Origin of the sequence: Kitasatospora sp. NPDC004669, assembly GCF_040609455.1 — a bacterium.
GTDB lineage: Bacteria > Actinomycetota > Actinomycetes > Streptomycetales > Streptomycetaceae > Kitasatospora.
In genome coordinates this window covers 156792-213432 of the sequence record NZ_JBEXKB010000003.1, presented here as the reverse complement: position 1 = coordinate 213432, position 56641 = coordinate 156792, and the positions used below count along the sequence as shown (strand labels likewise).

General features: G+C 71.1%; 51 protein-coding genes and 2 tRNA genes (1 of these 53 running past the window's edge). 41 read left to right on the top strand and 12 right to left on the bottom strand.

Annotation, left to right across the window (positions count from 1 at the left end; all coding sequences use genetic code 11):
* The 3 genes from ABZW30_RS04570 to ABZW30_RS04560 all read left to right on the top strand — a co-directional run.
* A protein-coding gene (locus ABZW30_RS04570; protein WP_355669553.1) for a ribose-5-phosphate isomerase crosses the window boundary here: on the top strand, positions 1-30 show its final stretch. 456 nt of this gene lie to the left of the window's left edge; 30 of the gene's 486 nt are visible here — the last part of the coding sequence; its start codon lies off the left edge, out of view; the stop codon is at positions 28-30.
* Between the two features lie 332 nt (positions 31-362).
* Positions 363-1589, top strand: a complete 1227-nt coding sequence (locus ABZW30_RS04565; RefSeq protein WP_355669552.1) for a PP2C family protein-serine/threonine phosphatase — start codon at positions 363-365, stop codon at positions 1587-1589.
* Between the two features lie 498 nt (positions 1590-2087).
* Positions 2088-2285 carry a hypothetical protein gene (locus ABZW30_RS04560; RefSeq protein WP_355669551.1) on the top strand — a complete coding sequence of 66 codons (198 nt, stop codon included), beginning with the start codon at positions 2088-2090 and terminating at the stop codon, positions 2283-2285.
* A gap of 140 nt (positions 2286-2425) precedes the next feature.
* Here ABZW30_RS04560 and ABZW30_RS04555 read toward each other — a convergent pair whose 3' ends face one another.
* Positions 2426-3220, bottom strand: a complete 795-nt coding sequence (locus tag ABZW30_RS04555; protein WP_355669550.1) for a DUF6348 family protein — start codon at positions 3218-3220, stop codon at positions 2426-2428.
* A 190-nt stretch (positions 3221-3410) separates the two neighbouring features.
* On the opposite strand from ABZW30_RS04555, the gene ABZW30_RS04550 reads away from it, so the two are divergent.
* On the top strand, positions 3411-3971 hold the full coding sequence (locus tag ABZW30_RS04550; RefSeq protein WP_355669549.1) for a hypothetical protein: 561 nt from the start codon (positions 3411-3413) through the stop codon (positions 3969-3971).
* A gap of 74 nt (positions 3972-4045) precedes the next feature.
* Here the strand turns inward: ABZW30_RS04550 and ABZW30_RS04545 are convergent.
* Positions 4046-4116: transfer RNA gene (locus ABZW30_RS04545), tRNA-Gly, on the bottom strand.
* A gap of 169 nt (positions 4117-4285) precedes the next feature.
* Here ABZW30_RS04545 and ABZW30_RS04540 point away from each other — a divergent pair.
* The 5 genes from ABZW30_RS04540 to clpX all read left to right on the top strand — a co-directional run bounded on the left by ABZW30_RS04540 (position 4286) and on the right by clpX (position 9205).
* Positions 4286-4359: transfer RNA gene (locus ABZW30_RS04540), tRNA-Pro, on the top strand.
* A gap of 300 nt (positions 4360-4659) precedes the next feature.
* The gene (gene tig / locus ABZW30_RS04535; RefSeq protein ID WP_355669548.1) at positions 4660-6060 is read left to right on the top strand and encodes a trigger factor; all 1401 of its coding nucleotides are present in this window, start codon (positions 4660-4662) and stop codon (positions 6058-6060) included.
* 280 nt (positions 6061-6340) lie between these two features.
* On the top strand, positions 6341-6949 hold the full coding sequence (locus ABZW30_RS04530) for an ATP-dependent Clp protease proteolytic subunit (RefSeq protein WP_355669594.1): 609 nt from the start codon (positions 6341-6343) through the stop codon (positions 6947-6949).
* A 56-nt stretch (positions 6950-7005) separates the two neighbouring features.
* Positions 7006-7668 carry an ATP-dependent Clp protease proteolytic subunit gene (locus ABZW30_RS04525; RefSeq protein WP_153460658.1) on the top strand — a complete coding sequence of 221 codons (663 nt, stop codon included), beginning with the start codon at positions 7006-7008 and terminating at the stop codon, positions 7666-7668.
* Between the two features lie 247 nt (positions 7669-7915).
* Positions 7916-9205 carry an ATP-dependent Clp protease ATP-binding subunit ClpX gene (clpX, locus tag ABZW30_RS04520; protein WP_063347569.1) on the top strand — a complete coding sequence of 430 codons (1290 nt, stop codon included), beginning with the start codon at positions 7916-7918 and terminating at the stop codon, positions 9203-9205.
* Between the two features lie 67 nt (positions 9206-9272).
* On the opposite strand, the gene ABZW30_RS04515 is transcribed toward clpX, so the two are convergent.
* Entirely contained in the window at positions 9273-10121 is an 849-nt protein-coding gene (locus tag ABZW30_RS04515) for a hypothetical protein (protein ID WP_355669547.1), read from the bottom strand.
* Between the two features lie 190 nt (positions 10122-10311).
* Here ABZW30_RS04515 and ABZW30_RS04510 point away from each other — a divergent pair, with 190 nt between their 5' ends.
* The 10 genes from ABZW30_RS04510 to rodA all read left to right on the top strand — a co-directional run bounded on the left by ABZW30_RS04510 (position 10312) and on the right by rodA (position 23621).
* Entirely contained in the window at positions 10312-12948 is a 2637-nt protein-coding gene (locus tag ABZW30_RS04510) for a valine--tRNA ligase (protein WP_355669546.1), read from the top strand.
* 295 nt (positions 12949-13243) lie between these two features.
* On the top strand, positions 13244-13768 hold the full coding sequence (locus ABZW30_RS04505) for a hypothetical protein (RefSeq protein WP_355669545.1): 525 nt from the start codon (positions 13244-13246) through the stop codon (positions 13766-13768).
* A 688-nt stretch (positions 13769-14456) separates the two neighbouring features.
* On the top strand, positions 14457-15848 hold the full coding sequence (locus tag ABZW30_RS04500; protein WP_355669544.1) for a folylpolyglutamate synthase/dihydrofolate synthase family protein: 1392 nt from the start codon (positions 14457-14459) through the stop codon (positions 15846-15848).
* Position 15849: 1 nt separating this feature from the next.
* A complete protein-coding gene (locus ABZW30_RS04495; protein WP_355669543.1) occupies positions 15850-16194 on the top strand; it encodes a DUF4233 domain-containing protein in 345 nt (114 codons plus the stop codon).
* A 172-nt stretch (positions 16195-16366) separates the two neighbouring features.
* A complete protein-coding gene (ndk, locus tag ABZW30_RS04490) occupies positions 16367-16780 on the top strand; it encodes a nucleoside-diphosphate kinase (RefSeq protein ID WP_355669542.1) in 414 nt (137 codons plus the stop codon).
* A gap of 343 nt (positions 16781-17123) precedes the next feature.
* Positions 17124-18149: a rod shape-determining protein gene (locus ABZW30_RS04485; protein WP_355669593.1), complete on the top strand. Its 1026-nt coding sequence runs from the start codon at positions 17124-17126 to the stop codon at positions 18147-18149.
* A 97-nt stretch (positions 18150-18246) separates the two neighbouring features.
* Complete coding sequence (gene mreC, locus ABZW30_RS04480; RefSeq protein WP_355669541.1) at positions 18247-19200, top strand: rod shape-determining protein MreC; 954 nt, start codon at positions 18247-18249, stop codon at positions 19198-19200.
* 3 nt (positions 19201-19203) lie between these two features.
* Positions 19204-19845, top strand: a complete 642-nt coding sequence (gene mreD, locus ABZW30_RS04475) for a rod shape-determining protein MreD (RefSeq protein ID WP_355669540.1) — start codon at positions 19204-19206, stop codon at positions 19843-19845.
* A 57-nt stretch (positions 19846-19902) separates the two neighbouring features.
* Positions 19903-22194: a penicillin-binding protein 2 gene (gene mrdA / locus ABZW30_RS04470; RefSeq protein ID WP_355669539.1), complete on the top strand. Its 2292-nt coding sequence runs from the start codon at positions 19903-19905 to the stop codon at positions 22192-22194.
* A 227-nt stretch (positions 22195-22421) separates the two neighbouring features.
* A complete protein-coding gene (rodA, locus tag ABZW30_RS04465) occupies positions 22422-23621 on the top strand; it encodes a rod shape-determining protein RodA (RefSeq protein ID WP_355669538.1) in 1200 nt (399 codons plus the stop codon).
* 91 nt (positions 23622-23712) lie between these two features.
* On the opposite strand, the gene ABZW30_RS04460 is transcribed toward rodA, so the two are convergent.
* The gene (locus ABZW30_RS04460; RefSeq protein WP_355669537.1) at positions 23713-25029 is read right to left on the bottom strand and encodes a M14 family zinc carboxypeptidase; all 1317 of its coding nucleotides are present in this window, start codon (positions 25027-25029) and stop codon (positions 23713-23715) included.
* Between the two features lie 517 nt (positions 25030-25546).
* Here ABZW30_RS04460 and ABZW30_RS04455 point away from each other — a divergent pair.
* Positions 25547-27490 (top strand): TIGR03960 family B12-binding radical SAM protein, encoded by a 1944-nt coding sequence (locus ABZW30_RS04455; RefSeq protein WP_355669536.1) that lies wholly within the window; start codon positions 25547-25549, stop codon positions 27488-27490.
* Between the two features lie 325 nt (positions 27491-27815).
* Here ABZW30_RS04455 and ABZW30_RS04450 read toward each other — a convergent pair whose 3' ends face one another.
* The 3 genes from ABZW30_RS04450 to ABZW30_RS04440 all read right to left on the bottom strand — a co-directional run bounded on the left by ABZW30_RS04450 (position 27816) and on the right by ABZW30_RS04440 (position 30468).
* Complete coding sequence (locus ABZW30_RS04450; protein ID WP_355669535.1) at positions 27816-28262, bottom strand: phage tail protein; 447 nt, start codon at positions 28260-28262, stop codon at positions 27816-27818.
* A 191-nt stretch (positions 28263-28453) separates the two neighbouring features.
* Entirely contained in the window at positions 28454-29167 is a 714-nt protein-coding gene (locus ABZW30_RS04445) for a creatininase family protein (RefSeq protein ID WP_355669534.1), read from the bottom strand.
* Between the two features lie 17 nt (positions 29168-29184).
* The gene (locus ABZW30_RS04440) at positions 29185-30468 is read right to left on the bottom strand and encodes a hypothetical protein (RefSeq protein ID WP_355669533.1); all 1284 of its coding nucleotides are present in this window, start codon (positions 30466-30468) and stop codon (positions 29185-29187) included.
* 170 nt (positions 30469-30638) lie between these two features.
* Between ABZW30_RS04440 and ABZW30_RS04435 the strand changes: the two genes are divergently transcribed.
* From ABZW30_RS04435 to ABZW30_RS04425, 3 genes are all read left to right on the top strand, one after another.
* Positions 30639-31097: an ATP-binding protein gene (locus tag ABZW30_RS04435; RefSeq protein WP_355669532.1), complete on the top strand. Its 459-nt coding sequence runs from the start codon at positions 30639-30641 to the stop codon at positions 31095-31097.
* A 154-nt stretch (positions 31098-31251) separates the two neighbouring features.
* On the top strand, positions 31252-31611 hold the full coding sequence (locus ABZW30_RS04430) for a hypothetical protein (protein WP_355669531.1): 360 nt from the start codon (positions 31252-31254) through the stop codon (positions 31609-31611).
* A complete protein-coding gene (locus tag ABZW30_RS04425; protein ID WP_355669530.1) occupies positions 31608-31895 on the top strand; it encodes a hypothetical protein in 288 nt (95 codons plus the stop codon). The genes ABZW30_RS04430 and ABZW30_RS04425 overlap by 4 nt, the downstream gene beginning before the upstream one ends.
* Positions 31896-32265: 370 nt before the next feature.
* Here the strand turns inward: ABZW30_RS04425 and ABZW30_RS04420 are convergent, their stop codons facing one another.
* Both ABZW30_RS04420 and ABZW30_RS04415 read right to left on the bottom strand, forming a co-directional pair.
* Positions 32266-32898, bottom strand: a complete 633-nt coding sequence (locus ABZW30_RS04420; RefSeq protein WP_355669529.1) for a DUF4231 domain-containing protein — start codon at positions 32896-32898, stop codon at positions 32266-32268.
* Between the two features lie 715 nt (positions 32899-33613).
* A complete protein-coding gene (locus ABZW30_RS04415) occupies positions 33614-34402 on the bottom strand; it encodes a GntR family transcriptional regulator (RefSeq protein ID WP_355669528.1) in 789 nt (262 codons plus the stop codon).
* Positions 34403-34656: 254 nt separating this feature from the next.
* On the opposite strand from ABZW30_RS04415, the gene ABZW30_RS04410 reads away from it, so the two are divergent.
* From ABZW30_RS04410 to ABZW30_RS04390, 5 genes are all read left to right on the top strand, one after another.
* Positions 34657-35010 (top strand): hypothetical protein, encoded by a 354-nt coding sequence (locus tag ABZW30_RS04410; protein WP_355669527.1) that lies wholly within the window; start codon positions 34657-34659, stop codon positions 35008-35010.
* Positions 35010-35216, top strand: coding sequence for a hypothetical protein (locus ABZW30_RS04405; protein ID WP_355669526.1), 207 nt, complete (start codon positions 35010-35012; stop codon positions 35214-35216). The genes ABZW30_RS04410 and ABZW30_RS04405 overlap by 1 nt, the downstream gene beginning before the upstream one ends.
* A complete protein-coding gene (locus ABZW30_RS04400; protein ID WP_355669525.1) occupies positions 35213-36523 on the top strand; it encodes an FtsK/SpoIIIE domain-containing protein in 1311 nt (436 codons plus the stop codon). Before ABZW30_RS04405 ends, ABZW30_RS04400 begins: the two co-directional genes overlap by 4 nt.
* Entirely contained in the window at positions 36523-36714 is a 192-nt protein-coding gene (locus ABZW30_RS04395) for a hypothetical protein (RefSeq protein WP_355669524.1), read from the top strand. The genes ABZW30_RS04400 and ABZW30_RS04395 overlap by 1 nt, the downstream gene beginning before the upstream one ends.
* A 127-nt stretch (positions 36715-36841) precedes the next feature.
* Positions 36842-38266 carry a replication initiator gene (locus ABZW30_RS04390; protein ID WP_355669523.1) on the top strand — a complete coding sequence of 475 codons (1425 nt, stop codon included), beginning with the start codon at positions 36842-36844 and terminating at the stop codon, positions 38264-38266.
* A 198-nt stretch (positions 38267-38464) separates the two neighbouring features.
* Here ABZW30_RS04390 and ABZW30_RS04385 read toward each other — a convergent pair whose 3' ends face one another.
* Positions 38465-40084: a recombinase family protein gene (locus tag ABZW30_RS04385; RefSeq protein WP_355669522.1), complete on the bottom strand. Its 1620-nt coding sequence runs from the start codon at positions 40082-40084 to the stop codon at positions 38465-38467.
* A 301-nt stretch (positions 40085-40385) separates the two neighbouring features.
* Here ABZW30_RS04385 and ABZW30_RS04380 point away from each other — a divergent pair, with 301 nt between their 5' ends.
* The 5 genes from ABZW30_RS04380 (at position 40386) to obgE (ending at position 47606) form a co-directional block, all read left to right on the top strand.
* Positions 40386-41195 (top strand): TIGR03936 family radical SAM-associated protein, encoded by an 810-nt coding sequence (locus ABZW30_RS04380; RefSeq protein WP_355669521.1) that lies wholly within the window; start codon positions 40386-40388, stop codon positions 41193-41195.
* 435 nt (positions 41196-41630) lie between these two features.
* On the top strand, positions 41631-45188 hold the full coding sequence (locus tag ABZW30_RS04375) for an Rne/Rng family ribonuclease (RefSeq protein ID WP_355669520.1): 3558 nt from the start codon (positions 41631-41633) through the stop codon (positions 45186-45188).
* 230 nt (positions 45189-45418) lie between these two features.
* On the top strand, positions 45419-45736 hold the full coding sequence (gene rplU, locus ABZW30_RS04370; protein WP_355669519.1) for a 50S ribosomal protein L21: 318 nt from the start codon (positions 45419-45421) through the stop codon (positions 45734-45736).
* Positions 45737-45750: 14 nt separating this feature from the next.
* Positions 45751-46008, top strand: a complete 258-nt coding sequence (rpmA, locus tag ABZW30_RS04365; RefSeq protein ID WP_030058248.1) for a 50S ribosomal protein L27 — start codon at positions 45751-45753, stop codon at positions 46006-46008.
* A 119-nt stretch (positions 46009-46127) separates the two neighbouring features.
* Positions 46128-47606, top strand: a complete 1479-nt coding sequence (obgE, locus tag ABZW30_RS04360) for a GTPase ObgE (protein ID WP_355669518.1) — start codon at positions 46128-46130, stop codon at positions 47604-47606.
* A 75-nt stretch (positions 47607-47681) separates the two neighbouring features.
* Here the strand turns inward: obgE and ABZW30_RS04355 are convergent, their stop codons facing one another.
* Positions 47682-48452 carry a hypothetical protein gene (locus tag ABZW30_RS04355; RefSeq protein WP_355669517.1) on the bottom strand — a complete coding sequence of 257 codons (771 nt, stop codon included), beginning with the start codon at positions 48450-48452 and terminating at the stop codon, positions 47682-47684.
* A gap of 308 nt (positions 48453-48760) precedes the next feature.
* Between ABZW30_RS04355 and proB the strand changes: the two genes are divergently transcribed.
* From proB to ABZW30_RS04330, 5 genes are all read left to right on the top strand, one after another.
* Entirely contained in the window at positions 48761-49897 is a 1137-nt protein-coding gene (gene proB / locus ABZW30_RS04350) for a glutamate 5-kinase (protein WP_355669592.1), read from the top strand.
* A 164-nt stretch (positions 49898-50061) separates the two neighbouring features.
* Complete coding sequence (locus ABZW30_RS04345; RefSeq protein ID WP_355669516.1) at positions 50062-50586, top strand: hypothetical protein; 525 nt, start codon at positions 50062-50064, stop codon at positions 50584-50586.
* 64 nt (positions 50587-50650) lie between these two features.
* A complete protein-coding gene (locus tag ABZW30_RS04340) occupies positions 50651-51973 on the top strand; it encodes a glutamate-5-semialdehyde dehydrogenase (protein WP_355669515.1) in 1323 nt (440 codons plus the stop codon).
* Positions 51974-52062: 89 nt separating this feature from the next.
* Positions 52063-52644, top strand: coding sequence for a hypothetical protein (locus tag ABZW30_RS04335; protein ID WP_355669514.1), 582 nt, complete (start codon positions 52063-52065; stop codon positions 52642-52644).
* Positions 52645-52747: 103 nt separating this feature from the next.
* Entirely contained in the window at positions 52748-53809 is a 1062-nt protein-coding gene (locus ABZW30_RS04330) for a hypothetical protein (protein ID WP_355669513.1), read from the top strand.
* An 86-nt stretch (positions 53810-53895) separates the two neighbouring features.
* Here the strand turns inward: ABZW30_RS04330 and ABZW30_RS04325 are convergent, their stop codons facing one another.
* Complete coding sequence (locus ABZW30_RS04325) at positions 53896-54948, bottom strand: M48 family metallopeptidase (RefSeq protein ID WP_355669512.1); 1053 nt, start codon at positions 54946-54948, stop codon at positions 53896-53898.
* Between the two features lie 370 nt (positions 54949-55318).
* On the opposite strand from ABZW30_RS04325, the gene ABZW30_RS04320 reads away from it, so the two are divergent.
* The 3 genes from ABZW30_RS04320 (at position 55319) to nadD (ending at position 56570) form a co-directional block, all read left to right on the top strand.
* Positions 55319-55465 (top strand): hypothetical protein, encoded by a 147-nt coding sequence (locus ABZW30_RS04320; protein ID WP_355669511.1) that lies wholly within the window; start codon positions 55319-55321, stop codon positions 55463-55465.
* Positions 55466-55657: 192 nt separating this feature from the next.
* The gene (locus ABZW30_RS04315; protein WP_355669510.1) at positions 55658-55813 is read left to right on the top strand and encodes a hypothetical protein; all 156 of its coding nucleotides are present in this window, start codon (positions 55658-55660) and stop codon (positions 55811-55813) included.
* Positions 55814-55937: 124 nt separating this feature from the next.
* Positions 55938-56570 (top strand): nicotinate-nucleotide adenylyltransferase, encoded by a 633-nt coding sequence (gene nadD / locus ABZW30_RS04310; protein WP_355669509.1) that lies wholly within the window; start codon positions 55938-55940, stop codon positions 56568-56570.
* Positions 56571-56641 lie beyond the last annotated feature (71 nt).

Genomic DNA, 56641 nt, shown 5'->3' with positions numbered 1-56641 from the left:
CCGATCCCGGCCCACCACCCGCAGGGCTGATCCCACCCCCCCACCCGCCCCCGACGGCCGGCCGCACCCTCCCGTGCGGCCGGCCGCCGCCGTTTCCGCCCGGGCCCGGCGGGGATCCGCGAGACCCGCCGCAAGCCCCGGACCTGTGGGATCGGCCACAGGCCCCGGCGCGCGCACACCCCCGCACGCGGGGCGCGCACACCGCTCGCCTGCTCCGTACGCCCAACCGGCGTAGGCCTCCTGACGGCGCGCCCGGCACCCCTCCGATCGGCCGAAACCCGCTGAGCGCCCCGCGCGCCGACGCCGCCGACCGCCCCCGAGCCGTCGACGCCGGGCCGCACCCGTGGATAGGGTCGGGCCCCATGGCTGGCAGACCGCCGGGCGCACCGCCCCAGACGACTGCGACGAGGCCCGGCGCCGCCCCGGCGTCCGAGCCCGTGACGGCCCGGCTGCGCAAGAGGCTCCGCCGGGTCCGCCGGAGGCTGCGCACGGCCGGTGTCGACTACTTCCGCGGCGGCTCCGCCGACTGGCCGGTGCTCTGCGCGCTCGCCCTGCTCGTCCCGCTGCTGATCGTGCTCAACGTCTGGATCCCCGACTGGGCCCCGCCCACCGCCCTGGTCCTGCCGATCCTGGCCGGCGCGCTGCTGCTGCGCCCCGGCAGCCTGGTGGTGCTCTACGCGCTGGCCGCCCTCGGCCTGTCCGCCGAGTCCGTGATCCACACCGGCCAGCGGGTCGCCAGCGAGAACCCGGAGGCCTACGTCTACGGCGTCACCCCCGGCGCGGCCCTGGTGGTCGGCGCCGCCGGGGTGGGCGGCTTGCTGCTGGCCCAGTTCCGGGCCCGGGTCGGCGTGCCCTGGTGGGGCGGCTCCACCATGCTGTTCGACCTGCGCGAGCGGCTGCGGGTGCAGAGCCGGGTTCCCCGGCTGCCGGACGGCTGGCACGCCGACATGGCGCTGCGCCCGGCCGGCGGGCAGTCCTTCTCCGGCGACTTCGTGGTGGCCGCCCGCACCGGCCCCGGCCAGCGGCTGCTGGAGGTGGTCCTCGCGGACGTCTCCGGCAAGGGCATGGACGCCGGCTCCCGGGCGCTGCTGCTGTCCGGTGCCTTCGGCGGTCTGGTCGGCTCGCTGCCCGCGCACGACTTCCTGCCCGCCGCCAACGGCTACCTGCTGCGGCAGTCCTGGGAGGAGGGCTTCGCCACCGCCGTCCACCTGGTGCTGGACCTGGACACCGGCGAGTACGAGCTGCTCTCGGCCGGGCACCTGCCGGGCATGCAGCGGCTGGCGGGCGCCGGCCGCTGGGAGGTCAAGGAGGCCGAGGGCCCGCTGCTCGGGATCTACGACGGCGCCAAGTTCGAGGGCGTGCGCGGCCGGCTGAACCGCGGCGACGTTCTGATGCTCTGCACCGACGGCATGGTCGAGGCGCCGGGCCGGGACCTCGCCGAGGGCATGGACCGGCTGATGGGGGAGGCGGACCGACTGGTCCCCGGAGGTGCCCCGGGCACCGGTGCGGGGGCCGCGGCCGCGCTGATCGAGACGGTGGCCCGGGACATCAACGACGACCGCGCGGTCCTGCTGCTCTGGCGCGATTGACGGCACGTCCCCGCACGACCGGGGCCGGGCCCGACGTCACATGCCGCCGGCAGCCCCGCTGTCAAGCCTGGCAGCTGATCTTCGGCCATATCGGACGCCCCGTCGGCTGACCGGATCAGCGGCTTCCGCTCCCTGCCCCCGGACGTTTCCCGGCCGCTCAGCACCGCCCCGCCGACCATTCGTCAGAACGGCTCCGCTATCGTCCCGGTCGGCGGAAACTCGTCTCGCATCGCAGGATATCGGCGTTGGGCTGACTGTCAGACCTTTACGCAATCGGCACGGTCGACCACACTGAGTCCGGGCGGGACTGTTCAGGATTCGGGGGATAGGGGGCGACACGTGCGGCACGTCAGACAGCGGTCGAGCGCGGGCTCCCTCACCGGCACTGCGCCGGACGGTCCGCGATTCCGCCTCGGGACCGTCGGACAGGCCGGGGTCCGGCTTCGCAGGTGCCGCCGGGCGGCGGCACCACGCTATGAAACGAGGAAGTGAGTCCGGGTGGCACTCTCCGTCTCCGCGCTGGTCCTGTTCGCGATCCTGTGCATCATCTTCATCCGGAACAAGCAGCTGAAGATCCCGCACGCGATCGTCGCCGCCCTGTTCGGCTTCATGCTGCACGAGACCACCATGGCGACCTCGATCAACTCCCTGCTGTCCAACCTGGCGCACAGCATCTCCAGCATCACCGGCGGCTGACCGGGCCGGGCCCCTCGCCCGCCCCGGGCCGAAGGGGCGCGCCGGTGCCGAAAGCGCCGGTGCCGAAAGGGAGAAGCGGGGGAGCGCCGACCGCCGGCACCGGATCAGGAGCGCCCCGGAGGCGAGCGGGCGGGTGGCGGTCACCGGCCGGCCCGTCTGGCCTGCCGCCAGCGGGCGAACAGACCCCGGGCGCGTGCCGCCGCCGGGGCCGGGACGCGCAGGGGCGCGGGTGCTGCGGCACCCGTCGGCGCGGCGGCTGTGACCGGTGCTGCCCGCTCCGCGGTCAACAGCACGAACAGCCGTGCCCAGCAAAGCCGTTCACCGCGCGGCCAGTCCAGCGCGCGGAGCGCGGCGGAGGCCGCCTCCGAGACCTCGCCGCCCACCCGGACCTCGGCGACGTCGTCGCCCGCCTTCCCGCCCAGGAAGAGCTTCACTCCCACCGGGCCCGGCCCGGTCAGCTCCGCGCGCAGCGCGGGCGCCAGCGCCGGCAGCACCCGGTGCTCGGCGAGCCAGGCCGCCAGGTGCTCGTTGCCGAAGCCGAACACCGCCGCCGGGCCCTGCACCGCGTGCCAGCCCGGGAGTTCGGGCAGATCGGGGTGGTCGGCATGCACCCCGCGCCCGTCCGCCAGCTCGACCAGCACCGAGGCGGTGGTGGTCGCCCACATCTTCACCGCGTTCGCGAGCTTCTCCTCCTCGGTCTTGCCGAGGCCCGCCGCGCAGTCCCAGACCACCGGCGCGTCCGCCCGGCCCAGTTGCAGCACGAAGCCGAGGTCCACGTGACCTGCGCCGTCGTCCCCGGGATGCTCGCGCACCGCCACCGCGGTGGTGCCCGGGCCGCGCACCACCTCGCCGTCCGGGAGGAACACCTGGCCCAGTCGCGCCATCTCCCGGACCACGCAGCGCTGTATGACGGCCAGTCGCTCCTGCGGATGCACCGGGACTCCTCCACCTCGGGAGCGCGCCGGCTGAGGTCGCGCTCGAACTGCGCTCGAACGCCGCCGAGGCTATCGGCCCGACCGCCAACCGGGAAACCGCCCGGACCCCCGGATCCTCCGGTCGCGGAAATGCCCTGAATGCCCCATTTTGGGGAGCGGAACCTGAAGGCCGCCCGCCTGGAGAGCCCGCATGCCCCGCACCGACCTGACGCCCCTTCCGCCGCTCCCGACCCCCCTTCGAGAGCTGCCGGCGGGCCCGGACGGCTCCGGCCTGGTCGCCGAGATCGAGGCCTACCTCGCCTCGCTGCCCGCCCCCGCGCGCACCCCGGCGCCGTACGTCTTCCGGTACGGCAGCACCCTGCGCCCCTGGCACGCCGGCCACCCGGTGCCCCGGGCCACCCTGCTCGACCGGGCGCTGCGCCGCCCCGCCCGGCCCGTCCCGGTCAGCGCCGCCGACCACCTGTGGCTCGCCTCCCGCTACATCGGCGCCCACGGATGGCTGCAGGGTGCGATGTGGGACCGGGCCGGGCGGGTCTGCCTGCTCGGAGCCCAGGCCGCCGTCCTGGCGTACGGCTACGGCACCGCGGTGACCGTGCGCACCGCCCGGGTCCAACTGATGGAGGTGCTGCACGCCACCGGGCGCCCGGCGCGTTCCCCGGACGAGTACAACGACCACCCCGCCACCCGGGAGGGTGATGTGCACCAGCTGCTCGACCGGGCAGCCGCCCGGGCCGCCCGGCTCGGGCTCTGAGGCCGCCGGGACCGCCTGGCCCCGGAAACGCCGACGGCCCCGGTGCGCTGAGCGCACCGGGGCCGGACCGGAAGAGCGGGCGACGAGAATCGAACTCGCGTGACTAGTTTGGAAGACTAGGGCTCTACCATTGAGCTACGCCCGCGCGACCCCCCGAGCCGTTTCCGGCCGGAAGTTCGGGAGACAGCGTACCTGGTCCGGTCGCTCCCGTGCACACCCCATTCGTCGCGCACCCTCTTCCGCCCCGTTCCGCCCCGCCCCGAAATAGTCGACGAGCCGTGCAGGCCCGGCGTGTACGCTTCCTCTCGGCACCACGGGGTGTGGCGCAGTTTGGTAGCGCGTCCGCTTTGGGAGCGGAAGGCCGTCGGTTCGAATCCGGTCACCCCGACAGTGAGTGCGCAGGGTCTCGCCCACCGGGGCGGGGCCCTGTTCTGTTGGGGCGGTACTGTGGCGCCTGGCGTCCGCCTTTCGTGGTACCGGTAGGATGGGGTGCTGGCGGTAGTCCCTGTGGCGTCCACCCAGGTCAACCGCACGAGGGCGAGGAGTCAAGCTCACCGTCCACCCCCCACGGGAGATGCAGCTCCAACCGCCCATCGCCCGTCTCGCCCGAACCACCCGTACCGGCTCCGGCCGGGCGGAACGGATCGGGCGGAGGCAACCTGACCGCAAGCCCCTAGGAGACCTAACCGTGAAGAGCGCCGTCGAGACTCTGAACCCGACCCGGGTTCGACTCACCGTCGAGGTGCCCTTCGAGGAGCTCAAGCCCAGCCTCGACGCGGCGTACAAGAAGATCAACCAGCAGGTCACGGTTCCGGGCTTCCGCAAGGGCAAGATCCCGGCTCGCGTCATCGACCAGCGTTTCGGCCGTGGCGCCGTGCTGGAGGAGGCCGTCAACGACGCCCTGCCGCGCTTCTACACGCAGGCCGTCGACGAGGGCAAGATCGAGGTCCTCGGCCAGCCCGACATCACCAACATCGAGGGTGTCGAGAAGATCGCCGACGGTGGTGACCTGAAGTTCACCGCCGAGGTGGACATCCGCCCGGAGATCACCCTGCCGGAGTTCTCCTCCATCGAGGTGACCGTCGACCCGATCGTCGTCTCCGACGAGGACATCGAGAAGTCGCTGGAGCAGCTGCGCGAGCGCTTCTCCTCGGTCAAGGACGTCGAGCGCGCCGCCGCCGCCGGTGACATCGTGGTCGTGGACCTCGTCGCCAAGGTCGACGGCGAGGTGCCGGAGGACGGCACCGCCAACGGCGTCAGCTACGAGATCGGCTCGGGCCGCCTGATCGACGGCATCGACGAGGCCGTGACCGGCCTGTCCGCCGGCGAGGAGAAGACCTTCGACACCGAGCTCAAGGGTGGCACCCAGGCGGGCAAGACCTCGGAGGTCACCGTCACCGTCACCGCCGTCCAGGAGAAGGAGCTGCCGGAGCTGGACGACGAGTTCGCCCAGCTGGCCAGCGAGTTCGACACCCTGGAGGAGCTGCGCGCCGACTCCCGCAAGCGCCTGGAGCGCATGAAGGAGTACGACCAGGCCACCCAGGCCCAGGAGAAGGTGCTGGACGCGCTGCTCGCGCTGGTTGAGATCGAGTACCCCGAGAAGCTCCTCAAGGACGAGATCGAGACCCGCAAGCACAACGTCGAGCACCACCAGCTCGAGCCGATGGGCCTGAACCTCGACACCTACCTGGAGACCCAGGGCAAGACCCGCGAGGAGTGGGACGCGGAGATCGAGGAGCAGGCGAAGAAGGGCATCAAGACCCAGTTCGTCCTGGACCAGATCGTCGCCAACGAGGAGCTGGGTGTTAACCAGGAGGAGCTCACCGAGCACCTCATCCGCCGCGCCGCCGGCTCGGGCCTCACCCCGGACCAGTTCGCCCAGCAGGTCGTCCAGGGCGGCCAGGTTCCGCTGCTGGTCGGCGAGGTCGCCCGCGGCAAGGCGCTGGCCACCGTGGTCGAGGCCGCCAAGGTCGTCGACACCGAGGGCAACGAGATCAACTTCGACGACGAGGACGAGGCGGGCGAGACCGTCGAGTCTGACGCCGCCGAGGCCGTCGAGGCTACTGCCGAGGAGAACACCGAGGCCTGAGCCCCGGTAGCCCCCTGAGGCAGCACAGCGGGCCCGGACGCCGTACGGTGTCCGGGCCCGCTGTCGTCCCGCCCGAGCGCCGGCGCGACCCTGCGCTCACAGCGAACAGTTCTGCGTGAGGGATTCTGCGGCCCGGCCTGCGCGTTAGGGTCCTTGGACAGCAACAATCACGACGTGATACCCGGAAGCTGTGCGACACCGTGACGGCCGTGGAGCGACCGTCCAAATCGACTGAGCAGGTGGCTAAGTGACGTTCCCGCAGATGCAGATGCCTGGCCCGATGGCGCCGCACGCCGCCGCTGGTGACGTGCTCGGCGGCCTTGGCGACCAGGTCTACAACCGGCTGCTGGGCGAGCGGATCATCTTCCTCGGCCAGCAGGTCGACGACGACATCGCCAACAAGATCACCGCCCAGCTGCTGCTGCTGGCCGCGGACCCCGACAAGGACATCTTCCTCTACATCAACTCCCCGGGTGGCTCGATCTCGGCGGGCATGGCGATCTACGACACCATGCAGTACATCAAGAACGACGTCGTCACCATCGCGATGGGCATGGCCGCCTCGATGGGCCAGTTCCTGCTGACCGCCGGCACCCCCGGCAAGCGCTTCTCGCTGCCGAACGCCAACATCCTGATGCACCAGCCCTCCGCGGGCCTCGGCGGCTCCGCCACCGACATCCGCATCCAGGCCGAGCAGCTGCTCCGCACCAAGAAGCGGATGTCCGAGCTGATCGCGCACCACAGCGGCCAGACCTTCGAGCAGATCACTGCGGACTCCGACCGCGACCGCTGGTTCACGCCGGAGGAGGCCAAGGCCTACGGCCTGATCGACGACATCATGCACAGCGCCGCGGACGTCCCCGGCGGCGGCGGCACGGGCGCTGCCTGAGCCTCGGCCCGGCCCGCGAGACCACAGCCACAACGCCCCGGAGGACAAGAACCCCCATGAACATCCCCAGCCTGTCGGCCGCCAAGGCCCGCGTCGAGGACATGCGCGCCGAGGGCCGCTACATCGTCCCGCGCTTCGTCGAGCGCACCACGCAGGGCATCCGCGAGTACGACCCGTACGCCAAGCTGTTCGAGGAGCGCATCATCTTCCTCGGCTCGCAGGTGGACGACGTCTCGGCCAACGACATCATGGCGCAGCTGCTGTGCCTGGAGTCGATGGACCCGGACCGCGAGATCCAGATGTACATCAACTCGCCCGGCGGCTCGTTCACGGCCCTGACGGCCATCTACGACACGATGCAGTACGTGAAGCCGGACATCACCACGGTCTGCATGGGCCAGGCGGCCTCCGCCGCGGCCGTGCTGCTCGCCGCCGGTACGCCCGGCAAGCGGATGGCGCTGCCGAACGCCCGGATCCTGATCCACCAGCCGTACACCGAGACCGGCCGCGGTCAGGTGTCCGACCTGGAGATCCAGGCCAAGGAGATCTTCCGGATGCGCGAGCAGCTGGAGGAGATGCTCTCCAAGCACTCCAACAAGTCGGTCGAGCAGGTGCGCGAGGACATCGAGCGCGACAAGATCCTGACCGCCGAGGAGGCCGTCGAGTACGGCCTGGTCGACCAGATCATCTCCACCCGCAAGACCTCGCTGACCTCCTGAGGCCGGCACCGTCGGGGCGGGGCGCGCACCCGGTGGCGCGCCCCGCCCCGGCCCGTTGGCGGGCTCTGTCACGGCATCTGTTCGGTATCAATTCGCCCAGGGCGTAGGGCAGACCCGGCGAAGAGGACGGAATCACGGGTCCGGCAGAGTACCGTCGGATAGCGAGACCGAGCGCCGTCGGCGCGGACGGTCCACAGCACCAGGCCCCGGAACCCCTGCGGGGCCCCTGGCGAAGGGGAAGCACCTCGTGGCACGCATCGGAGACGGTGGCGACCTGCTCAAGTGCTCGTTCTGCGGCAAGTCGCAGAAGCAGGTGAAGAAGCTGATCGCCGGCCCAGGCGTGTACATCTGCGACGAGTGCATCGACCTGTGCAACGAGATCATCGAGGAGGAACTCGCCGAGACCTCCGAGGTCCGCTTCGAGGAGCTGCCGAAGCCGCGCGAGATCTACGAGTTCCTGGACCAGTACGTGGTCGGCCAGGACCTCGCCAAGAAGGCGCTGTCGGTCGCCGTCTACAACCACTACAAGCGCGTCCAGGCCGGTGAGGCCGGCCGCAGCGGCGGCAACGGCCGCGAGGACGCCATCGAGCTGGCCAAGTCCAACATCCTGCTGCTGGGCCCCACCGGCTCCGGCAAGACGCTGCTGGCGCAGACCCTGGCCCGGATGCTGAACGTGCCGTTCGCGATCGCGGACGCCACCGCGCTGACCGAGGCCGGCTACGTGGGCGAGGACGTCGAGAACATCCTGCTCAAGCTGATCCAGGCGGCCGACTACGACGTCAAGAAGGCCGAGACCGGGATCATCTACATCGACGAGATCGACAAGGTCGCCCGCAAGAGCGAGAACCCGTCGATCACCCGCGACGTCTCCGGCGAGGGCGTGCAGCAGGCGCTGCTGAAGATCCTGGAGGGCACCACCGCCTCGGTGCCGCCGCAGGGCGGGCGCAAGCACCCGCACCAGGAGTTCATCCAGATCGACACCACCAACGTGCTGTTCATCGTCGGCGGCGCGTTCGCGGGCCTGGAGCGGATCATCGAGGGCCGCGCGGGTGCCAAGGGCATCGGCTTCGGCGCCAACATCCGCTCCAAGCGCGAGTCGGACGCCAGCGACCACTTCCGCCAGGTGATGCCCGAGGACCTGGTGAAGTTCGGCATGATCCCCGAGTTCATCGGCCGTCTGCCGGTGATCACCAGCGTGCACAACCTCGACCGCGAGGCGCTGCTGCAGATCCTCACCGAGCCGAAGAACGCGCTGGTCAAGCAGTACCGCAAGCTCTTCGAACTGGACGGCGTGGAGCTGGAGTTCTCCCGGGACGCGCTGGAGGCGATCGCCGACCAGGCGATCCTGCGCGGCACCGGCGCGCGGGGCTTGCGGGCCATCATGGAGGAGGTGCTGATGTCCGTGATGTACGAGGTCCCCTCGCGCCAGGACGTCGCCCGCGTGGTGGTCACCGGGGACGTGGTCTCCAAGCACGCCATCCCCACCCTCGTCCCGCGCGACATGATCAAGCGCGAGCGCCGCGAGAAGAGCGCCTGACCCGACGGCAGTCACGCGAGGGCCCCGCACCGGATCCGGTGCGGGGCCCCTTCGCATGACGTGCGCGTTACTTGGCGACCTTCATGGCGTCGCGGATCGCCCGGGTCTTCTCCGCGGCCTGGTCCGGGGTGATGCCCTGGTTGGTGTCACTGCCGGTGCTGCCCAGGCTGAGGTGGGTGAAGGTGACCCGGCCGAAGGTGGACTTGTCCGCCCACACGCAGATCGTCGGCCCGGGCTTGCCCGCGATGACGCTGGCCACGCCGCAGCTGAGCTTGCCCGCGGAGGCGTGGCTGTCCTTGGCGGGGTAGTCGGCCATCGGCGTGGTCCAGGTCAGCCCGCCGCTGTCCTTCTTCGAGTCGGCGATGAGCTGGTCCGGGTCGTTGAGGTCCCCGTAGATGCCGATGATCGACAGCGAGTCCATGTTCTTGATGTCGGAGCCCTTGCTGTAACTGGCGCCCAGCTCGTTCAGGTCCTTGCCGAACTTCGCAGCCTGGGGGTTACTCGTGTCGGCGGCCTTCTCCTGCGCCGACTTCTGGACGTAGCCGTCCAGCAGCGTCTGCGGGGCGGTGAGCTTGTACTGGCCGCCCGCGTCGCTGCCGCCGAGGAACTTCCAGGCCGCGAACCCGCCGCCGCCCAGCACCAGGGCGCCGATCACCAGGCCGATCACCAGACCGCCCTTGCCCTTCTGCGGCTGCGTCGGGTAGCCCGGCTGCCCGTACGGTGCCTGCGGCGGCACACCGTACGGCTGCTGCGGGGCGCCGTAGGGCTGCTGCGGCGGGTACCCGTACTGGGGCTGCGGGGCGCCGTAGGGCTGCTGCGGTGGCGGGGCGCCGTAGGGCTGCTGCGGCGGCGGGGCGCCGTAAGGCTGACCGCCGTAGGGCTGACCCTGCGGATACTGCTGTCCCTGGCCGTACATCTGTCCTCGTGCTCCCCCGCCGCACCCGCGGCCGATCGTGGTGTTGGGTAGTTCCGTGCACGTCCGGATACCCGGACGAGCGTCCGGGCACGCTACCGCACGGTGTCCGTGACGGGAGCGTCGGGCGGGGCGAGTCCACGGACCGAAAGCGGTTCGTAACCAGCGCCCGGGGTTACGTAAACTGTGCGTCGTGACCGACACGACGAACCAGCGCCCCGTGAGCACCACCGGGGACGATGCGGCAACCCTCCCGACGACCTACACCCCCGCGGACGTAGAGGGCGAGCTGTACGAGCGCTGGGTAGAGCGTGGGTACTTCACCGCGGACGCCAAGAGCGACAAGCCCCCGTTCACCATCGTCATCCCGCCGCCGAACGTCACCGGCAGTCTGCACCTCGGCCACGCCTTCGAGCACACGCTGATCGACGCGCTGGTCCGCCGCAAGCGGATGCAGGGCTACGAGGCGCTGTGGCAGCCGGGTATGGACCACGCCGGCATCGCCACCCAGAACGTGGTCGAGCGCGAGCTCGCCAAGGAGGGCAAGTCCCGCCACGACCTGGGCCGCGAGGCCTTCGTCGAGCGCGTCTGGAAGTGGAAGGCGGAGTCCGGCGGCCAGATCTCCGGTCAGATGCGCCGCCTCGGCGACGGCGTGGACTGGTCCCGCGAGCGCTTCACCATGGACGAGGGCCTCTCCCAGGCCGTCCAGACCATCTTCAAGAAGCTCTTCGACGACGAGCTGATCTACCGCGCCGAGCGCATCATCAACTGGTGCCCGCGCTGCCTGACCGCCATCTCGGACATCGAGGTGGAATACCAGGACGACGACGGCGAGCTGGTCTCGATCCGCTACGGCGAGGGCGAGAACTCCATCGTCGTGGCCACCACCCGCGCCGAGACGATGCTCGGTGACACCGCGGTCGCCGTCCACCCGGAGGACGAGCGCTACAAGCACCTGATCGGTACCGAGATCGAGCTGCCGCTGACCGGCCGCCGCATCCCGATCGTCGCCGACGCCCACGTCGACCCGGAGTTCGGCACCGGCGCCGTCAAGGTGACGCCCGCGCACGACCCCAACGACTTCGAGATCGGCCAGCGGCACAACCTGCCGAACATCGCCGTGATGGACGAGCACGCCGTCATCACCGCGCACGGCCCCTTCCTCGGCCTGGACCGCCTGGAGGCCCGCTCGGCGATCGTCGCCGCGCTGCGCGCCGAGGGCCGGATCGTCGCCGAGAAGCGTCCGTACGCCCACTCGGTGGGCCACTGCTCGCGCTGCAAGACCACCATCGAGCCGCGGCTGTCCATGCAGTGGTGGGTCAAGGTCGGCCCGCTCGCCAAGGCCGCCGGTGACGCGGTCCGCGACGGCAAGGTCAAGATCCACCCGCAGGAGATGGAGAAGCGGTACTTCGACTGGGTCGACAACCTGCACGACTGGTGCATCTCGCGCCAGCTGTGGTGGGGGCACCGCATCCCGGTCTGGTACGGCCCGAACGGCGAGATCGTCTGCGTCGGCCCCGACGAGCAGCCGCCCACCGGCGAGGGCTGGCGCCAGGACACCGACGTCCTGGACACCTGGTTCTCCTCCGGCCTGTGGCCGTTCTCCACGCTCGGCTGGCCGGAGCAGACCGACAGCCTCGCGAAGTTCTACCCGAACTCCGTGCTGGTCACCGGCTACGACATCCTGTTCTTCTGGGTCGCCCGGATGATGATGTTCGGCCTCTACGCGATGGACGGCACCCCGCCGTTCCACACCATCGCGCTGCACGGCATGGTCCGTGACCAGAACGGCAAGAAGATGTCGAAGTCCTTCGGCAACGTGGTCAACCCGCTGGACTGGATGGACAAGTACGGCTCCGACGCGCTGCGCTTCACGCTCGCGCGCGGTGCCAACCCGGGCGTCGACGTGCCGATCGGCGAGGACTGGGTCCAGGCGGCCCGCAACTTCGCCAACAAGATCTGGAACGCCACCCGCTTCGCGCTGATGAACGGTGCCACCGTCGAGGGCCCGCTGCCCGCGCCGGAGGAGCTGACCGCGAGCGACCGCTGGATCCTGTCGCGCCTGGGCAGCACCGTCGCCGAGGTGGACGGGCTGTACGAGGACTACCAGTTCTCCAAGCTCTCCGAGGCGCTGTACCACTTCGCCTGGGACGAGGTCTTCGACTGGTACGTCGAGCTCTCGAAGACCACCCTGGCCAAGGGCGGCCCGCAGGCCGACGCCGCGCGCCGGGTGCTCGGCGAGGTCCTGGACGTCACCCTGCGGCTGCTGCACCCGATCGTGCCCTTCGTCACCGAGACGCTGTGGACCACGCTCACCGGTGCCGAGTCGGTGGTCATCGCCGACTGGCCGAAGGACAGCGGCTTCCGCGACTCCGAGGCCGAGGCCGAGATCGCCACGCTGCAGCAGGTCGTCACCGAGGTCCGCCGGTTCCGCACGGACCAGGGCCTCAAGCCGGGCCAGCGCGTCCCGGCCGCCCTGGAGCTGGACGGCACCGCGCTGGCCGCCCACGAGGACGCGATCCGCTCGCTGCTGCGGCTGACCGCCCCCGAGGAGGGCTTCGCGGCCACCGCCTCGCTGCCGGTGGCCGGCGCGATCGTCTCGCTGGACCTCTCCGGCACCATCGACGTCGCGGCGGAGCGCAAGCGCCTCGCCAAGGACCTCGCGGCCGCCGAGAAGGAGAAGGCCCAGACCACCGCCAAGCTCGGCAACGAGGCCTTCCTGGCCAAGGCGCCGGACGAGGTGGTCGCCAAGATCCGGGGCCGTCAGGAGGCCGCCGAGGCCGACATCGCCCGGATCACCGCCCAGCTCGCGGCGCTGCCGCAGGGCTGAGCCGCCCGCGCCCGTTGAGGGGCCGCACTCCGCGACACGCGGGGTGCGGCCCTCGGCGTTTTCCGGACGCCGCTCCGGACGCTGTTTTAGCTACGCCCAATAGAGCAGAACATTGCTCCCTTCCGGCGAATATTCATCCTGGACCGGGTGACGTCCTATTCCGAGCGAATTGATTCCGGTCTTGCCCGCGCGCGTTCGCGGAAGTTTTCAGGTCGGATGTGTACGGTGTGCACGGAGTTTCCGAAGGGCGTTTCTGCTGAGCGTTCCTGCTGAACGACGGACGGGAGGGCATGGCGTGGTGGTGACCGAGGAGTTGGCCGAGGAACTGCCTGCCGCGGCGGTCGAGGAGGCCAAGGCCAGGGCGGCGACGCTGCTGCTCGCCTTCCGGCACGGCAACCAGCTCGCGTTCGACCACGAGCTGGACCTGCTGCTCGAGGAGAACGTCGAGCGGGAGGTGACCACACTGCTCACCTGGATCGCCGCCGAGGCCGTCCGCAAGGCGTACGCCCCCGAGGTCGGCGACCGGGTGCTGCGGTCGATGGCCCGGCGGGCCCCGGAGGACACCGCCGCGGTCCAGGTGGACGAGGAGACCGCGAACGCCGCCCAGCTGATCGAGGCGGTCGCGGCCGGCGAGGTGGCCGAGGTTCGCGGGCTGGTCGCCGCGACGGCCGACACCACCTACCTGCTCGGCGGCCTGCTGCAGGGCGTCGCGATGATGCTGCCGCTGCTGCCCGAGGGCGAACTGGCCGAGATCACCGCCGAGTTGCGCCGTCGGCACAGCGGCGCCGCGCACGTCCCGGAGGCCCGGGCCGGGGTCTGATCCCGAACCGGCCCGGGCCTGCGGGGGTGGTCACGGCATGGCGTGCAGGTGGCATGACTCCAGTTCCAGCGGGGGAGGGCCGGTGGCGCCTGGTGGGGTCGCGCCTTCCGGGGCGTCGATGGTGCGCGTGCGGGAGCTGTCGAAAGCTCAAGTCCCCGTTGAGAAACGGGACTTGCCTCGCAAGGTGGAGTAGACCAATCCGGCTGCCAAGAGGCCCTGTGCGGTCGGCGCGGCGATCCGGGCCGAGGCGAGGCCGTCGCCGCGCCGTACGGGCTCGGGGTGGCGGCGAGCCGGGCCGGTCGCCCGGGAGTGCCGGGTTCGAAGGCGTGGCGGGAGCCGGCCCAGTGCACGAGGAAACGTCCGAAGGCGAAGGCCGTGTAGCCGCCGAGTGCCAGGGAGGCCGGTCCGGCGGCCCGGGCGATCTCTTCCCGGCGGAGCGCGATCCAGTCGTGCAGGGCGTCGGGCATGGCGCGGTACTCCTCATGATTAAAGGCCGTCGGCTCCTGTGGGTTGCGAATCGGTGCTCCATTGCCGTTCGAAATCGCTAAAGAAATGGCAAAGGGGGTGAATTAGAGGTATGGGGTAAAGCTGGTACAAAATGGTCGTTATCGCCCCGACCCCCGGCCCGACCCCCGGTCCCGCTCTCACCCTGTGAGGACGGGCCGCCGTTGCTCCGTAGACTGTGGTTGTGAGCGACAAGGCCGACCCGAACCCGTACACCCTCCGCCCCGCCGACGGCGGCACCGGCGACGCCCTGCGCGACGTCGAGCTGGAGCTTTCCAAGCGCTGGCCGGAGAACAAGCTGGAGCCCTCGCTCGACCGGATCGAGGCGCTGATGGACATCCTGGGCGAGCCCCAGCGGTCCTTCCCCTCCATCCACATCACCGGCACCAACGGCAAGACCTCCACCGCCCGGATGATCGAGCAGCTGCTCAACACCTTCGAGCTGCGCACCGGCCGCTACACCAGCCCGCACGTGGAGACCGTCACCGAGCGGATCAGCCTGGACGGCGCCCCGATCAGCCCCGAGCGCTTCGTCGAGGTCTACCGCGACATCGAGCCCTACGTGCAGATGGTCGACGCGGCCCAGCCGGTGCCGATGTCCTTCTTCGAGGTGCTGACCGGCATGGCCTACGCCGCCTTCGCCGACGCCCCGGTGGACGTCGCCGTGGTCGAGGTCGGCATGGGTGGCTCCTGGGACGCCACCAACGTGATCGACTCCGTCGTCGCGGTGATCACCCCGATCGGGCTGGACCACACCGACAAGCTCGGCGAGACCACCGGCGAGATCGCGGTCGAGAAGTCCGGGATCATCAAGTCCGGCGCCGTCGCCGTGGTCGCCCAGCAGCAGCTGGACGCCGCCCAGGCCATCCTGCGCCGGGCCGTCGAGGTGGACGCCACGGTCGCCCGCGAGGGTATGGAGTTCGGCGTGATCCGCCGTGAACTCGCCGTCGGCGGCCAGCTGGTGACGCTGCGCGGGCTGGGCGGCGAAGAGTACGAGGACGTCTTCATCCCGCTGCACGGCGAGTACCAGGCGCACAACGCGGCGCTCGCGCTGGCCGCGGTGGAGGCCTTCTTCGGCGTCGGCGGCGCCCGCGGCGGGCAGCTCGACGTGGACAAGATCCGCCGGGCCTTCTCCGGCGTCTCCTCGCCGGGCCGCCTGGAGGTCGTCCGTCGTAGCCCCACGATCATCCTGGACGCCGCGCACAACCCGCACGGCGCTCAGGCCACCGTCGCCGCGATCTCCGAGTCCTTCGGCTTCACCCGTCTGGTCGGGGTGATCGGCACCTCCGGGGACAAGGACGTGACGGGCGTGCTGGAGGCCTTCGAGCCGATCCTGGCCGAGGTCGTCATCACCCGGAACTCCACCCACCGCGCGATGGACGTGGACGCCCTCGCGGCCCTGGCCGTGGAGATCTTCGGCGAGGACCGCGTCCAGGTCGAGCCCCGGCTCGACGACGCCATCGCCGCCGCCGTCACCCTGGCCGAGGAGGAGGGCGACCTCGGCGGCGCCGGGGTACTGGTCACCGGTTCGGTCATCACGGTGGGCGAGGCCCGCCTGCTGCTCGGGAGGAAGTGACATGAGGACGCTCTGCTCCTCGACGCTGATCGGCGAGGCGTTGCTGATCATGTTCGCGGCGCTGGTCGCGATGCGGCTCTCCAGCGTCTCGACCGCCAGCGTGTGGATCGTCAGCGGCATCGCGATGGCGCTGTGCCTCGCGCTCTGCGGCATGATCAACCGCCCCGGCGCGGTGCAGATCGGCTGGGTGCTGCAGGCCGGCCTGATCGCCAGCGGCTTCATCCTGCCGACCATGTTCGGCCTCGGCGTCGTCTTCGCCGGCCTGTGGTGGTGCTCGGTGCACTACGGCCGCAAGGTGGACCAGTTCAAGGCCGCCCGCGCGGCCGCCGAGGCACAGGCTGCCTGACGCGTCGGCCCGGCGATCGCCGGGACGGGCCCGATCGCCGACCGCGCCTCGCCGATCGGCGAGGCGTCGGCCCCGCGATCGCGGGGGCGGACCAGCGGAACCGGCAGGTCGTTCACGCAAGGTAATCTCTGCCGCATACCGCATGCCGTACCAAATCCCCAGGAGACGCACCGTGTCCCAGCGCACTCTCGTCCTGCTCAAGCCCGACGCCGTCCGCCGCGGCCTGGCCGGCGAGATCATCAGCCGCATCGAGCGCAAGGCCGGCTGGCAGCTCGCCGCCATGGAACTGCGCACCTTCGACCGGGCGACGCTGGAGCAGCACTACGCGGAGCACGTGGGCCGCCCGTTCTACGAGCCGCTGCTGGAGTTCATGACCTCCGGCCCGTCGATCGCGATGATCGTCGAGGGCGAGGAGGTCGTGAAGGGCATCCGCATGCTGGCCGGCGCCACCAACCCGCTGGAGGCCGGGGCCGGCACCATCCGCGGCGACTACGCGACCATCACCCGCGAGAACCTGATCCACGCCTCCGACTCCCCGGAGTCCGCCGAGCGCGAGATCAAGATCTTTTTCCCGGCGCACGCCTGATCCGAACCGGGCGACATGCCCGGGCGGACGGGGCGTCACGCCCCGCGCGGACCTTGGGACTGCCCCGGTCGGGACCGTTGGCCCGGCCGGGGCATTCTTATCGTGAAATAGGGAACTGACGGCGCCGACACGGCGTCCCAATGCTCGGAGAAGCGATCACGCTCCGGACAATGGACGTATGCCCCCACGTCGCCGTCCGTACCGTGCGGCGTGACTACGATGGACGCGACTCAAGGGCCCGGTAAGGCAGCTCAGCTGGTCTCCGCCCAAGCATGGGCGTGTATTCGTCCACCCCCCATGAACTCCGAGCCCGGGAAGGCACCCACACCCCATGGCGAGCAACCTGTCGTTCATCGGCCGCGACTTGGCGATCGACCTCGGAACTGCCAACACGCTGGTGTACGTCAGGGGCAAGGGGATCGTCCTCAACGAGCCGTCCGTCGTCGCGGTGAACACCAACACCGGCGGCATCCTCGCGGTCGGCGTCGAGGCCAAGAAGATGATCGGCCGCACGCCCGGCAACATCGTCGCCATCCGCCCGCTCAAGGACGGCGTGATCGCCGACTTCGAGATCACCGAGCGGATGCTGCGCTACTTCATCCTCAAGATCCACCGCCGCCGCTACCTCGCCCGCCCGCGCGTCGTGGTCTGCGTGCCCTCCGGCATCACCGGCGTCGAGCGTCGCGCCGTCATCGAGGCCTCCTCGCAGGCCGGCGCGCGCCAGGTGCACATCATCGAGGAGCCGATGGCCGCCGCGATCGGCGCCGGCCTGCCCGTCCACGAGGCCACCGGCAACATGGTCGTCGACATCGGCGGCGGCACCACCGAGGTCGCCGTGATCTCCCTCGGCGGCATCGTCACCGCCCAGTCCATCCGGGTGGCCGGCGACGAGCTGGACAACGCGATCGTCCAGCACATCAAGAAGGAGTACTCCCTCCTCCTCGGCGAGCGCAGCGCCGAGCAGATCAAGATGAGCATCGGCAGCGCCTTCGGCCTGGAGGGCGAGAAGGACGAGCACGCCGAGATCCGCGGCCGCGACCTGGTCAGCGGCCTGCCCAAGACCGTGGTCATCTCCGCCGCCGAGGTCCGCGAGGCCATCGACGAGCCGGTCAACTCGATCATCGACGCGGTCAAGACCACCCTCGACCAGTGCCCGCCCGAGCTGGCCGGCGACGTCATGGACCGCGGCATCGTGCTCACCGGCGGCGGCGCCCTGCTGCGCGGCCTGGACGAGCGGCTGCGCCGCGAGACCGGCATGCCGATCCACATCGCCGAGAACCCGCTCGACTCCGTCGCACTCGGCTCCGGCAAGTGCGTCGAGGAGTTCGAGGCGCTCCAGCAGGTACTGGACGCCCAGCCGCGCCGTTAGTACCACGACGACACATCCGACACTCAACTGAACGGGCAGCCGTCCGGGCCCCACAGCCCCGGGCGGCCGCCAGGTACGAAGGGGCAGTACCAGCACCGTGAGGGACACACGAGAGAGCCGGCTGCTGCTCATCCTGCTGGTGGCCGTCGCCTTCGCGCTCATCACCGTGGACATCAAGGGCGGTGAGGACTCCCCGCTCGGCCCGGCCCGCCACGCGGCCGCCCGCGTCCTCGGCCCGGTCGAGCGCGGCGCCGCCACCGTGGTCAACCCGGTCGCCGACACCGTCCGCGCCTTCCGCGACGCCGCCACCAACAACGGCCGCACCGACCAGCTCGCCCGTGAGAACACCGAACTGCGGCAGAAGCTCGCCTCCTCCGACATGGCGAGCGGGCGCACCAAGCAGTTGGACGACCTGCTGCGCACCGCGGGCGCCGGCGGATACACCGTCAAGGCCGCCCAGGTCATCGCGATCGGCCCGGCCCAGGGCTTCTCCTGGACCATCACCATCGACGCCGGCAGCGACGACGGCCTCACCCGCGACATGACCGTGATCAACGGCCAGGGCCTGGTCGGCCGGATCACCACCATCGCCCGGACCACCGCCACCGTGCTGCTCGCCTCCGACCCCGGCTTCTCGGCCGGCACCCGGCTGGAGGGCAGCGGCGAGATCGGCTTCGCCTCCGGCGGCGGCGACAGCCCGATGAAGGTCTCCCTGCTCAACGGCAAGGCGCAGGTCAAGACCGGCGACCGGCTGGTCACCTTCGGCTCGCAGAGCGGCCGCCCGTTCGTGCCCGGTGTCCCCGTCGGCAAGGTCACCGAGGTCCAGGCCAACGCGGGCCAGCTGACCAAGACCATCCTGGTCGAGCCCTTCGTCCAGTTCACCCGGCTGGACCTGGTCGGCGTGGTGGTCGTGCCACCGCGCGCCGACCCGCGCGACGCCGTCCTGCCGCCCGCCCCCACCCCGGGCCAGAGCCAGTCCCCCGCCGCGCCCGTCCAGCCGCAGGCCCCTGCGGCCAGCACCCCGCCCGCCAAGCCCAATGGGGGGAACTGAGCCATGCGCCTCGCCCGCATCCCCGTCTCCGCCGCACTGATCCTCTTCGGCCTGATCCTCCAGGTCAGCGTGTTCGGCCGGCTCCAGCTCCCGGGGGCCACCCCGGACATACTGCTACTGGTCGTGGTCGGCCTGGCCATGGTCTACGGGCCGACCGGCGGCTGCCTGGTCGGCTTCTCGGCCGGCCTTCTCGCCGACCTCGCGCCGCCCTCCGACCACGCCATCGGCCGCTACGCCCTGGTGCTCTGCCTGATGGGATACGCCGCCGGGCTGTTGCGCCCCGAGCACGGCCGACAGCGCTCGGTCTCCAGCGCGCTGCTGGTGGTCGGCGCCGCGGCGATCGCCTCCACCCTGCTGTACGCCATGGTCGGCGCTCTGGTCGGCGACACCGCGGCCCGGCACGTCGGCCTCGGCGGCCTGGTGATCAGCGCCCTGCTGTACGACCTGCTGCTGGCCCCGTTCGTGGTGCCGCTGGTGATGCTGCTCGGCCGCCGCTTCGGCCGCGACCCGGTGACCGCCGCCAGCGACGACGACGAGGGCGGTCCGGGCCTCGGCACCCTGGCCCGCTACCGCACCACGCGTGAGGTCTCGTCCGGCCCGAAGTACAGGAAGCGGCGCGTCCCCGGCTTCGCCCGGCGCCCGTAACCGGCCCGTCCAGGCCCCCGACCTCCCGACTTTCCCGCACCCTGGAGCGCACGAGACGTGAGCAACATCCCCGAGACCGGCCGAACCCGGCGGGTGACGATCCGTCTGGTGGTACTGCAGATTCTGGTGCTGTCACTGCTCGCCACCCTGGGCGGACGGCTGTGGTACCTGCAGATCCGTAACGCCAGCGTCTACACCGCCAAGGCGACCGGCAACCACATCCGCGAGGTGGTCGAGCCGTCCGTCCGCGGCGAGATCCTGGACGCCTCCGGGCGGATCCTGGCCGGCAACGAGGCCCGGCTGGTGGTGTCCGTCAGCCGTACCTCGCTGCTGCAGCAGAAGGACGGCGGCAAAGCGGTGCTGGGCCGCCTCGCCGAGGTGCTGGGCATGTCGGCCAAGGACGTGCAGGAGAAGGTCCGGCTCTGCGACGCCAAGACCTCGCAGCCCTGCTGGAACGGCTCGCCCTACCAGCCGATCCCGGTCACCAAGGAGGCGACCACCCAGCAGGCGATGCAGATGATGGAGCGCCGCGAGGACTTCCCCGGGATCACCGCGCAGCCCACCGCCGTGCGCCGCTACACCGGCGTCGAGGGCGCCAACATGGCCCAGGTGCTCGGCTACCTCTCGCCGGTCACCGACGAGGAGGTCAGCAAGACCGCCGACAAGAGCGGCCTGGACCGCTACCTGCCGGCCGACCAGATCGGCCGGGCCGGGCTGGAGTCGGTGTACGACCGCGACCTGCGCGGCACCGCCGGCATCACCAAGCTGGAGGTGGACAACCTCGGCCGGGTGATCGGCACCGCCGGCACCGTCGCGCCGCAGACCGGCAACAACCTGGTCACCAGCATCGACGCCCGGGTGCAGAAGGTGGTCGAGGACAACCTGGCGCAGGCCATGGCCGAGGCCCGGAACACCTTCGACAAGGTCACCAACCGTAACTACGAGGCCGACTCCGGCGCCGCCGTCGTGATGGACGTGCACACCGGGCGGATCATCGCGATGGCGAGTGCCCCGACCTACGACCCCAACCTCTGGGTGGGCGGCATCAGCGGCAAGGACTATCAGTCGCTGACCAGCAAGGACTCCAACTTCCCGCTGCTGAACCGGGCCATACAGGGTCAGTCCGCCCCCGGCTCGACCTTCAAGGTCGTCTCGACCACCGCCGCCGTGCAGGCCGGCTACTCGCTGGACGGCACCTACCCGTGCCCCAAGAGCATGACCATCGGCGGTCGCGAGTTCAAGAACTTCGAGAGCGAGAACTTCGGCGCCATCTCCCTGGAGAAGGCGCTGGAGGTCTCCTGCGACACCGTCTTCTACGGCCTGGCGTACGACCAGTGGATGAAGGACGGTGGCATCAAGCCGAAGAAGGATCCGGGCGACTGGTTCTTCAAGACCGCCCACCAGTTCGGTCTCGGCGCCAAGACCGGCATCGACCTGCCGTCCGAGGTGACCGGCCGGGTACCGGACCGGCAGTGGAAGCAGTCCTTCTACGACAACAACAAGGACGCCTGGTGCGCGCAGGCGCAGAAGGGCGGCAACAGCTTCTCCGACCAGATCGCCCGCGAGAACTGCGTGGACGGCTACCAGATGCGCGCCGGTGACGCCGTCAACTACGCGATCGGCCAGGGCGACACGCTCGTCACCCCCGTCCAGATGGCCCGGATCTACTCGGCGCTGGCCAACGGCGGCACCTTCTACCGGCCGACCATCGCCAAGGCCGTGATAAGCCCGAGCGGGGATCTCGTCCGCGAGATCGCCCCGCACGAGGACGCCAAGTTCCCCGGTGACCAGAAGCTGCTCAGCTACATCGACCAGGCCACCGCGGGTGTCATCACCAGCGGTACCGCCGCCTGGAAGTTCAACGGCTGGCCGCAGGACAAGATCGCGCTGCACGCCAAGACCGGCACCGCCGAGGTCGAGGGCAAGCAGACCACCTCGTGGCTGGACACGTACAGCAAGGACTACGCGGTCATCATGACGATCAGCCAGGGTGGCACCGGCTCCGGCGGTTCCGGTGACGCCATCCGGCGGATCTACCAGGCGCTGTACGGCGTGGACGACAAGGGCGCCATCGACAACGGCAAGGCGCTGCTGCCGACGCCGCAGGGCGAGCTGCCGAAGTTCAACCCGGACGGCACCGCGATCATCAAGCCGGCCTCCTACGCGATCGACCCGGCGCCGGGCGCGCCCGCCCCGGCCCCGGTGCTGTCGGCCGTCACCCCGGCCCAGGCGGACGCGGCCCAGGCGACGGCTTTCCTCGACCCGATGCCGCCGGCCGACAGCCCGGCGCCGTACACCGCGGCCGATGCCGCGCTCGAACCGAACCGCCCGGGAAGGGGACGGGCATGAGTGAGCGTAGCGAGCGAATCGTCGGATGGTGCGCGTTGTGCGGAGCGCCTGCCGAGCGAAGCGAGGTGGGCGCGTGAGCGAGCGAAGCGAGCGAACCAACAAGAGGTGCGCGTTGTGCGGAGCGCCTGCCGAGCGAAGCGAGGTGGGCGCGTGAGCGAGCGAAGCGAGCGAACCAACAAGAGGTGCGCGTTGTGCGGAGCGCCTGCCGAGCGAAGCGAGGTGGGCGCATGAGCTCCTACGGCTCCTACCGGCAGCTGCGGCTGGCCCCGCAGCGCACCGGGGTCTCCAAGGCACTGGCCAAGGACTCGCCGCTGTGGCGGCTGGACTGGATACTGCTACTGGCCGCGCTGGCCCTCTCGCTCGGCAGCTCGCTGCTGGTCTGGTCGGCGACCCGCGGGCGCGACAACCTCACCCACGGGGACCCGCAGTACTTCCTCTACCGGCACCTGACCAACTTCGTCGTCGGCCTGGTGCTGTGCGCCGTGGTGATAGCGATAGGAGCCCGGCGGGTCCGCACCCTGGTGCCGTTCGTCTACGTCGGCGTGATCCTGCTGCTGCTGGCGACGCTCAGCCCGATCGGCTCGACCGTCAACGGCGCGCACTCCTGGATCCAGCTCGGCGGCGGCTTCTCGATCCAGCCCGCCGAGTTCGCGAAGATCGGGATCGTGCTGTCGATGGCGGTCGTGCTGTCGGACCAGGTGGACGCGGGGGAGCGGGAGTTCCCCTCGCACCGGGCGGTGTTCCGCGGTCTGATCTGGGCCTGCCTGCCGATGGGCCTGGTGCTGCTGATGCCGGACGCCGGGTCGACCATGGTGATGTCCGCGATCGTGCTGGGCATCCTGCTCGGCTCCGGCGCGGCCAACCGCTGGGTGCTCGGCATCCTCGCGGCCGGGGTCGGCGGCAGCATCGCGATCTGGAAGCTCGGACTGCTGAGCCAGTACCAGATCGACCGCTTCGCCGCCTTCGCCAACCCGCAGCTCGACCCGAACGGCGTCGGCTACAACACCGCGCAGGCCCGGATCGCGATCGGCTCGGGCGGACTGACCGGCAAGGGGCTGTTCCACGGGACGCAGACCGTCGGGCAGTTCGTGCCGGAGCAGCAGACCGACTTCGTGTTCACCGTCGCCGGTGAGGAACTGGGCTTCGTCGGGGCGCTCGCGATAATCGCCCTGGTCGGCGTGATCCTGTGGCGCGCCTGCCGGATCGCCCGCCAGGCCACCGACCTGTACGGGACGATCGTGGCGGCCGGCGTCATCGCCTGGCTCTCCTTCCAGGCCTTCGAGAACATAGGGATGTGCCTGGGCATCATGCCGGTCGCGGGCATCCCGCTGCCCTTCGTCTCCTACGGCGGCTCCTCGATGTTCGCGGTGTGGATCGGCATCGGGCTGCTCCAGGCGGTGCGCAGCCAGCGGCCGATAGCGGCCTGAGCCCGCTTGCCATCGGGTTGCCGTCGGGGCCGGTCCGGGAACTTCCCGGACCGGCCCTTTCCCCTTGCGGCACAGCCGAGTCGGCGATTCGTCAGATCGCTTGGAGCAGGCAGTCGGTGGCGGTGAGCACCGCCCGGGTCTGGTGGGCCAGCTGCTCCTGCACCGGGACCCAGCGGGCGCCGAAGCGGTGGCGCAGCCGGTCCAGGCTGTCGGCGACCACCGCGCGGGCGCGCTCCCGGGCGGCCTCGGCCCCCGAGCCACGGGCGTCGACCAGCAGACGCAGCAGGATCGAGGCGACCCGCAGCGGCAGCCGGGCGGCGACCAGCCCGGCGGTGGTCGCCCGGGAGGCGCTCAGCGGGCTCGGGCACCAGAGCTCCAGCCACTCGTCGGCGACCCGCGGGGCGACCGCCAGGTTGAACTCGGCGGTGCGCACCAGAGCGCCGTGTGCCTCCCGGGCCTGCGCCGGCACGCAGGAGAGCAGCGCGCTGAGCTCCGCGGTACGCGCGGTGAGATCGCGCGCGGCCTCGCCGACGGCCTGCGGCCCGGCCGGGTGCGGACGGGCGTCGCCGACCGCGTCCACCGCCCACATCGGGACCTCCAGCACGGCGGTGACCGCGCCGGACTGGGCCGCGTAGGACCAGGTGGACAGCTCCGGCTCGTCCGGCAGCGCCCGGGAGATGTCCTCGCTGCCGGGCCCCGGCATCAGGTAGGTGCCGGGGGCCGGGCTGGCCCAGCCGATGGCGTCGTAGGAGTCCACGTCCAGCGGCAGGCCGGCCCGGTCGGCGGAGCGGGCGAAGCGCTCGGACAGCCCCGGCACCGGGCCGGTCAACTGGACGAAGGCGCCGCCGAAGTCCACCCCGTGCAGCGAGCACTGCAGGAACGGGCGCAGCTCGTCGATCAGACCGGTCAGTGCCACGCTCTCCGGCATCGGCGGGCGGCCCGAGCCGGGGGCGGGCAGCAGTTCGGGCTGCTCCTCGAAGGCGGGGCGGAAGAAGTGCTCGTAGTGGCGGCTCATGGTGAGCGGGCCGTCCAGCCAGCCGGCGTTGAGCGCGGCACCGTCCGGGTCCAGGCAGAGCAGCAGGTGCCAGGACAGGCCCGGCCGGGCGGGGCGCTCCAGCAGCACCTCGGCCAGCCGGACCGCGGCGGCGGTGCCGATCGGCTCGTTGGGGTGCGGTCCGCCCACCACCAGGGCGGCCTGCGGGCCCCGGTCGACCGAGAGCAACAGCAGCGGGCGCCCGGCCCGGGAGCGGCCGACCTCGCGCAGCCGGCAGCGGTCCGGGCGGCGCAGGGCGAGCCGTCGGGCCGCGGATTCGGCCTGGGCCTGCGTGGGGTAGCGGGCCGGCGGCCGGGTGTCGAGGGTCCTGTCGAGGATCCGCAGGGGTCGGACCCGCCGACCGGTGTCGGTCATGGTTCTCCTTGCGACCGGTCGTGCGGCCGCCGGGGCGCGGGCGTGCTGCGCCACCGGACGCGGCCTGCGGGCCGGGGACGGGCTCTGCGGGGCCGGGGGAGGGGCCTCGCGGGGGACGGGGGAGGTCGTGCTGGGCGAGACGGTCCGCCGGGGGAGTCGGCGTTGGCCGAGCGTACGACCCAACTCCCCTCTCCGGAAGGGGTACAGGGCCTTGGGCAGGGCCCTGTCAGTAGCGCACGGGCCGTCCGGGCGTGTCAACGGCGGGCGGCGCCGGGCGGCGGGCGCGCACCGTGCGTGCCGGGGCGGGTACGAGTGGGTGCGGGCGGGGCGGATCGCGCCGGGGCGCACCAGGGGCCGGCCGGGGGCCCGGTTCGGCAGGAAGGCCGGTTCGGAAGGGGGGCCGGTTCGGGCGGGATTCCCGGGCAGACGGGGTGTTCCCCGGATTGGGCTACTCTTGAGGGTCACCCCTCCCGTGCCGGCTCGCGGCACCGAATCACGTCGTAAGGGTTCCTAGTACATGACTGTCGAATCGGTCTTCCCACGCCTGGAGGCCCTCCTCCCGCACGTCCAGAAGCCGATCCAGTACGTCGGCGGCGAGCTCAACTCGACCGTCAAGGACTGGGACGCCTGCGACGTCCGCTGGGCGCTGATGTACCCCGACGCCTACGAGGTCGGCCTGCCCAACCAGGGCGTCATGATCCTCTACGAGGTGCTCAACGAGCGTGAGGGCGTGCTGGCCGAGCGCACCTACAGCGTCTGGCCGGACCTGGAGGCGCTGATGCGGGAGCACGGCGTCCCGCAGTTCACCGTGGACGCCCACCGCCCGGTGAAGGCCTTCGACGTCTTCGGCCTGTCGTTCTCCACCGAGCTCGGCTACACCAACATGCTGACCGCGCTCGACCTGGCCGGCATCCCGCTGGAGTCCAAGGACCGCAGCGACGAGGACCCGATCGTCCTGGCCGGCGGCCACGCGGCCTTCAACCCGGAGCCGATCGCGGACTTCCTGGACTGCGCGGTGATCGGCGACGGCGAGCAGGCCGTCCTCGACATCACCGAGATCATCCGCGCCTGGAAGGCCGAGGGTCGTCCGGGCGGCCGCGACGAGCTGCTGCTGCGCCTGGCCCGTACCGGCGGGGTGTACGTCCCGAAGTTCTACGACGTGGAGTACCTGGCCGACGGCCGGATCGGCCGCGTCGTGCCGAACGCCCCGGGCGTGCCGTGGCGGGTGTCCAAGCACACCGTGATGGACCTGGACGAGTGGCCGTACCCGAAGCAGCCGCTGGTCCCGCTCGCGGAGACGGTGCACGAGCGGATGTCCGTGGAGATCTTCCGCGGTTGCACCCGCGGCTGCCGTTTCTGCCAGGCCGGCATGATCACGCGCCCCGTGCGGGAGCGAAGCATCACCGGCATCGGCGAGATGGTCGAGCGCGGGCTGAAGGCGACCGGCTTCGAGGAGGTCGGCCTGCTGTCGCTGTCCAGCGCCGACCACACCGAGATCGGTGACATCGCCAAGGGCCTGGCGGACCGCTACACCGAGGACAAGATCGGTCTGTCGCTGCCGTCCACCCGCGTCGACGCCTTCAACATCGACCTCGCCAACGAGCTGTCCCGCAACGGGCGCCGCTCGGGCCTCACCTTCGCCCCCGAGGGCGGCAGCGAGCGCATGCGCAAGGTGATCAACAAGATGGTGTCGGAGGAGGACCTGATCCGCACCGTCGCCACCGCGTACGGCAACGGCTGGCGCCAGGTGAAGCTGTACTTCATGTGCGGCCTGCCCACCGAGACCGACGAGGACGTGCTCCAGATCGGCGAGATGGCGAAGAACGTCATCCAGAAGGGCCGCGAGGTCACCGGCCAGAACGACATCCGCTGCACCGTCTCCATCGGCGGGTTCGTGCCCAAGCCGCACACCCCGTTCCAGTGGGCCCCGCAGCTGTCCGCCGAGGCCACCGACGCCCGCCTGGCCAAGCTGCGCGACTCCATCCGCGGCGACCGCAAGTACGGCAAGAACATCGGCTACCGCTACCACGACGGCAAGCCGGGCATCGTCGAGGGCCTGCTCTCCCGCGGCGACCGCAGGGTCGGCGCGATCATCCGCGCCGTCTACGAGGACGGCGGCCGCTTCGACGGCTGGCGCGAGTACTTCTCGTACGACCGCTGGATGGCCTGCGCCGACAAGGGCCTGTCGGGCACCGGCGTCGACGTCGACTGGTACACCACCCGCGAGCGCTCCTACGAGGAGGTGCTGCCCTGGGACCACCTGGACAGCGGCCTCGACAAGGACTGGCTGTGGGAGGACTGGCAGGACGCCCTGGAGGAGGTCGAGGTCGACGACTGCCGCTGGACCCCGTGCTTCGACTGCGGCGTGTGCCCCCAGATGCAGACGGCTATACAAATTGGCCCGACGGGCAAGAAGATGCTGCCGCTGACGGTCGTCAACGGCGCTGACCAGCAGAAGTAGCCGACGACGTGGGTGACACGGTGAGCGACCTGTGTGACTTACTTCACAGCCTTCCGGAGGGTGAGCGGGAGCTCGTCCTGGGCGCACTCGGTCTGAGCCGCGCCCCGGGCGGGCCCGCCCCCGCCCTCGGGGAGGCCCGGCAAGGCGGCCAGAGGACCCCTCTGCCCGCCGCCCGGAGTGCCCCGGGCATCGAGTCCTCGATCGAGTGGGTCTGAGGCCTTGAGGCCACGCGTAGAGCCCTCCCCGATTCCTTGGGGGAGGGCTCTGGCGTTTGGGCGCCCCGTCCGTCACACCCTTGGCGAGGCCGACTGGCGCAGCGCGGCAGTTACGCGGCGTCCAGCTCGAAGCTCTCCACCACCAAGACCAACTCCTCGATGGCAACCTCGGTGGCAGTGCCGCTGAGCGATGGTGCCGAGTATTGCTTGGGCCAGGCGTTGGTGAACTTCCACCGCAACGCCGGCTTGCCAGCCTCGTCGTTGAGCGTGATGTGGCCGCTGCGGCGAACCACGGTGCCCTCCAGCACCGATCGCCGCCAGTCCCACAGCTCACGGTTGGTGGTGAAGCCACGCTTGAGCGTGATGTCACCGAACTTCTTCAGCCCTGGGAGCTTGATGACCGAGAAGTCCATGTTGCCTTCGCGGTACTCGATCACGTCCTGCTCGGTGTTGGCCCCGCTGCACTCGGAGAAGCCGTGCGAGCCTGCCAACCCGTCGATGTCCAGCGTGAAGTTGAACGCGGCGAATGGATCAACTCGCTGTCCGCTTTGTGCCATGACCGTTCCTCCTGCGTACCGAGCCGGCGGCCGCCGGCGACCGTGCCAGCCCCTACCCGGAACCGGAGATACGCCAACTCGAACAGACGCACCGGCACCATTCGGACCAGATATCCAAATCGTCCGTGGCCGACGTGCAGGGACCGTGTGGGCTGGGCCGGTTCATCGTTCGGGTGGATAGGGGGTAGCTGTCAGCTACCCCCTATGAGTGACAGGTGGGCGGCGGCCGACTTGGAGAGGCTCTCCAGGATGGCCCTGCCCTTCTCGGCAGTACCGAGGGACGGGCGGCCGATGATGCCGTTCTGCGTGTAGCCGGCCATTCCCAGGGTCAGGAGGTGGGGGCGCTCCGGGGCGTCGTGGTCGTCGCCCTCGATGCCATCGCGGATGAGGTGGGGCGCGCCGTGGAGGAGGAGGGACACCTCCAGCTCGCCGCCGTGCATGTCCTCGGCGCCGCTGCTCTCCAGGGCGGCGGCTTCGCGGGCCTGGTGCCAGTCCTCGCGGACCGGGAAGAGGGCGACTCGTGGGCCCTCGGTGTTGGCCTCCTGGACCGCGTTCGAGAGGACGTAGTTCCCGCCGTGCCCGTTCACGATCAGCAGGCCGGGGACGCCGGATGCTTGGAGGGACTTCCACGTGTCATTGATCACGGCGTAGAGGGTGGAGGCGCTGATGCTGACGGTGCCGGGCATGTGGGCGTGCTCGTGCGAGCAGGACAGCGTGATGGGAGGCAGGAGGAACAGGTCATAGTCGGTGGCGATCCGCTGGGCGATCAGGCTGGCGACGACGGTGTCCGTGGTGAGCGGCAGGTGGTCGCCGTGCTGCTCGAAGCTGCCGACCGGCAGCACGGCGACCTTGGCGCCGCGGCGGCGTTCGTCTGCGGAAGTGGCGGCCGTGATCAGTGCGTCCATGGGCCCACCCTCTCTCATCAGATCGTCAACGGTCGAGAGGGGAGCCCGCCGCTTATCAGAGTCAAACGGCCGGTGAACGTGGCTACTTCGGGGACAGCCTTCCAGCGCTGAAGGGCCTTGCCCGCTGCGGACAGTTCGGACATGGCTCGGGCCGACTCGGTGTCGATGGCGATCGACAGGGCTCGGTCGGCCGCGGCGGCCGCCTGCTCCGGCTCACCGGACACCGCATAGGCGCGCGCCAGCCGCGAGAGGTACACGCCCTGGTCGTTGCGGTAGATCGGCGGCAGGATCTGAAGCTCGGCCTCGAACATGCCCACGGCCGTTCGCGGATCGCCGAGTCCGATCAGACAGTTCGCGCGCTGCATCTCGATGTAGGTCGGTGTGCAGTACGCCAGATCGAGCGCGTCGTCGGCGTGTGAGTCGTCCGGCTCGGCAGCGAGTTCGTGGGCCTCATCGAACTTGGCTTGGGCGAAGCGCGGGTTGCCCATGAGGGCGTGGCCCTGGGCCTCCTGCTGGGCGGCGAGAGCACGGATGCGAAGTGTGGCGCCGACCGACCGTTGAGCGGCGCGGGCAAGACTGACGGCCTTCTGCGTGCTGCGTTGAGCGGTGGCCTGGTTGCTCTTCCGGAAGAGCACATACGCGGCCATCACGTCGTCGCCCGTCTCCTGCGCCCACTCCATGGCGCGGTCCGACCAGAAGAGTGCCTGGCCGAAGTCTCCAAGATCCTGGTTCAACCAGCCCAGGAACTCAGCGGTACGGGCGCCGATGGTGAGGAGTTCATCGCGGGCGTGACCGCCGGCGTTCTGCTGGAGCCGGTCGAGTAACTGGACGTGCCGGGTGACCGCGTCGAGTGCGTGGCGGGAGCCGAGCAGGTTCGCGGCCTTGTAGTGACCGGGCATGAGGCCGCGCAGATGGCTGACGAAGAACTCGGGGTCGATCGGTGCGCTGAGTCCCTGCCCGCTGGCGGACGGCTCGAACGATCGGTGCCGGACCTGTGGGGCTGGTGCTTCCTGCTCCCAGTCCCGCGAGACCAACCCGAGCATGTGCTCGGGGATGTGCAGTCCGTCTGCGATTCGCTCGATGAGATCGATCTTCTCGATCTTGCGCTTGCCCGCCATGACCTCGCCGACTCGGCTCGGTGTCATGTCACAAGCGCGAGCGATGAGCGAGGGGTAGATCCCGGCCAGCTTGAGCAGCCGGAACACGGCGGCGAAGTCTCGTCTTCGGCACGCGACGATCATCTCCGGGTTGGAGAGCAGGCCCGTTGGTAGCCGGTCCGGAAGGCGCGCGTCGGTCACCACAGCCCCCGCTGTCGATCAGTAGTCGCTGCAAGGAAGTTGATTACCTGTGAGTTTACCCACACTGGGTAATCACGTTGGGTACGAAGTCCGCATTCCCTCTCGGCAACCTGGTGTCAAGGGCCGGAACGTCCATGTTCTGGCCTCGCTTTGGGCGCCGGGAGGTGGTGCACGTGATCAGCTCGGGAGAGCCCGAGGACGGTGCCGAGTCGCACAAGTCGGCTGACGGGATGGCCTTGTGGGCGATGCTCACCCGCCACCGGCGGTCGGCCGGGGTCGCCAGGAACTACCTGCGGGACTTCCTCGACCAGGTCCCGGGTGGTGGCGCGCTGGCTGAGACCGGCGAACTGGTGCTGTCCGAGTTGGTGACCAACGCGGTCCAGCACGCACGGGTTTCGCCCGGCCGAGAGATCGCGGTGCGGTTCGAGATCGTGTGCACCCACCTCCGGATCGAGGTGCACGACGCGAGCGGGGAGAAGCCGGTGATCCGACGATCGGCCGGCGTGGACGAGCTGTCCGGGCGCGGGTTGTTCCTAGTGGAGGCCCTGTCTGTGGACTGGGGCTGCACGCCTCGGCTCGGAGGCATCGGGAAGATCGTTTGGGCTCTGGTGGGCCCGGGAGGCGGTGAGTGATGGGGGACAGGCGGGTGTTCGGGACGGCGGCGTCCCGGTGCTTCTACTGCGGCGCGGGGCTGCGGAAGGCGATGGCCCGGTACATCCTCGTCAACGGTCAGGCGGTGGGCGTCCACAGGTGGCACCCGCGCCGTGCCAGGGAGGTGTCGGCGCGATGATGCCGGTGCGAGACCACGGATCGGTGGGCATGGAGCTGGCCCTCGTCGGCGACGGCGCGGGGGCCGAAGGCGCCTCGACGTACCCGTTCCCGGTGGTGGTGGAGGTCCGCGGAATCACGGGGCCGGCGCAGTTCTCCCGGCTGCCGGACGCGTTGGCCGCGCTCCTGGCGTCGCTGCGGGCGCTGCCGCTCACCTGGGAGCAGCAGGAGTACTTCGACGAGCTGTTCGGACCGTCGGCGGTGCAGACGATCGGGCACCGTCTGGCCATGTACGGGGAGGTACGGACGCTGGCCTTCCTCGGCCTGACGCCGCACGTGGTCACGGTGTACCCGGCTGGCCCCGGGACGCCCTCGTGACTCGGCGGCTGTGGGCCTGCGGCGACCGGGCGTTGACCTGGTGGCTTCTGCACGGCCAGTTCTCGCCGCCGATACGGCTGATCTCGCCGGGCCGACGTGCCGCGCACCGTGAGGTGGCGGCCTGGTGTGCCGTGCCCGGCTTCGCCGACGACCAGCGATCGCAGCTGAGACGGCGCATCTGGCGCGAGACGAACGGAGTCGACGACCAGTCGCTCGGCCTGAGAGAGGCGGAGCTGTTCCGCCGGATCTTCGGCGGCGACGGGTCGACGCGGGAGCGCACCTGACCTGATCAGGGACAACTGAAGACGTGCCGGACCACCCCGAGACCTTGGCGGGACAGGGGTGGTCCGGTGGGTCGGAACCGCGAGACGGACAGCCGACGAGCTGAACAACCTGCTCGCCGCGTGCGGTGTGGCGCGCACGCAGCTGCGGGCCATCGCGGACACTGACGCCCACGGAGGCCCGGTGGTCCGTCTGGAAGGCATCGCTGAGGGGTGGTTGAGGCTCGAAGAGTTGCTGTGCCTGGCAGCGCATACCCGCCTGGACTCTGAATGACAGGCCGATCCAGTACGGACGCGAGGCGATATATCATCATGCATCGCTCGCTCTTTCTGATATAGGCGCGATGCGGATCGCGGCGGCCGCTCATCTCGACTAGAGCTGATCTGCGGCACCAGGCTGCGCTGGCTGGTCGAGCTGCTGCTGGCGCTTGCGCTGCTCGCTTTGCAACGCTTCGACTCTCTCGGTAAATTCGGCGATCGCTTCGTCGTCGCTAGTCATTGATCGATATCGGCCGGTCCTCAAATTGACTCCATTGAGCTCCTCTTCAATAGCGTCGGCGGTCTGTTGAAGATAGAAGCTTCGCTCGCGGTACTTGAAGTACCCAGTGAATCCTGCGGAGATCCCGACAGAAAAGCTAACGCCTACAGTGACCCATTTGTACTTCTCGGCAATGCTGTCCATTCCGGCAAGGATCGAGGTGGCTAGCGATCCCACAATGATGACACTTTGAAACGTGTTGTGGACAGCGCGATATCGTCGCCCGCTGCGCTGATATCGCTCAATCGAGACTGGCACAGTCTCTTTGTAGATGTGGCGCCGCGACTGAGGGTCGAGATGAAGACTGACCGCCTGAAGGCGCTTGCGCTCCTGTGCAAGTTCCAGCTCAAGCTTTTGCTTTGAGATGTACTCTGCATCCCAGTCGCCAGGTGGATCCCGTACCTCGTCAGTTGTGATGGCGACAAATGAGGCCAGCCCTAATGGGATCAGAATTAGATTGATCTTCATGAGTGGAAGAAGGCTCCACCCAGCCACATTGGCTACCAGAAGTGTTGTAATGATTATTGGTAGGGAAAAGCGAACGGCCAATGTCTGTCGCCGCAGTGCTCGTGCATCCTTAATTCGGTATTCAATTTCAAGGATTGATCTACTGTGGGCGAGTAGTAGTTCTACCGGGCCCTGTTCCAGGGATCTGGGAGTCGTCAAGTTCCACCTCGACTGGGGGTCTGTTAGTCGTTCTATGGATCGTAGTCTGCAGACAGCGGATGTATCGGAGAATCGAGATATTCGCGGCGTTGGTCTCTCTGGGGGCGGCGGAGCGGTTTTGGCCGGTGTCCTGTCTGGTTTGGGGTCGGGCATGATCGGGGGGCCGTAAGCTGCTGCGACTCGGTCAGGGCTTTTGGGCCTGGCCGCAGTGTGGCCGAGTGGCCCCCCGGTCTTGCTCGACGCGGGTCCCGGGCCAGGGAGGTGGGTAAAACCGCGGAGCCGCCTGCCCGGCCATCGCGCGGCAGCGAACGGGCCTGAGGGTCTTCGGACTTCAACCGGCGTTCATCCGAGGGCGGGCCAGGCGCCCGGCCCGGAACGGCCGTAAGGCCGCATGCCCGGCCGGGGCGGCTGGGGCCGCCCGGCGGCGCGGATGCGCCGCCGCTTGAGTAAGTGAAGAAGAGTTGCGACAGCCCCCGCGCCCGGTGTGGACGTGGGGGCTGAGTCGTGTTCGGGGTGGTCAGCGGGTGGACTTGGCCAGGCGGGGTGCGCGCTTGGGCTTGTGGGCCTCGATGGGGTAGGTGAGCGCGGTGGTTTCGGCGCCGAGGCGGGTCTCTTCGAGGATGAGGGGGAGGCCGGTTGCCTGGTCGTGAGTGATCCGGTGGGCGACCAGGAGGACGGCGGCTTCGGAGAGGTGGAGGGCTTCGCGCTCGTCGGGCTGGGGGGCGCGGGCGCTGACCCGCTCGCGCCAGGTGAGGTTGTGGCCGGCGGCGGCGAGTGTCGCGTAGGCCTCGGCCGGGGTGGCGGCAGGCTGCTGGGCGAGCGGGGTGGCCCCGATGCGCTCCATGGGGAGCAGGAGGCGGTGGAGGGCGCGGCCGGCGCCGGTGGGGTCGGTGAGCAGGCGGTCGCAGCCGAGCATCAGCTCGTCCTGGTCCATCTCCAGCAGCGGCGCGGTGATGGCGCCGGTACGGGTGCGGTAGACCGTGGGCTCCTCGGCGTGGTCGAACCAGGCGTCGATGGGCGTTGAGAAGGTGTCGGCCTGGGCGGTGATGGTTCGGTCCATGCTGACGCTCGGGCCGTGGATGGCGGTGCGGACGAAGGTGCCGCGGCCTTGCTTCACGTCCAACTGGCCTTCGCTGCGTAGGGCTGCGACCGCGAGGCGGACGGTGGGGCGGGAGACGCCGTAGGTCTCGGCGAGATCTGTTTCGGTGGGCAACTGGGTGCCAGGGGGCCACTCGCCGGTGGCGATCGACTGTCGCATCGCCGCCGCCACCTGCTTGTGCAGTGCCTCGTTCCGAATGATCGCCATGGTGTTGACCCCTTGGTGCGGACGCCGGGGGACGGGTCCGCTTCGCGTGTGCCGTGTCGTTTTCGAGGGTTCGTGTGTGGTCGTTTGCCCTGGTCGGGCGGCATCTCTAGGTCTGTCATCAGTCGCTAGCCGTTAAACGTAAGCATGAATCGCTTGCGTCGGGGCGTCAAGGAGGAGCATCATCAAGGCGCCAAAGGTAAGTACGTTTGACGACTGACGTCATGCGGCCTCTGGTGTCAGAGGAGTGTGTGCTCATGCAGTCCATTCCCGTGGACGGAACCCGGCTCGGCACGATGACCTGCATCGTCGCCCCCGAAGCGCGGATCGCGAACCGCGAGACCGGCGAGATCAGGAAGGACCGGGAGGGCCAGACCGTCTACACGGTCGGCGTCGCGGTCCGGCAGGACGGTCGGCGGGCCTCGATCATCGAGATCAGCGTGTCCGGCGAACCGGTCGGCGTGATCGAGGGCGTGCGAGTGCACGTCACTGGCCTGACCGCCTTCTCGTGGGCGATGGGGGACCGGCACGGCCTGTCCTTCAGGGCCGACGCCATCACCCCGGTTCCGGTCACCGCCCCGGCAGTCTCGCGCAAGGGCGGCGACGTCTGATGAGCAGCGCGACGCGGGTGCGCCTGCGCGGCCTGCTGCGTGAACTCGGCGACCTGGCCGAAGAGGTCGACCCGTTCGGGCGGGACGACGAGGGGGCTCAGCTCTTCGACCACATCGCCGGCATCGCTACCAAGGCTGCTGGTCAGGCTCGCGACCTGGAGACCGTGGCCCACAACGCGGCGATGGAGAACGGGGGACGACCGTGATCGTCCTCCAGTTGCTGTGGGTGGTGATGCTGGCGACGGTGCTGATCGCGCTCAGCACCGGCCCCGGGCTGCGGCGCAGCTACCCCTATGTCTGGTGGTACCTGTTCGGCTACCCGGCGACCGTGATCCGGGTCCGGGTGACGTGGCGGCGTCTGACCACGAACCTCGGTCTCGCCGTAGCCAGGCGTCCTGGGCGGGCCCGAGTCGGGGACCTGATGGTTCGCGGGGATCCGCTGCGGCCGACTCCGCCGCGGCTGGGCGTGGTGAAGTACCGGCGTGGCGGCGTGGACGTGAGGGTGCGGCTTCACCCCGGACAGGTGCCTGAGCACTTCGCGGAAGCCCTCGACGCACTCACCCACGCCTGGCGGGTGCATGCTGTCCGGCTGGTCGCGGACGAGCGGGGGTTCGTCACCCTCTCGGCGCTCGCCTGGGACCCGCTGATCACGCCCGTGGTGCCGTACCGCTTGAAGGAGCGGCTGTTGCGGGCGGTGGTCGGGCTGTTGGAGGACGGCCGGGCCTGGACGATCGACCTGCGGCGGGCGCCGCACTGGCTGATCGTCGGTGCGACCCGCTCCGGGAAGTCCACCCTCATCGCCGCCCTGGTGAAGGAACTCGCCCCGCAGCGCGTTGCCTTGTTCGGCATCGACCTCAAGGGTGGCATGGAGCTGTCCCTGTTCGAGGACCGGCTGTCGGCTCTGGCGGCGACCCGGGCGGAAGCCGCCCACCTGCTCGCCGAGCTGGTCGCGGAGACCGAGGCCCGGATGCAGCTGTGCCGTTCGGTCGGGGCCCGTTCCGTCTGGGACCTGCCGCCGAAGCTCCGCAAGATGCCCGTCGTCGTCATCGTGGACGAGGTCGCGGAGCTGTACCTGGTGGCGACCAGGGACGACAAGGCGGAGGTGGGGGAGGTCTCCACCAACCTGCTCCGGCTCGCCCAGCTCGGTGCCGCTCTGGGCGTCCACCTGGTGGTCGCCGGGCAGCGGGTCGGTTCGGACCTCGGCCCCGGGGTGACTGCCTTGCGCGCCCAGTTGGCCGGCCGGGTCTGCCACCGGGTGAACGATGCCGGGACGGCAGAGATGGCGCTCGGCGATCTCGACAAGGATGCCCTGGCTGCCGCGCAGCAGATCACCGCCGCTGAGCAGGGCGTTGCCATCACGGTTGGCGCTGACGGCCGGTGGATCCGCGCCCGGTCCGTCCACGTCACCCCCGAGCAGGCTCGTCGAGCGGCGAGGAAGTACACACGGCTGGCTCCGTCCTGGCCCGGCCTCCATGCGGCGGACGGCGAGCCGACCGACGGGGTCTACGTCTGATGGGCGGCGTTCTCGTCCTGACCGCCGTCCTGGCCCTCGTCACCTACCTCCTGGTCCGCTCCGGCGAACTCCGGGTCTGGCACGTCCTCCTCGTCGGCGTCCTCGGGATCTACCTCGACCGCATTGGCTGGGCCGACCCCGTCGTCTACGCCGTGACCTGGCTCGTCCAAGGCCTCACCCACACCACCTGAGAGGCGTGATCACCGTGCCAACCCGACCAACCACCCAGCCCGCCCGCCCCTCCGCCACCCCCGGCCGCGCCACCGCCTGTCTGGCCCGGCCGGGGCCCGGCGAACCCTGGCCTTGGAGACACCCACCATGACCGCCAGCACCAACCCGTACACCGACCCCACCGCACGCCGCGCCTTTCTCGGCCGGGAGGCGCGGCTTCGCCAACTGCCTCCGACAGAACGTGATTTCGTCCGCCTCGGCGAGATGCCGGACCTGAATCGCTGGCTGGAGCAGATCCGCGCCACCGGTGGCTGCGCCGAACCGGTCTACCTCGCCGGGCACACCGTCACGGTTGACCCCGACACCGGTGAGGTCCTGCGCCACTACTCGACCGCCACCGAACCCGGTGGCCGGCTCGCCGTCCGCTGCCGGAACCGCCGGGCCTCCCGCTGCGCGCCCTGCTCCCGGGAGCACAGCGGCGACACCTTCCACCTGGTCCGCTCCGGTCTGGTTGGCGGCAAGGGTGTACCGGAGACGGTACGGACGCACCCGAGGCTGTTCGTCACCCTGACCGCGCCCTCGTTCGGGCCGGTCCACCGGGCAGGCGACTGCCACCCGGCTCGGCGCCGACGCTGCGAACACGGCGGCCAGCACGGCTGCGGCCGAGCCCATTTGGACGCTGACCCGCTCGTCGGGCAGCCGCTCTGCGCGGACTGCTACGACTACCCCGGTCACATCCTGTGGAACGCCATGGCCCCGGCCCTGTGGAAGGCCTTCCGCGACAACCTGTACCACCACCTCGCGGCCCGGCTGGCTGTCCGACGGTCGGAGGTGCGCAAGCTGGTTCGGGTCTCCGCGGCCAAGGTCGCCGAGTACCAGAAGCGCGGCGCCGTCCACTTCCACGCCGTCGTCAGACTCGACGGACCGGATGGTCCCTCGGCTCCGCCCGCGCCCGGGGTGACGGGGGACCTCCTCTTGGAGGCCGTCCGTACAGCGGCCGCCGCCGTGGCGCTCCCGGGACCTGACTCGACGGCTTACAGCGGCGGACGACTCAGCTTCGGTCCTCAGCTGGACGTGCACACCCTTATTAATGGGGGCGGCGGGCACATCTCGGACGACGCGGTCGCCGCCTATGTCGCCAAGTACACGAGCAAGAGTGTCGAGGCCGCGGGCGCCGTCGACCGCCGCATCGAGTCTCTGGCGGAGATACAGGCCCTGCGTGTCAGCCAGCACGTTCGAGCGCTCATCACCACCGCCTGGCATCTCGGTGGCTTGCCCGAACTTCAACGCCTGCGCCTTCGGGCCTGGGCCCACATGCTCGGGTACCGGGGTCACTGCCTGACCAAGACGCGGGATTACTCCACTACATATGGGCAGCTCAGAGCCGCCCGTGCCGAGCACGCCCGCGGCCTGTACGTCGGCTGGGACGACGAGACCGTGGTCGAAGGTGCCTGGCGCTTCGCCGGAACCGGGCACACTTCGGCCGAAGCGCTCATCGCTGCTGGCATCGCCGATGACCTTGCGACCAATCGGGAGATCGTCCGCGCGGAGCAGGCGGGCGAGAGACCATGACGGCCAAGCGAGCGGGAGGCAGAGCCGCGGCGGGTTCGTGCGAGGCGGTACCGGCTCCGTTACGACGGAAGCCACCCCGTGCTCCGATCATCGAGAGCGAGATCGTCATCGTGGACGATGAGGGGCACGAGGAGCCGTACGACCCGGCCAAGCACTGATGAAGAACAGCCCCCGCCGCGAAGACGGGGGCTGTCGCCGTCAGACCTTGCTCGCGAAGTCGTCCTCCTTGATGACCAGCCGATCGCGGTAGTCCTTGGGGATCACGAGTTTGAGGTGCACCGTGGGCTGCCGCTGCCCGGAGACCTTCGTACGGGTCACCTTGCAGGTCACGCCCACGCGGACCAGGTCGGCCGCCATGGCCTCTATGCCTCCGGCCTCCCAGTGCTCCCGGAAGGTCTTGCCGTTGGCGGCGTTGACCCACCGGTCCTGGGTGGACTCGGGGTCGATGGCCGCCAACTCGTCGATGAGCTGGTTCAGCGTCTCCTCGGCCTGCTCACGGGTGAAGGCGGTGCGGCCGAAGCGTCCGCCGGGCTCCAAGCCCTTCATGTAGTAGGAGACGGACTCCTCCAACTGCTTCTTCCGCTTCAAGGCCTCGGCCCCCTTGGCGTACTCCCGGACCATGACCGGCTCGTCGCCGAGCACCTTGAGCACGTCCCGTACGAGAGCGCCGTAGACGCCGTCCGGATCGTTGACGCCGGCGCCGCCGCCCTTGCAGCCGCTGCACCGCATGTACTTGTACTGGACGCCCTTGGTCGTGGTGACCTGCACCGTGATGTTGGTGCTGCAGTCGTCGCACACGAAGACCCCGAGGAACTTGGTGGCGCCACCCTCCTGACGGGCGGGCTGGTTCTTCCCCCACCTGTCCAGGTCCTTGCCGAGCTGTGCGAACTGGTCCTCCGTGAAGAGCGCCTCCGCGACCCTGATCGGCTTGCCGTCCTTGCCCAGGAGCAGCTTCGACCTGCGGCCGACGCCGCTCTTGTCCTCTTCCACCCGGTACCCCATGAGGGCGGGATTCCGGAGCCGCCGGAGGTGGGTGGAGGTGGTCAGCCCCTCGGAGCCCGGGACGCCTGCGCGCTTGATGATCCGCACCTGGCGGGACGCGGAGATCTTCGCCGCCCGGCGCCTGCTCCAGTGCAGCACCTTGTACGCGGTCTCGTCGATGGCCAGCACCGTCCGGCCGGTCTCGTCCACGACCGTCCGGTAGCCGTAGGCGGGCTTGCCGACCAGCCACTCCTCCTGGGTCTTGGCGTAGTCCCACAGGCTGGTGACCCGGGTGGAGGTGTTCGCCGCCTCGATCTCTGCGATCCCGCCGATCAGGGTGATCATGACCTTGCCGACCACGGTGGTCAGGTCGATGGCGTCGTTCTTCGAGACCAGGTTCTTCCCGTACTTGAGGCACCAGTCGATCATGGTGCTGAGGTCCGAGAGACGGCGTACGAAGCGGTCCAGCTTCCAGAACAGCAGGACGTCGAACTCGGGTGCCCGGTTGTTCAGCCAGTCCCCGAGCTGCTTGCGCTTCCACGGCGGGACCTTCGTGGCGCTCACGTTGAGGTCGCTCGCCACCCCGACCACCCGTACTCCCAGTTCACGAGCCAGTAGGCGCAGGTCCAGTTCCTGGCGGACCGGAGACGTGGTCTCGTCGGTGAGGACGCTGAGCCGGATGGAGAGGAGAGCCCGGGGAGCGTCCTCGGGCAGTTGGGCTTCCGCCCGCTTCAGTTCCTTCAGGAGTTTCAGGTCCGCCGGCGACCACTCGGCGTCCACGTCGTACTGCTGCTGTCGCTGCTGCGCCGGTACGGCGCGCTTCGCACCTCGTCCCATGTCAGGGACGTTAGCGAGTGTTTTGGATCCATGTCCATGCGGCCGCAGATGGACACCAACATCCAAATCGGCCCCACCGGCAAGAAGATGCTGCCGCTGACGGTCGTCAACAAGTAGGCGTCGGACACCCCTCGGCCCCCGTTCGGAGCGTTCCGGGCGGGGGCCGACAGGTGTCCGAGGGGCGCTGCTGACCAGGGGCGGAGCGAGGGGTACGGCGGGGCGCGTACCCTTTGAGGTGACAGAGTCCGGGCAGCGGCGGGTTTGCGCCGCGCCGGACGGGGACAATTGACTAAAGGACTGAGTGACCCTGGCACGCCGTACGCCCGACGGTCCGCCGCCCGCGCCGACGGTGCAGCGGATTCGTCTCCGCTACACCAAGCGCGGCCGGCTCCGCTTCACCAGCCACCGCGACTTCCAGCGCGCCTTCGAGCGCGCCCTGCGCCGGTCCGCCGTTCCGATGGCTTACTCGGCCGGCTTCACCCCGCACCCGAAAGTGTCCTACGCCAACGCCGCCCCGACCGGGGTGGCGAGCGAGGCGGAGTACCTGGAGATCGGTCTGGCAGCCCTCCGGGACCCCGAGCAGCTGCGGGCGCAGCTGGACGAGTCGCTGCCGACGGGCCTGGACGTGATCGACGCGGTCGAGGTCCGGACGCCGAACTTCGTGGAGCGCCTGGAGGCCTCCGAGTGGCTGGTCCGCCTCGACGGCGTCGAGCCGGACGAGGCCGCCCAGGCGGTCGGGAAGTTCCTCGCCGAGGAGCGCGTCGAGGTCGAGCGCCGGACCAAGAACGGCGTGCGGGTCTTTGACGCGCGCGGTGCGGTGGCCGCGCTCGGACTCGTCGAGCCGCAGGTCGACGGCGGTACGGACACGGCCCCCGGAACCGACCGCGATGTTCGGACCGGCCGTCCCTGTGCGATACTGCGCCTGGTAGTACGACACGCCACACCCGCCGTACGACCCGACGACGTATTGTCCGGTCTCCGTGCGACGGCCGACCTGGCGCCGCCGGTCCCCGCAGAGGTGACCAGGCTGGCGCAGGGGCCGCTCGACGAGGAGTCCGGCACGGTGACCGACCCGCTGGCGCTCGACCGCGCCGCGGCCCCGGCCGGCTGAGAAACGGCCGCCGGGCCGCGCGCTACCGCGTCCGCCTAGTGGGCGGAGGCCGGGTCCAGTGCCTCACTGGGCCCGACGGTCCTCCAGGGTTCCCGCGGCTCCCCAGGGGAGCGAGCGTCGTCGCAGCACAGGCCGGCCACTCGGGGCTCGCCGACCAGGACGGTCGGTGGGCCCGGGGCCCCGTCCGGGAGCCACCCGGGGTTGGGGGACGGCTCAGCTTGGGAAAACCTCAGAAGACTGGTCAGACCAGAAGACTTTCGACACCCCGCCGAGCGTGGGGCGCCGAGCGAGACTACGAGCCCCTGTGCGGCCTCGCGTCCGCGCGGCGGCACCGTCAAAGGGTCCGGCCCGAGCATCGTCGCGATGCCGGCCGCCCACTGGTGCCGCGCCGTGCCCGGATGCGGAGCCCGGGGGCCTGACGGGAGATCCACCCGCATGCTCGATAACACCGATCCGCAGCAGACTGCGGCCACGGAGAAGAACGAAACCGCCGCGACCGGCGGCGACGGCGCGTCCGCCGCGCCGCCGCGCCGTCGTCGCCGGGCGGTGTCCCGCCCGGCGGGCACCCCGCAGGGTGCGGCCGTCGAGGCGGCCGAGACGGTCCTGCCGGCTGAGGCGCACGAGACGCCCGCCGCCCCGGCTCCGGCGGCCGAGCCGGTCCCGGGGGCCGAGAAGCCGGTCCGGGCCCGCCGGACCCGCAAGCGTGCCGAGGCCCCGGCCGGTGCGCCGGAGGCGGCCGCGATCGTGGTCACCGCGCCGGACGCCGCTGCGGCTCCGGTCGCCGGGGCTCCCGTGGAGGAGCCCGCCGCCGCGAAGGCCGTCAAGGCCGAGAAGAAGGACGAGAAGGCGGAGAAGCCCGCTCGGGCCCGCCGGACCCGCAAGCGTGCCGAGGCCCCGGCCGGTGCGCCCGCCGCCGAGGCGCCGGCCGTCGAAGCCCCCGCCGAGGAGCCCGTCCCCGCCGCCGAGCCGGTGGCCGAGGAGGCCCCCGCCGCTCCGGCCCGCCGCGCCCGTCGCCGTCGCGTGGTCGAGGCCGCGCCGGTGGTCGAGGCCCCGGTCGAGGTGCCGGTGGCCGAGGAGCCCGCCGTCGAGGAGGAGCCCGCCGAGGAGGAGGCCGTCGAGGCCGCCGCCGTGGCCCCCGCTGCCGCCGAGCCGGTCGCTGAGGCCGAGCCGCACCACCGGGTGCGCCGCCGTGCGGTCCGCCCGGCCACCGCGGTCTTCCAGGCCCCGGTCTTCCAGGAGCCGGCCCCCTACGTCGCGCCGACCGCGCCGCAGCAGCCCGCCGCCGCCCCGGCGCCGGTCGAGGCTCCGGCCGTCGCCGAGCGCACCGAGGAGGAGGAATACGAGTACAGCGGCGTCGGCCGCCGTCGTCGGGTCCGCACCCGGGTGGAGCCGGGCCGCCGCAAGCCGGTCGTCGAGGCGCCGGTCCAGGCGCCGGTCCAGGCTCCGGCCGTCGAGGAGCCCGCCGTGGAGGCCCCCGCGGCCGGTCCGGAGACCGAGGGTGAGTGGGAGGAAGACGGTCGTCCGTCCCGCCGTCGCCGTCGGGGCGGCCGCCGTCGTCGTCGTGGCGAGGCCGAGGAGTTCGAGGCCGCCGAGGCCGTCGAGACCGAGGAGGCCGCCGCCGAGGAGGCGGCCGAAGCCCTCGCCGAGGAGGAGGGTGACGAGGACGACGAGCTGGCCGCCGGCCTGTCCTCGTCCCGTCGCCGTCGTCGCCGTCGCCGCCGCAGCGGTGAGGCCGGCGCCGTCGAGACCGCCGAGACCACCGAGGACGGCGTCCGCACGGTGGTGAAGGTGCGCGAGCCGCGCCGCCGCTCCACCGAGCCGTCCTTCGACCCGGACGAGGTGCAGTCCATCAAGGGCTCGACCCGTCTGGAGGCGAAGAAGCAGCGCCGCCGCGAGGGCCGCGAGCTGGGTCGCCGCCGGGTGCCGATCATCACCGAGGCCGAGTTCCTGGCCCGCCGGGAGTCGGTCGAGCGCGTCATGGTGGTGCGCCAGAACGGCCAGCGGACCCAGATCGGCGTCCTCGAGGACGGCGTGCTGGTCGAGCACTACGTCAACAAGGAGCAGGCCACCTCGTACGTCGGCAACGTCTACCTGGGCAAGGTCCAGAACGTGCTGCCGTCGATGGAGGCCGCCTTCGTCGACATCGGCAAGGGCCGCAACGCGGTGCTCTACGCCGGCGAGGTCAACTTCGGCGCGCTGGGCGGCCACGGCGGCCCGCGCCGGATCGAGTCGGTGCTGAAGTCCGGCCAGTCGGTGCTGGTGCAGGTCTCCAAGGACCCGATCGGCCACAAGGGCGCCCGCCTGACCAGCCAGATCTCGCTGCCCGGCCGCTACCTGGTGTACGTGCCCGAGGGCTCGATGACCGGCATCTCGCGCAAGCTGCCCGAGAACGAGCGCGCCCGTCTGAAGCAGATCCTGAAGAAGATCGTTCCGGACGACGCGGGCGTCATCGTGCGCACCGCCGCCGAGGGCGCCTCCGAGGACGAGCTGACGCGCGACGTCCAGCGCCTCCAGCAGCAGTGGGAGGACATCCGGAAGAAGGCCGCGACCGGCAACGCCCCGGCGCTGCTGTACGGCGAGCCGGACATGACCGTCCGGGTCGTCCGCGACATCTTCAACGAGGACTTCACCAAGGTCATCGTCTCCGGCGACGAAGCGTGGACGACCATCCACGAGTACGTCTCCAACGTGGCCCCGGACCTCGCCGAGCGGCTCCAGCGGTGGACCTCCGAGGTGGACGTGTTCGCCACCTACCGGATCGACGAGCAGCTGATGAAGGCGCTGGACCGCAAGGTCTGGCTGCCCAGCGGCGGTTCGCTGGTGATCGACCGCACCGAGGCGATGGTCGTCATCGACGTCAACACCGGGAAGTTCGTCGGCCAGGGCGGCAACCTGGAGGAGACGGTCACCCGGAACAACATCGAGGCGGCCGAGGAGATCGTGCGCCAGCTGCGGCTGCGCGACCTCGGCGGCATCATCGTGATCGACTTCATCGACATGGTCCTGGAGTCCAACCGCGACCTGGTGCTGCGCCGCCTGCTGGAGTGCCTGGGCCGGGACCGGACCAAGCACCAGGTGGCCGAGGTCACCTCGCTGGGCCTGGTCCAGATGACCCGCAAGCGGGTCGGCCAGGGCCTGCTGGAGTCCTTCTCCGAGGCCTGCGTGCACTGCAACGGCCGCGGTGTGATCGTGCACATGGAGCAGCCGAGCGTCCACGTCCACGCCCCGGCCGCGGCCGCGGGCGAGCCCTCGGGCGGCGGCAAGCGCCGTCGTCGGGGCAAGGGCGGGGTCGGCCACGAGGAGCCGCAGGCCGTCGAGGCCGCGGTGGCCGAGGCGGTCGTGGAGGCTGCCGAGGCCCTGGTGGAGGCCGCCGCCGAGCCGGTGCGCGAGGAGATCGAGGGCCAGCTGGCCCTGGAGGTCCCGGGCGTCGAGCTCCCGGCTGCCGAGGCCCCGGCACCCGAGATCGCCGTGGTCGAGGCTCCGAAGGCCGAGGAGGCCCCGAAGGTCGAGGCTCCGGCCGCCGCTCCGGCGGGCCGTGCCCGCCGCCGCGCGGTGCGCAAGGCGACGGCTCCGGCCGGTTCCCCGCAGGCCGCCGAGATCGTGGTGCTGCAGGCGAAGGCCGACGCGGCGCTGGAGGCGGCCCTGGCCGCCGCCGCCCCGGCCGCAGCGGAGGCCGCTGCCGAGGCGGTCACGGAGGCCGTCACGGAGGCGGAGCCCGAGGCCGCCGAGGAGGCCGTCGTCGCGGCGGAGGCCGTGGTCGTCGAGACCCCGGCCGGCGAGCCCGCCGAGGCCCCGGCCGCGGAGGAGGCGCCCGCCGAGGAGGCCCCGGCGCCGAAGAAGCGGGCCGCCCGCAAGACCGCCGCGAAGAAGACCGCCGCCAAGAAGACCACCACGGCGGCGAAGAAGACCACCGCCCGCAAGACCGCGACCAAGCGGACGAGCGCGGCGGCCAAGAAGGCCGCGGCCGCCGAGGGTGATACGGCGGCCGAGTAGTGCCCACGCCCGGGGCGGGAGTCTCTCCCGCCCCGGGCCGTACGGGCCGGTTTGCCCCTCGGGCGGCCGGTCCGTATTCTTGACCATCGGCGTGTCTACGCCACGCTCCCGAGCACATCACCTTCCCGAGGTCCCCGCGTCCGCGCGGGGCGAACGGGAGGAGGCCCCTGTGTCCGTACCCAGGCGGCTGGCGTCGGGAGGTCCGACCGAGTTAGGAAAGTAGGTACCGCATGTACGCGATCGTTCGCGCAGGCGGCCGCCAGCACAAGGTCGCCGTCGGCGACGTGCTGGAGATCGACCGTATCGAGGCCAAGCCGGGTGACTCGGTGGAGCTCTCGACCATCCTGATCGTCGACGGTGACGCCGTCACCTCCGACCCGTGGGTCCTGGCCGGCGTGAAGGCTCACGCCGAGGTGGTCGACCAGACCAAGGGTGACAAGATCGTCATCCTGCGCTACAAGAACAAGACCGGCTACCGCCGTCGTCAGGGTCACCGTCAGAAGCACACCGCGGTGCGCATCACCAGCATCGACTCGGTCAGCAAGTAAGGGGATAGCGAGATATGGCACACAAGAAGGGCGCAAGCTCTACCCGTAACGGCCGTGACTCGAACGCCCAGCGCCTCGGCGTGAAGCGCTTCGGCGGCCAGGTCGTCTCCGCCGGCGAGATCCTCGTCCGCCAGCGCGGCACCCACTTCCACCCGGGTGCCGGTGTCGGCCGCGGTGGCGACGACACCCTGTTCGCGCTGACCGCCGGTGCGGTGCAGTTCGGCAACCGTCGCGGCCGCAAGGTCGTCAACATCGTGGCCGTCGAGGCCTGAGTCCCAGCGGACTCGCGAGTCGCACCAGACTCACACTGAAGGGTGGGCCGGAATGTTCCGGTCCACCCTTCGCGCTTTACGTAGAAGCAAGCAGACTCATCCGTACTGGAGGCACACCCATGACCACCTTCGTGGACCGCGTCGAACTTCACGTCGCCGCGGGTAACGGAGGCCACGGCTGCGCCTCCGTGCACCGCGAGAAGTTCAAGCCGCTCGGCGGGCCGGACGGCGGCAACGGCGGCGAGGGCGGCAGCGTCATCCTCACCGTGGACTCGCAGGTCACCACGCTGCTCGAGTACCACCACTCGCCCAAGCGCAAGGCCACCAACGGCAAGCCCGGCGCGGGCGGGAACCGCACCGGCGCGGACGGTGAGGACCTCGTCCTGCTGGTGCCGGACGGCACCGTGGTGCTGGACCGCCAGGGCAACGTGCTGGCCGACCTGGTCGGGCACGGCACCAGCTTCGTCGCCGCCCAGGGCGGCCGCGGCGGCCTCGGCAACGCCGCGCTCGCCTCGGCCCGCCGCAAGGCCCCGGGCTTCGCGCTGCTCGGCGAGCCCGGCGAGGCCCGCGACATCGTCATGGAGCTCAAGTCCGTCGCCGACGTGGCCCTGGTCGGCTACCCGAGCGCCGGCAAGTCCTCGCTGATCTCGGTGCTCTCCGCCGCCAAGCCGAAGATCGCGGACTACCCGTTCACCACCCTGATCCCCAACCTCGGCGTGGTCACCGCGGGCGACACCGTCTACACCATCGCCGACGTGCCCGGCCTGATCCCGGGCGCCAGCCAGGGCCGCGGCCTCGGCCTGGAGTTCCTGCGGCACGTCGAGCGCTGCTCGGTGCTGGTGCACGTGCTGGACTGCGCCACCCTGGAGCCCGGCCGCGACCCGCTGAGCGACCTGGAGACCATCGAGGCCGAGCTCGCCGAGTACGGCGGCCTGGACGACCGCCCGCGCCTGGTCGCGCTCAACAAGGTCGACGTGCCGGACGGCCAGGACATCGCGGACCTGACCCGCGCCTCCCTGGAGGAGCGCGGCTACCAGGTGTTCGAGGTCTCGGCGGCCTCCCGCAAGGGCCTGCGCGAGCTGAGCTTCGCGGTGGCGAAGATCGTCGCCGAGGCGCGCGCCGCCAAGCCGGCCGAGGAGTCCACCCGGATCGTGCTGCGGCCCAAGGCCGTCGACGACGCGGGCTTCACCATCACCGAGGAGGACGGCGCCTACCGCATCCGCGGCGTCAAGCCGGAGCGCTGGGTCCGCCAGACCGACTTCGCCAACGACGAGGCGGTCGGCTACCTCGCCGACCGGCTGGCCCGCCTCGGTGTCGAGGACCAGCTGTGGAAGGTCGGGGCGCACGAGGGCGACACCGTCATCATCGGCCCGGACGAGAACGCCGTCGTCTTCGACTGGGAGCCGACCATGGCCGCCGGCGCCGAGATGCTCGGCCGCCGCGGTGAGGACCACCGCCTCGAGAGCCCGCGCCCGGCCGTCGACCGCCGCCGCGAGAAGCAGAAGGGCCGGGACGCGGCCGAGGCCGAGTTCCTCGCCTTCGAGGCGCTCTCCAGCGGCCGCCAGGCCGCCATCGAGGGTGACGACGAGGACTACTGAGCCGGTTGACGCGAGCGGCCCCCGCCACCTCGAAAGGTGGCGGGGGCCGTCCGTTTGCTCAGTGGTGACGAAACGTCACTTCGTCCAGGCGGCCTGGACCTTGGTGATGTCCGTCGAGTCGCCGTAGCCGACCATGGCCGGGGTGGAGCCGGCCGGGAAGCTGACGACGTCGCAGCCCTTGAACGCCACGCCCTTGGTGGCGCCCGAGAAGTTCGGCGCGGGGGGGCACTTGGCAATCGGGGTCGAGCTCACCGGGTTGGCGAACGAGGCGGTGTTGCCGTTGGCGTCGTAGACCTTGAGCTTGGAATCCGGAGCGGTGAAGCTCAGCTTGGTGTCGCTCTGGTTGGTCATGGTCCAGCTGACGTAGAACAGTGCGCGGCCGTCCAGGCCGGCGGTGCTGGCCTTGGCGTCCTGGAAGTCCTTGATCGAGCCCGGCTCGATCCCGGTGACGGTCCACTGCAGCTTGGCGGCGACGTTCGACGTCTTGTCGGTGAAGTCGACGGCGGCCGGCTGGCCGAACTTCACCGAGGTGCCGGCCTGGGGGAGCTTCCCGCCGCCCGCGCCGCCGCCGGCCGCACCGGCCGCACCGGCCGTACCGGCACCGCCGGTGGCCGCACCGCCCGCGGCGGCACCGCCGGTGGCCGCGCCCGTCGGGGCGGCGGTCGAACCGCCGGCCGCACCGCCGCCGGCGGCGGCACCCGGGGCGCCGCTGGTCTGGGCCGGGGCCGCGCCGGTGGCGCCACCGTTGGCGGCCGGGTCCGGGTTGTCGGGGCCGCAGGCCGCGAGCGAAAGGGCGGTGGCCGCCGCCAGGGCGGCGACGGTGAGCTTCGTGGTGTACGAACGCATGGTGCGCTTTTCTCCTGGGCGCGCGGCCGCGAACCGTTGCCGGCATGCCCAGTGCGGCGCCGCCCGATGACAGGAAGGTCGAAGACGAGTGGGTCCAGCGGGCAAGAAGCCGTCCCCCGATCTGGCTTTCGGTCAGGGACCATATCAGCCATCCGGATTGACGGCCGGGCTGTGGCGAGGCCGTGACCAGGCCGGGTCCAGCCGGTGAAACACCCCGCGGGGGAGCTGCGCGGATCGCGTAGATTTCGGGGTTGACGGCCGGGCCCGGCCCGCCGTACCCGCACCACACCGGAAGGGCGTACAGCGAGATGAGCGAGGACTCACTGCGGGAGGAGGTGCTGACCGCACGACGGATCGTGGTCAAGGTCGGCTCCTCCTCACTCACCACGGCGGCCGGCGGCCTGGACGCCGACCGGGTCGACGCCCTGGTGGACGCGCTCGCCAAGGTGCGCGCCCGCCCGGACGCACCCGAGGTCGTCCTCGTCTCCTCCGGCGCCATCGCCGCCGGCCTCGCCCCGCTCGGCCTGGACAAGCGCCCCAAGGACCTGGCCCGCCAGCAGGCCGCCGCCAGCGTCGGCCAAGGGCTGCTGGTCGCTCGCTACACCGCCTCCTTCGCCCGGTACGGCATCCGGGTCGGCCAGGTGCTGCTGACCGCCGAGGACGCCAGCCGGCGCGCTCACTACCGCAACGCCTACCGGACGCTGGACCAGCTGCTGGCGATGGGCGCGATGCCGATCGTCAACGAGAACGACACCGTCGCCACCGCCGAAATCAAGTTCGGTGACAACGACCGGCTGGCCGCCCTGGTCGCCCACCTGGTCCGGGCCGACCTGCTGGTCCTGCTCTCCGACGTGGACGGCCTCTACGACGGCGACCCGTCCAAGCCCGGCACCAGCCGGATCGCCGAGGTGCGCGGCCCGCACGACCTGGACGGCATCGAGATCGGCAGTGCGGGCAAGGCCGGCGTGGGCACCGGCGGCATGGTCACCAAGGTCGAGGCGGCCCGGATCGCCACCGGCGCGGGCATCCCCGTGGTGCTCACGGCGGCCAGCCAAGCCGCCGACGCGCTGGCCGGACGGCCCACCGGAACGCTCTTCCTGCGCACCGGCAGCCGCACCTCCGACCGGATGCTCTGGCTGGCCCACGCGAGCAGCCCGCGCGGCGCCCTGCACCTGGACGCGGGCGCGGTGGAGGCGGTGGTCTCCGGTGGCGCCTCGCTGCTGCCGGCCGGGGTCACCAAGGTCGACGGGGAGTTCGCCGCGGGTGATCCGGTGGACCTTCTTGCCGAAAACGGCCACATCGTGGCTCGCGGACTGGTCAACTTTGATGCGAGGGAGTTGCCCCGCCTGCTCGGCCGGTCCACCCGCGACCTGGCCCAGCAGTTCGGCGCCGCGTACGAGCGCGAGGTCGTCCACCGCGACGACCTGGTCGTTCTGCGCGGCTGACCGGCCGTTCGGCCGGCGCCGGCCGATCGGCGGAGCGCGGCCGGCGGGCCGCTCCGTACCGGGAGCGGCCCGGCCGCGGCGAGGAGGGGCGCAGCCGTACCGGTCGGCCGAGGGCCGACGGGGCCGGTGGGGACGACACGACATCGCCGAACAGGAGGCCGCCGGTGGAACGCAGGCGCGAGGCAGCGCTGACCGGAGGGACGGCGGGCCGGCGGCTGACCAGTATCGACGGCGGACGCGGGGACGGCCCCGCCGAGCCGGCCGGTCCGCCGCCGCAGAGGCCCGGCGGGGTGCGCAGGCCGCGGCCGCAGCGCGCCGAGGCGGTGGACCCGCCCGGCGTGCCCGAGCAGGCGCGGCTGTGGCACGTGGTGCTGAGCGTGGCCGGGCAGGTCACCCCGCTGTCCTCGCTACGCGCCTCGCTGGAGCGGCTGGCGCACGACCACTCGTTCTTCCTGACCGCCCGCTACGCGGCCGACCACGCCGAGATCCGGTACTGGGAGCAGGCCCGGGACCTGCACGACGCGGCGGCGATCGCGCTGCGGTTGTGGGGCGAGCACAAGGTGACCGCCAACCTGCCGCCCTGGGAGATCGTCGGCCTGGAGGTGGTCGACCGGGCGACGTACCACAAGCGGGTGGCGGAGGGCTTCGGCGATCCGTCGCCGCACCTGGGCGGCGTGCACCCCTACTGACCGGCCCTGTTCGCATGGCGAAACAGCGGCGGGCGGGGTCGGTGCTGTCGCTACCCTTGGCGGCATGACCAGCGACCTCGCCACCGCCGACAGCCCCGTCCTCGCCGTAGCGCGCCGAGCCCGGGAGGCCGCCGCCGCGCTCGCCCCGCTGCCGCGCAGCGCCAAGGACGCCGCGCTGCTGTCGATCGCGGACGCGCTGGTCGCCCGCAGCGCCGAGATCGTCGCGGCCAACGCCGAGGACGTGGCCCGGGCCCGTGCGGCGGGCACCGCGGAGTCGGTGATCGACCGGCTGACGCTGACCGAGGAGCGGATCGCCGCGATCGCCTCCGACGTGCGCGACGTGGTCGGCCTGCCCGACCCGGTCGGTGAGGTGGTGCGGGGCTACACCCTGCCGAACGGCCTGGACGTGCGCCAGGTGCGGGTGCCGCTGGGCGTGGTCGGCATCATCTACGAGGCCCGGCCGAACGTCACGGCGGACGCCGCCGCGCTCTGCCTGAAGTCCGGCAACGCGGTGCTGCTGCGCGGCTCCGCCTCGGCCTACCGCTCCAACACGGCGCTGGTGGCCGTGCTGCGGGACGCCGTCGCCGCGGCCGGGCTGCCGGCCGACGTGATCCAGCTGGTGCCGGGGGAGAGCCGGGACTCCGTGCAGGCGCTGATGCGCGCCCGGGGCCTCGTCGACGTGCTGATCCCGCGCGGCGGTGCCTCGCTGATCCGTACCGTGGTCGAGGGCTCGACCGTCCCGGTGATCGAGACCGGCACCGGCAACTGCCACGTGTACGTGGACGCCCGGACCGACCTGGCGATGGCCGTCGGCATCCTGCTGAACTCCAAGGCGCAGCGGGTCAGTGTCTGCAACGCGGCCGAGACGTTGCTGGTGCACCAGGACGTCGCGGACGCCTTCCTGCCGTTGGCGCTGGCCGCGCTGGCCGAGGCCGGGGTGACCGTGCACGGCGACGAGGCGGTGCTCAAGGCCGCCGAGGGCAGCGCCGCCACCGTGGTGCCGGCCACCGACGAGGACTGGGGCGCCGAGTACCTCTCGTACGACCTGGCCGCGGCCGTGGTGCCGTCGCTGGACGCCGCCGTGGAGCACATCCGCCGCTGGTCCTCCGGCCACACCGAGGCGATCGTCACCACCTCGCAGGCCGCCGCCCGCCGGTTCACCCAGCTGGTGGACTCGACCACGGTGGCCGTCAACGCCTCCACCCGGTTCACCGACGGTGGTGAGTTCGGCTTCGGCGCGGAGATCGGCATCTCCACCCAGAAGCTGCACGCCCGCGGCCCGATGGGCCTGCCCGAGCTGACCAGCACCAAGTACATCGTCACTGGTGACGGGCACGTCCGCGGGGAGGCGACGCAGACCGTGGGTGGCGAGGCGGACGCCCGCTGAACGCGGTGTGAGGGGCGTCCGTCACACGTGTGACGGACCAACTGCCGGGAGCCACAGACAAATCGCCCGGCCGGTAATACGCTGAATCCGTGGCTGAGGATGTGGGGGGTTTGCCGTACCCCGACGGCGCCGACCACGGTGGTGCGGACGACGAGTTCGCCACCGTGGTCTTCGATGAGGCCTTCGTCCGGTCCGCCGCCGTGCACGAGCCGACGGCCAAGGAGCGGCGGCTCGCCGCGGCCGAGGCGCGGTTCGAGCCGGACACCGCGGGACCGGGTTGGGGCTATGAGGTCGCGGTCGGGGACGGGCTGCCGCTGGAGCTGCGCCCGTACCCGAGCGGACTCGACGAGGACCACCTCTACCCCGACCCCTGGTCGGGCCCGGGCCGGGCGACCGGCCGCCAGGCCCGGCGGCGGTGGCGCCGCTACGACCCGGTGCGCGCCCGCGGGCGGTACGTGGCCCAGCAGCGCTGGCACCGGCCGGTGGCCTGGGTGCTCGCCGTGATCATGGGCGTGAGCCTGGTGGCGGTGGCGGTCGCGGCGATCTACCAGGGCGTGGGCGGTTCCTCCGGTGCGCCCCGGCGCCCGGAGTCCGGCAGCAGCAGCGCGGGGGTGGACCCGAGGCCCGCACCGGTCGAGGCGTCGCCGGTGGTCACGGCCCCGGCGGGCTAGTCACGGCCGGGGGCGTACGCCCCGGGCGGGTGGTCACGGAGCGTTCCCGGCAATCTGCGCGGGGGCCCTCGTAGCGGGGCGGGCGGACGCCTACCCTGGTGTCATGGGTGACCCGCGAGAGCCTCCTGAGGGTACGCCCGAGGGCGGTTCCGGAAACGAGGACGAATTCCGGTCCGTCGTGTTCGACGAATCGTTCGTGCGGGCTGCCCGGATCCAGGAGCTGTCGGCCCGGGAGCGGCTCGCGGGCTCCTTCGGCAAGGCCACCCGGGCACGGGTGCGGCTCGGGCCGCTGGGCACCGTCCCGCGCCAGGCGCTCGCCCTGCTGCTGCTCATCCTGCTGGCCTTCGGGGCGGCGGTGTACTTCGGGCTGAACTCGCCGAAGGGCATCCCGGCGCGGCCCGAGGGCAGCCAACTGACCGTCAGCCTGGTCGCGTTGAGCCCGGCTTCGGCCGTCCACCCGGTGGCCGACCCGGCGAATCCGTTCGCCGCGCTGCCGACCGGGTACAGCGATGGGACGATCGGGCTGAACACCCCGACCGGGGCCGCCACCGAGCACTTCAGCCGGGTCGAGGTGACCAAGGCGCTGGACACCGTGCAGCGCTACCTGGTCGCCTCCTCGCTGGCCCCGGCGGCGCTGGTCCAGGGCGCCACGACGGACGTACGGGCCTTCGTCACACCCGGTGAGCAGGCCGGGTTCGACGCGAGCGTCGCCCAGCCGGTGGACGACCGGCACCACGCGCTGACCGGCTGGGTGGTCCGCTTCGACCCGGCGCAGGTCGCGTTGGCCTCCGACACCGTGAAGGTGGTCGGCGCGATGCGGATCGACGAGGCGGACAGCGGCACGCTGCAGATCACCACCGACCACACCTTCGTCTACGCGCTGAAGCCGGCCGGGGCGCCCGCCGGAGCGCCGGTCACCCTGGAGACGGTGCGGCGCGAGCTGACCTTCCAGTTCGACCGGGTGGACCTGGCCTCGGCGCAGCTGCGGCTGGTGGACTCGGTGGTGCAGGCCGGGCCGGCGCCGTGCACGGCCTCGATGGCGGGCTTCCTGCAGCCGGTGCTGGCCACCGTCCAGGGCACTGCGGTGGCGCCGCCGACGGCGGTCGACCCGGGCAACCACGCCCGGCCGGCCTGGCAGGTGTGCGGGGTGCTGGCGGGGAGCTGAGCACCCCCGGAACGAGTCGAGGCTGTGACGGCGCGGCGGTCGGTGACCCCGCCCGGGTCACCGACCGCCGTGGTCCACCCGGTGGTTCAGCTGCCGTCGCGGTCCGAGGAGGAGCCGCGGTTGCCGCCGGCGAAGGTGTCGCGCAGCTTGCCGCCGACCGTGGCGGCGCCGCCGGCCACGTCCCGCAGCAGGCCCATCAGCGGGTCCTTGCTCTCCTTCACCGAGGTCGTGTAGTGGTCGGCGGCGGCCTTCCACTGCTCGCCGACCGAGGCGTCCCGGTCGTCCGAGCGACGCGGGTAGGCGCCGGCCAGGATCGAGCGGTACTCGTCGCTCTCCGCCCACTTCTTCAGCTGGGCGACCCGGACCACCGCGAACGGGTGGGTCTGCGGCAGCAGCTGGAGCAGCTTGAGCACGCCGTCGCGCAGGTCGCCGGCCTTCTCGTACTCCTCGGCCTGCTCCAGGAAGGCGTCGACGTTCATCTCGGCCAGGTTGTGCCCGCCGGCCAGCTTCATCAGGGCCCGCATGGACGCCTGGAGGTCCTGCCCGGCCAGCAGGCCGGCCCGGTCGCTGGACAGCTCGGCCTTGCGGAACCACTCCTTGAGGGCGGTGACGAGGGCCATGATGGCCAGGTTGCCGAGCGGTACCCAGGCGATCCGGGTGGCGATGTTGGTGAGGATCATCAGCATCGTCCGGTAGACGGCGTGGCCGGACATCGCGTGGCCGACCTCGTGGCCGATGACCGAACGCAGCTCCTCCTCGTCCAGCAGCTCGACCAGGCCGCTGGTGATCACGATGATCGGGGTCTCGATGCCGATGGTGTACGCGTTGACCGTCGGGTCCTGGGTCACGTACAGGTCCGGCACCTGCTCCAGATCGAGCGCGTAGGCGGCGTCGCGCACCATGTCGTACAGCTCGGGGAACTGACGCTCGGAGGTCTTCACGGCGGTGGCCAGGAACATCAGCCGGATCGCGCGCTCGGAGACCAGCCCGGCGAGCTTCTTCAGGACGTCGTCGAAGCCGGAGAGCTTGCGCAGGGCGACCAGGGCCGAGCGGTCGGCGGGGTGCTCCCAGGCCCGGGTGGAGATCTCGGGGAAGCGCTGCCGGCGCCGGCTCGGGGTCTTCTCGAACGTGTCGGTCATGGTCTGAGTACCTCCTGGTCGACGGCGGTCCCGGCGCACGGCCGGCCCCCCGCTGGTCTTCGCCTGCAACGACTGTCTGTGCAACGTCCGTGGTTGCGTACTCGTCCCCCGGCTAGCGTACGCGCGGGCCCGGCCGCGCGGTCCCGCCCCGAGCCGAAGGGGCGCGACGGTGTCGAAAGGGAGAAACGACCGGCGAGGAACGAGCGCCGGAGTGCCGACCGCCGGCACCGGGTCGGAGCGCCCCGGAGGCGAGCGGGTGAGTCACGGGGGCCGGTGGGCGGTGCCGGTGTGAGGCGGGTTTACCCTGAATGCCCTGGAGAACCGAGACCGGATCCGGCCGCGGTACCGAGCAGTTCGAGGAGCCCCTCAGATGTCCACCGACACGCTGGTCAGCCTGGCCGCCCCCATCTCCGACGGTCCCGGCCCGGGCCTGTTCCTGCGGATCATCGTGATCGCGTCCTTCGTCGGGATCGGCCTGCTGGTCTGGATCATGGCCCGCGCCTTCCGCGGCCAGTAGACCGCCGCCTCCCGTCCACGGGCTCACACGCCCCCTCTCGACGGTTCGTCCGCCCCGCTCGCTCACGCCCGGTCAGTGGCGGTGGGCCGCCGAGCGGTTGCCGTGTAACCCCCCGTACGATGACGGGTGGGCCCTCACCGGCCCGGAACAACCCCCAGGTCCGTTCACCGAGCCGAGAAGGTCCCGCCGACCATGAGCACTGCTGCCGCACTCCCCGTTCTGAACCTGCTCGCCGAGGGCGAGGGGGGCAACCACGACAGCCTGAACCCGGCCCTGACGGGTGGCGCCGCGCTGTTCATCCTGCTGCTGCTGCTCTTCATCACCACCCGCTTCAACCGGGACCGCTGAGCCGCGTCCACGGACCGCTCGGGGAGCGTCCGGCCAGCGGGCCGGCCGCTCCCTCACGCATCTGCGGGCAACCCCCACACGGGCGTTCCCGCACCGTAATGGGCGTCGCGTAAGGTGTGGCGGCATGGGAGAGCAGGCCGGGATTCCCGGCGGACCGGAACCGGTGAAGAAGCGCCTCGGCGTGATGGGCGGCACCTTCGACCCGATCCACCACGGACACCTGGTCGCCGCCAGTGAGGTGGCGAGCGCGTTCCACCTGGACGAGGTGATCTTCGTCCCGACCGGGCAGCCCTGGCAGAAGAGCGACCGGCAGGTCACCCCGGCCGAGGACCGCTACCTGATGACGGTCATCGCCACCGCCGAGAACCCGCAGTTCTCGGTCAGCCGGATCGACATCGACCGCGAGGGCCCGACGTACACCGTCGACACCCTGCGCGACCTGCACGCCCTGCACCCGGACGCCGACCTCTTCTTCATCACCGGCGCCGACGCGCTCGCCCAGATCCTGTCCTGGCGCGACTCTGACGAACTCTTCTCGCTGGCCCACTTCATCGGATGCACCCGGCCGGGGCACACTCTGTCGGACGCCGGACTTCCGGTGGGCGGGGTCTCCCTGGTGGAGGTCCCGGCGCTGGCCATCTCCTCCACGGACTGCCGCAACCGGGTCGCCAAGGGCGAGCCGGTCTGGTACCTCGTCCCGGACGGCGTGGTGCGGTACATCGACAAGCGGGCGCTGTACGCGCCGCACGGGACCTGAGCCAGGAGCGTCAGTGAGCGAGCGCAGCGAGCGAATGATCAATGGGCGCGCGTTTCGCGAAGCGGCCGCCG

Excerpts from the sequence above, each read along its gene's own strand:
- ABZW30_RS04565 (WP_355669552.1), top strand. The coding sequence starts at position 363 with ATGGCTGGCAGACCGCCGGGCGCACCGCCCCAGACGACTGCGACGAGG.
- ABZW30_RS04550 (WP_355669549.1), top strand. The coding sequence starts at position 3,411 with ATGCCCCGCACCGACCTGACGCCCCTTCCGCCGCTCCCGACCCCCCTT.
- ABZW30_RS04530 (WP_355669594.1), top strand. The coding sequence starts at position 6,341 with ATGGCGCCGCACGCCGCCGCTGGTGACGTGCTCGGCGGCCTTGGCGAC.
- ABZW30_RS04525 (WP_153460658.1), top strand. The coding sequence starts at position 7,006 with ATGAACATCCCCAGCCTGTCGGCCGCCAAGGCCCGCGTCGAGGACATG.
- ABZW30_RS04515 (WP_355669547.1), bottom strand. The coding sequence starts at position 10,121 with ATGTACGGCCAGGGACAGCAGTATCCGCAGGGTCAGCCCTACGGCGGT.
- ABZW30_RS04495 (WP_355669543.1), top strand. The coding sequence starts at position 15,850 with ATGAGGACGCTCTGCTCCTCGACGCTGATCGGCGAGGCGTTGCTGATC.
- mreD (WP_355669540.1), top strand. The coding sequence starts at position 19,204 with ATGCGCCTCGCCCGCATCCCCGTCTCCGCCGCACTGATCCTCTTCGGC.
- rodA (WP_355669538.1), top strand. The coding sequence starts at position 22,422 with ATGAGCTCCTACGGCTCCTACCGGCAGCTGCGGCTGGCCCCGCAGCGC.
- ABZW30_RS04460 (WP_355669537.1), bottom strand. The coding sequence starts at position 25,029 with ATGACCGACACCGGTCGGCGGGTCCGACCCCTGCGGATCCTCGACAGG.
- ABZW30_RS04455 (WP_355669536.1), top strand. The coding sequence starts at position 25,547 with ATGACTGTCGAATCGGTCTTCCCACGCCTGGAGGCCCTCCTCCCGCAC.
- ABZW30_RS04450 (WP_355669535.1), bottom strand. The coding sequence starts at position 28,262 with ATGGCACAAAGCGGACAGCGAGTTGATCCATTCGCCGCGTTCAACTTC.
- ABZW30_RS04445 (WP_355669534.1), bottom strand. The coding sequence starts at position 29,167 with ATGGACGCACTGATCACGGCCGCCACTTCCGCAGACGAACGCCGCCGC.
- ABZW30_RS04430 (WP_355669531.1), top strand. The coding sequence starts at position 31,252 with ATGATGCCGGTGCGAGACCACGGATCGGTGGGCATGGAGCTGGCCCTC.
- ABZW30_RS04420 (WP_355669529.1), bottom strand. The coding sequence starts at position 32,898 with ATGAAGATCAATCTAATTCTGATCCCATTAGGGCTGGCCTCATTTGTC.
- ABZW30_RS04415 (WP_355669528.1), bottom strand. The coding sequence starts at position 34,402 with ATGGCGATCATTCGGAACGAGGCACTGCACAAGCAGGTGGCGGCGGCG.
- ABZW30_RS04410 (WP_355669527.1), top strand. The coding sequence starts at position 34,657 with ATGCAGTCCATTCCCGTGGACGGAACCCGGCTCGGCACGATGACCTGC.
- ABZW30_RS04405 (WP_355669526.1), top strand. The coding sequence starts at position 35,010 with ATGAGCAGCGCGACGCGGGTGCGCCTGCGCGGCCTGCTGCGTGAACTC.
- ABZW30_RS04395 (WP_355669524.1), top strand. The coding sequence starts at position 36,523 with ATGGGCGGCGTTCTCGTCCTGACCGCCGTCCTGGCCCTCGTCACCTAC.
- ABZW30_RS04390 (WP_355669523.1), top strand. The coding sequence starts at position 36,842 with ATGACCGCCAGCACCAACCCGTACACCGACCCCACCGCACGCCGCGCC.
- ABZW30_RS04385 (WP_355669522.1), bottom strand. The coding sequence starts at position 40,084 with ATGGGACGAGGTGCGAAGCGCGCCGTACCGGCGCAGCAGCGACAGCAG.
- ABZW30_RS04375 (WP_355669520.1), top strand. The coding sequence starts at position 41,631 with ATGCTCGATAACACCGATCCGCAGCAGACTGCGGCCACGGAGAAGAAC.
- rplU (WP_355669519.1), top strand. The coding sequence starts at position 45,419 with ATGTACGCGATCGTTCGCGCAGGCGGCCGCCAGCACAAGGTCGCCGTC.
- rpmA (WP_030058248.1), top strand. The coding sequence starts at position 45,751 with ATGGCACACAAGAAGGGCGCAAGCTCTACCCGTAACGGCCGTGACTCG.
- obgE (WP_355669518.1), top strand. The coding sequence starts at position 46,128 with ATGACCACCTTCGTGGACCGCGTCGAACTTCACGTCGCCGCGGGTAAC.
- ABZW30_RS04355 (WP_355669517.1), bottom strand. The coding sequence starts at position 48,452 with ATGCGTTCGTACACCACGAAGCTCACCGTCGCCGCCCTGGCGGCGGCC.
- proB (WP_355669592.1), top strand. The coding sequence starts at position 48,761 with ATGAGCGAGGACTCACTGCGGGAGGAGGTGCTGACCGCACGACGGATC.
- ABZW30_RS04340 (WP_355669515.1), top strand. The coding sequence starts at position 50,651 with ATGACCAGCGACCTCGCCACCGCCGACAGCCCCGTCCTCGCCGTAGCG.
- ABZW30_RS04330 (WP_355669513.1), top strand. The coding sequence starts at position 52,748 with ATGGGTGACCCGCGAGAGCCTCCTGAGGGTACGCCCGAGGGCGGTTCC.
- ABZW30_RS04325 (WP_355669512.1), bottom strand. The coding sequence starts at position 54,948 with ATGACCGACACGTTCGAGAAGACCCCGAGCCGGCGCCGGCAGCGCTTC.
- ABZW30_RS04320 (WP_355669511.1), top strand. The coding sequence starts at position 55,319 with ATGTCCACCGACACGCTGGTCAGCCTGGCCGCCCCCATCTCCGACGGT.
- ABZW30_RS04315 (WP_355669510.1), top strand. The coding sequence starts at position 55,658 with ATGAGCACTGCTGCCGCACTCCCCGTTCTGAACCTGCTCGCCGAGGGC.
- nadD (WP_355669509.1), top strand. The coding sequence starts at position 55,938 with ATGGGAGAGCAGGCCGGGATTCCCGGCGGACCGGAACCGGTGAAGAAG.